Origin of the sequence: Klebsiella terrigena (assembly GCF_006539725.1) — a bacterium.
GTDB lineage: Bacteria > Pseudomonadota > Gammaproteobacteria > Enterobacterales > Enterobacteriaceae > Klebsiella > Klebsiella terrigena.
In genome coordinates, this window is sequence record NZ_BJNO01000005.1 from 115,344 (window position 1) to 173,014 (window position 57,671).

At 57.0% G+C, this 57,671-nt stretch carries 49 protein-coding genes (2 of these 49 cut by a window edge); 33 read left to right on the top strand and 16 right to left on the bottom strand.

Annotated features, from left to right (window positions below; all coding sequences use genetic code 11):
• The 3 genes from leuB to leuL form a co-directional block, all read right to left on the bottom strand.
• A protein-coding gene (gene leuB / locus RTE01_RS08645) for a 3-isopropylmalate dehydrogenase (protein WP_041144036.1) crosses the window boundary here: on the bottom strand, positions 1-360 show its 5' portion. 732 nt of this gene lie to the left of the window's left edge; the window shows 360 of its 1,092 coding nt (coding positions 1-360); it begins with the start codon at positions 358-360; the stop codon falls past the left edge of the window.
• Positions 360-1,931: a 2-isopropylmalate synthase gene (gene leuA / locus RTE01_RS08650; RefSeq protein ID WP_076946397.1), complete on the bottom strand. Its 1,572-nt coding sequence runs from the start codon at positions 1,929-1,931 to the stop codon at positions 360-362. The genes leuB and leuA overlap by 1 nt, the downstream gene beginning before the upstream one ends.
• A gap of 94 nt (positions 1,932-2,025) precedes the next feature.
• Positions 2,026-2,112 (bottom strand): leu operon leader peptide, encoded by an 87-nt coding sequence (gene leuL, locus RTE01_RS08655; protein WP_115193567.1) that lies wholly within the window; start codon positions 2,110-2,112, stop codon positions 2,026-2,028.
• A 603-nt stretch (positions 2,113-2,715) separates the two neighbouring features.
• On the opposite strand from leuL, the gene leuO reads away from it, so the two are divergent.
• The 23 genes from leuO (at position 2,716) to mutT (ending at position 30,026) form a co-directional block, all read left to right on the top strand.
• Positions 2,716-3,684, top strand: a complete 969-nt coding sequence (gene leuO, locus RTE01_RS08660; protein ID WP_134528386.1) for a transcriptional regulator LeuO — start codon at positions 2,716-2,718, stop codon at positions 3,682-3,684.
• A 470-nt stretch (positions 3,685-4,154) separates the two neighbouring features.
• Entirely contained in the window at positions 4,155-5,879 is a 1,725-nt protein-coding gene (gene ilvI, locus RTE01_RS08665) for an acetolactate synthase 3 large subunit (protein WP_041144038.1), read from the top strand.
• A 2-nt stretch (positions 5,880-5,881) separates the two neighbouring features.
• The gene (gene ilvN / locus RTE01_RS08670) at positions 5,882-6,373 is read left to right on the top strand and encodes an acetolactate synthase small subunit (RefSeq protein WP_041144039.1); all 492 of its coding nucleotides are present in this window, start codon (positions 5,882-5,884) and stop codon (positions 6,371-6,373) included.
• 181 nt (positions 6,374-6,554) lie between these two features.
• The gene (gene cra / locus RTE01_RS08675; RefSeq protein ID WP_041144040.1) at positions 6,555-7,559 is read left to right on the top strand and encodes a catabolite repressor/activator; all 1,005 of its coding nucleotides are present in this window, start codon (positions 6,555-6,557) and stop codon (positions 7,557-7,559) included.
• A gap of 640 nt (positions 7,560-8,199) precedes the next feature.
• Positions 8,200-8,658: a division/cell wall cluster transcriptional repressor MraZ gene (gene mraZ, locus RTE01_RS08680; RefSeq protein ID WP_041144041.1), complete on the top strand. Its 459-nt coding sequence runs from the start codon at positions 8,200-8,202 to the stop codon at positions 8,656-8,658.
• 1 nt (position 8,659) lies between these two features.
• Positions 8,660-9,601: a 16S rRNA (cytosine(1402)-N(4))-methyltransferase RsmH gene (gene rsmH / locus RTE01_RS08685; RefSeq protein WP_041144042.1), complete on the top strand. Its 942-nt coding sequence runs from the start codon at positions 8,660-8,662 to the stop codon at positions 9,599-9,601.
• Positions 9,598-9,963, top strand: a complete 366-nt coding sequence (gene ftsL / locus RTE01_RS08690; RefSeq protein WP_004857854.1) for a cell division protein FtsL — start codon at positions 9,598-9,600, stop codon at positions 9,961-9,963. Before rsmH ends, ftsL begins: the two co-directional genes overlap by 4 nt.
• Before the next feature lie 15 nt (positions 9,964-9,978).
• Entirely contained in the window at positions 9,979-11,745 is a 1,767-nt protein-coding gene (locus RTE01_RS08695) for a peptidoglycan glycosyltransferase FtsI (protein ID WP_041144043.1), read from the top strand.
• Positions 11,732-13,219, top strand: a complete 1,488-nt coding sequence (gene murE / locus RTE01_RS08700) for a UDP-N-acetylmuramoyl-L-alanyl-D-glutamate--2,6-diaminopimelate ligase (protein ID WP_041144044.1) — start codon at positions 11,732-11,734, stop codon at positions 13,217-13,219. The genes RTE01_RS08695 and murE overlap by 14 nt, the downstream gene beginning before the upstream one ends.
• On the top strand, positions 13,216-14,574 hold the full coding sequence (gene murF, locus RTE01_RS08705) for a UDP-N-acetylmuramoyl-tripeptide--D-alanyl-D-alanine ligase (RefSeq protein ID WP_141334911.1): 1,359 nt from the start codon (positions 13,216-13,218) through the stop codon (positions 14,572-14,574). Before murE ends, murF begins: the two co-directional genes overlap by 4 nt.
• Complete coding sequence (gene mraY, locus RTE01_RS08710; protein ID WP_141334913.1) at positions 14,568-15,650, top strand: phospho-N-acetylmuramoyl-pentapeptide-transferase; 1,083 nt, start codon at positions 14,568-14,570, stop codon at positions 15,648-15,650. The genes murF and mraY overlap by 7 nt, the downstream gene beginning before the upstream one ends.
• A 2-nt stretch (positions 15,651-15,652) precedes the next feature.
• Complete coding sequence (gene murD, locus RTE01_RS08715; protein ID WP_076946391.1) at positions 15,653-16,969, top strand: UDP-N-acetylmuramoyl-L-alanine--D-glutamate ligase; 1,317 nt, start codon at positions 15,653-15,655, stop codon at positions 16,967-16,969.
• Positions 16,969-18,228: a cell division protein FtsW gene (gene ftsW / locus RTE01_RS08720; protein ID WP_141334915.1), complete on the top strand. Its 1,260-nt coding sequence runs from the start codon at positions 16,969-16,971 to the stop codon at positions 18,226-18,228. The genes murD and ftsW overlap by 1 nt, the downstream gene beginning before the upstream one ends.
• Entirely contained in the window at positions 18,225-19,295 is a 1,071-nt protein-coding gene (gene murG / locus RTE01_RS08725) for an undecaprenyldiphospho-muramoylpentapeptide beta-N-acetylglucosaminyltransferase (RefSeq protein ID WP_041144049.1), read from the top strand. Before ftsW ends, murG begins: the two co-directional genes overlap by 4 nt.
• 47 nt (positions 19,296-19,342) lie before the next feature.
• Positions 19,343-20,818, top strand: coding sequence for a UDP-N-acetylmuramate--L-alanine ligase (gene murC / locus RTE01_RS08730; protein WP_041144050.1), 1,476 nt, complete (start codon positions 19,343-19,345; stop codon positions 20,816-20,818).
• Positions 20,811-21,731, top strand: a complete 921-nt coding sequence (locus RTE01_RS08735; RefSeq protein ID WP_041144051.1) for a D-alanine--D-alanine ligase — start codon at positions 20,811-20,813, stop codon at positions 21,729-21,731. The genes murC and RTE01_RS08735 overlap by 8 nt, the downstream gene beginning before the upstream one ends.
• Position 21,732: 1 nt before the next feature.
• Positions 21,733-22,569 (top strand): cell division protein FtsQ, encoded by an 837-nt coding sequence (ftsQ, locus tag RTE01_RS08740; protein WP_134525244.1) that lies wholly within the window; start codon positions 21,733-21,735, stop codon positions 22,567-22,569.
• The gene (gene ftsA, locus RTE01_RS08745; protein WP_004857881.1) at positions 22,566-23,828 is read left to right on the top strand and encodes a cell division protein FtsA; all 1,263 of its coding nucleotides are present in this window, start codon (positions 22,566-22,568) and stop codon (positions 23,826-23,828) included. Before ftsQ ends, ftsA begins: the two co-directional genes overlap by 4 nt.
• A gap of 62 nt (positions 23,829-23,890) precedes the next feature.
• Entirely contained in the window at positions 23,891-25,042 is a 1,152-nt protein-coding gene (gene ftsZ, locus RTE01_RS08750) for a cell division protein FtsZ (protein WP_041144053.1), read from the top strand.
• Positions 25,043-25,142: 100 nt separating this feature from the next.
• Complete coding sequence (gene lpxC, locus RTE01_RS08755) at positions 25,143-26,060, top strand: UDP-3-O-acyl-N-acetylglucosamine deacetylase (RefSeq protein ID WP_041144054.1); 918 nt, start codon at positions 25,143-25,145, stop codon at positions 26,058-26,060.
• A 250-nt stretch (positions 26,061-26,310) separates the two neighbouring features.
• Positions 26,311-26,805, top strand: a complete 495-nt coding sequence (secM, locus tag RTE01_RS08760; protein WP_197721564.1) for a secA translation cis-regulator SecM — start codon at positions 26,311-26,313, stop codon at positions 26,803-26,805.
• A gap of 61 nt (positions 26,806-26,866) precedes the next feature.
• Positions 26,867-29,572, top strand: a complete 2,706-nt coding sequence (gene secA, locus RTE01_RS08765) for a preprotein translocase subunit SecA (protein ID WP_076946388.1) — start codon at positions 26,867-26,869, stop codon at positions 29,570-29,572.
• Positions 29,573-29,630: 58 nt separating this feature from the next.
• The gene (gene mutT, locus RTE01_RS08770; RefSeq protein ID WP_076946387.1) at positions 29,631-30,026 is read left to right on the top strand and encodes an 8-oxo-dGTP diphosphatase MutT; all 396 of its coding nucleotides are present in this window, start codon (positions 29,631-29,633) and stop codon (positions 30,024-30,026) included.
• Between the two features lie 56 nt (positions 30,027-30,082).
• Here mutT and yacG read toward each other — a convergent pair whose 3' ends face one another.
• Genes yacG through coaE form a run of 3 tightly spaced genes read right to left on the bottom strand, consistent with a single transcriptional unit; the run spans position 30,083 to position 31,650 of the window.
• Positions 30,083-30,277, bottom strand: coding sequence for a DNA gyrase inhibitor YacG (yacG, locus tag RTE01_RS08775; RefSeq protein WP_041144058.1), 195 nt, complete (start codon positions 30,275-30,277; stop codon positions 30,083-30,085).
• 9 nt (positions 30,278-30,286) lie between these two features.
• Positions 30,287-31,030, bottom strand: coding sequence for a cell division protein ZapD (gene zapD, locus RTE01_RS08780; RefSeq protein WP_134525247.1), 744 nt, complete (start codon positions 31,028-31,030; stop codon positions 30,287-30,289).
• Positions 31,030-31,650 (bottom strand): dephospho-CoA kinase, encoded by a 621-nt coding sequence (gene coaE, locus RTE01_RS08785; RefSeq protein WP_041144060.1) that lies wholly within the window; start codon positions 31,648-31,650, stop codon positions 31,030-31,032. Before coaE ends, zapD begins: the two co-directional genes overlap by 1 nt.
• Positions 31,651-31,995: 345 nt before the next feature.
• Here coaE and RTE01_RS08790 point away from each other — a divergent pair, with 345 nt between their 5' ends.
• On the top strand, positions 31,996-33,039 hold the full coding sequence (locus RTE01_RS08790) for a GMP reductase (protein WP_076946385.1): 1,044 nt from the start codon (positions 31,996-31,998) through the stop codon (positions 33,037-33,039).
• Positions 33,040-33,072: 33 nt separating this feature from the next.
• Here the strand turns inward: RTE01_RS08790 and hofC are convergent, their stop codons facing one another.
• The 4 genes from hofC to nadC form a co-directional block, all read right to left on the bottom strand.
• Positions 33,073-34,278 (bottom strand): protein transport protein HofC, encoded by a 1,206-nt coding sequence (gene hofC, locus RTE01_RS08795; RefSeq protein ID WP_115193561.1) that lies wholly within the window; start codon positions 34,276-34,278, stop codon positions 33,073-33,075.
• On the bottom strand, positions 34,268-35,656 hold the full coding sequence (gene gspE, locus RTE01_RS08800) for a type II secretion system protein GspE (protein WP_134525249.1): 1,389 nt from the start codon (positions 35,654-35,656) through the stop codon (positions 34,268-34,270). The genes hofC and gspE overlap by 11 nt, the downstream gene beginning before the upstream one ends.
• Before the next feature lie 10 nt (positions 35,657-35,666).
• Complete coding sequence (gene ppdD, locus RTE01_RS08805) at positions 35,667-36,098, bottom strand: prepilin peptidase-dependent pilin (RefSeq protein WP_134525250.1); 432 nt, start codon at positions 36,096-36,098, stop codon at positions 35,667-35,669.
• Between the two features lie 183 nt (positions 36,099-36,281).
• Positions 36,282-37,175 carry a carboxylating nicotinate-nucleotide diphosphorylase gene (nadC, locus tag RTE01_RS08810; protein WP_045859870.1) on the bottom strand — a complete coding sequence of 298 codons (894 nt, stop codon included), beginning with the start codon at positions 37,173-37,175 and terminating at the stop codon, positions 36,282-36,284.
• Between the two features lie 294 nt (positions 37,176-37,469).
• Here nadC and ampD point away from each other — a divergent pair, with 294 nt between their 5' ends.
• A complete protein-coding gene (gene ampD / locus RTE01_RS08815) occupies positions 37,470-38,033 on the top strand; it encodes a 1,6-anhydro-N-acetylmuramyl-L-alanine amidase AmpD (protein WP_041144066.1) in 564 nt (187 codons plus the stop codon).
• Entirely contained in the window at positions 38,030-38,884 is an 855-nt protein-coding gene (ampE, locus tag RTE01_RS08820) for a beta-lactamase regulator AmpE (RefSeq protein WP_041144067.1), read from the top strand. Before ampD ends, ampE begins: the two co-directional genes overlap by 4 nt.
• Before the next feature lie 27 nt (positions 38,885-38,911).
• Here the strand turns inward: ampE and RTE01_RS08825 are convergent, their stop codons facing one another.
• The 3 genes from RTE01_RS08825 to aroP all read right to left on the bottom strand — a co-directional run bounded on the left by RTE01_RS08825 (position 38,912) and on the right by aroP (position 42,814).
• Complete coding sequence (locus tag RTE01_RS08825; RefSeq protein WP_115193559.1) at positions 38,912-39,862, bottom strand: glycoside hydrolase family 43 protein; 951 nt, start codon at positions 39,860-39,862, stop codon at positions 38,912-38,914.
• Positions 39,862-41,268: a glycoside-pentoside-hexuronide (GPH):cation symporter gene (locus tag RTE01_RS08830; protein WP_041144069.1), complete on the bottom strand. Its 1,407-nt coding sequence runs from the start codon at positions 41,266-41,268 to the stop codon at positions 39,862-39,864. Before RTE01_RS08830 ends, RTE01_RS08825 begins: the two co-directional genes overlap by 1 nt.
• A gap of 172 nt (positions 41,269-41,440) precedes the next feature.
• Positions 41,441-42,814, bottom strand: a complete 1,374-nt coding sequence (gene aroP, locus RTE01_RS08835; RefSeq protein ID WP_123552731.1) for an aromatic amino acid transporter AroP — start codon at positions 42,812-42,814, stop codon at positions 41,441-41,443.
• A gap of 643 nt (positions 42,815-43,457) precedes the next feature.
• Here aroP and pdhR point away from each other — a divergent pair.
• The 5 genes from pdhR to RTE01_RS08860 all read left to right on the top strand — a co-directional run bounded on the left by pdhR (position 43,458) and on the right by RTE01_RS08860 (position 51,246).
• On the top strand, positions 43,458-44,237 hold the full coding sequence (pdhR, locus tag RTE01_RS08840; protein WP_041144071.1) for a pyruvate dehydrogenase complex transcriptional repressor PdhR: 780 nt from the start codon (positions 43,458-43,460) through the stop codon (positions 44,235-44,237).
• A 241-nt stretch (positions 44,238-44,478) separates the two neighbouring features.
• Positions 44,479-47,142, top strand: coding sequence for a pyruvate dehydrogenase (acetyl-transferring), homodimeric type (gene aceE, locus RTE01_RS08845; protein WP_041144072.1), 2,664 nt, complete (start codon positions 44,479-44,481; stop codon positions 47,140-47,142).
• Positions 47,143-47,156: 14 nt separating this feature from the next.
• Entirely contained in the window at positions 47,157-49,049 is a 1,893-nt protein-coding gene (aceF, locus tag RTE01_RS08850; protein ID WP_045859856.1) for a pyruvate dehydrogenase complex dihydrolipoyllysine-residue acetyltransferase, read from the top strand.
• Positions 49,050-49,374: 325 nt separating this feature from the next.
• Positions 49,375-50,799, top strand: coding sequence for a dihydrolipoyl dehydrogenase (gene lpdA, locus RTE01_RS08855; RefSeq protein WP_041147519.1), 1,425 nt, complete (start codon positions 49,375-49,377; stop codon positions 50,797-50,799).
• 162 nt (positions 50,800-50,961) lie between these two features.
• Complete coding sequence (locus tag RTE01_RS08860) at positions 50,962-51,246, top strand: hypothetical protein (protein WP_134525251.1); 285 nt, start codon at positions 50,962-50,964, stop codon at positions 51,244-51,246.
• A 20-nt stretch (positions 51,247-51,266) separates the two neighbouring features.
• Here the strand turns inward: RTE01_RS08860 and RTE01_RS08865 are convergent, their stop codons facing one another.
• Both RTE01_RS08865 and RTE01_RS08870 read right to left on the bottom strand, forming a co-directional pair.
• Entirely contained in the window at positions 51,267-52,088 is an 822-nt protein-coding gene (locus RTE01_RS08865; protein WP_134525252.1) for a DUF2950 family protein, read from the bottom strand.
• A gap of 10 nt (positions 52,089-52,098) precedes the next feature.
• A complete protein-coding gene (locus RTE01_RS08870) occupies positions 52,099-53,715 on the bottom strand; it encodes a DUF3300 domain-containing protein (RefSeq protein WP_123552739.1) in 1,617 nt (538 codons plus the stop codon).
• A 456-nt stretch (positions 53,716-54,171) separates the two neighbouring features.
• On the opposite strand from RTE01_RS08870, the gene acnB reads away from it, so the two are divergent.
• Positions 54,172-56,769, top strand: coding sequence for a bifunctional aconitate hydratase 2/2-methylisocitrate dehydratase (acnB, locus tag RTE01_RS08875; protein ID WP_115193555.1), 2,598 nt, complete (start codon positions 54,172-54,174; stop codon positions 56,767-56,769).
• Positions 56,770-56,953: 184 nt separating this feature from the next.
• Positions 56,954-57,316 (top strand): protein YacL, encoded by a 363-nt coding sequence (gene yacL, locus RTE01_RS08880; protein ID WP_041144078.1) that lies wholly within the window; start codon positions 56,954-56,956, stop codon positions 57,314-57,316.
• Between the two features lie 32 nt (positions 57,317-57,348).
• On the opposite strand, the gene speD is transcribed toward yacL, so the two are convergent.
• On the bottom strand, positions 57,349-57,671 hold the final stretch of the coding sequence (gene speD / locus RTE01_RS08885) for an adenosylmethionine decarboxylase (RefSeq protein WP_041144079.1). 472 nt of this gene lie beyond the right edge of the window; 323 of the gene's 795 nt are visible here — the last part of the coding sequence; its start codon lies beyond the right edge, outside the window; the stop codon is at positions 57,349-57,351.

The following is a 57,671-nucleotide window of genomic DNA, read 5'->3' on the forward strand; positions in this document are numbered from 1 at the left end:
AAACTCTTCCAGCCCCTGATACAGCTTCGCCGGACGCAGGTTGCTGAACAGCTTGAAATGTTTACGCAGCGGCAGCAGCGCGCCGCGCTCCGGCTGCTCTGCCGGCGGCAGGTGTTCCCATTTTGGGCCACCGACCGAGCCGAACAGAATGGCGTCTGCCTGCTCGCAGCCGTCTACGGTTGCCTGCGGCAGCGGAGTGCCCTGGCGGTCGATGGCGATGCCGCCAACGTCATACTGGCTGGTAGTAATGCGCATATCGAAACGGTTACGGACGGCTTCCAGTACTTTCATCGCCTGGTTCATGACTTCCGGGCCAATGCCATCACCTGGCAAAACAGCAATATGATAATTCTTCGACATTACACGGTTTCCTTATTGTTCTCGTTATTCTGAGCTTTGCGTTGCAACTCTTTTTCGACTTCAGCGGCGCGCCAGATGTTGTTCAGGACGTGAACCATCGCCTTCGCCGAGGACTCCACGATATCCGTCGCCAGCCCGACGCCGTGGAAGCGGCGACCGTTGTAGTTAACGACGATATCCACCTGGCCCAGCGCATCTTTACCGTGGCCCTTGGCGCTTAAACCATACTTAACCAGCTCGATGTCATACGCCGTAACGCGGTTGATGGCCTGATATACGGCATCGACCGGACCGTTGCCGTTAGCCGCTTCGGACTTCACTTCATCGCCGCAGGCCAGCTTGACGGAGGCGGTGGCGATGGCGTTGGAGCCGGACTGCACGCTGAAGTAGTCCAGGCGGAAATGCTCAGGCTCTTCCTGCTGCTTGTTAATAAAGGCCAGCGCTTCCAGGTCGTAGTCAAAGACCTGACCTTTTTTGTCCGCCAGCTTCAGGAAGGCGTCATACAGGTGGTCCATGTTGTAGTCGCTTTCCTTGTAGCCCATCTCTTCCATGCGGTGTTTCACCGCCGCGCGGCCGGAGCGGGAGGTCAGGTTCAGCTGTACCTGATTCAGGCCGATGGATTCCGGGGTCATGATTTCGTAGTTTTCGCGGTTCTTCAGCACGCCGTCCTGGTGAATACCGGAAGAGTGGGCGAAAGCGCCGGTGCCGACGATGGCTTTGTTCGCCGGGATCGGCATGTTGCAAATCTGGCTGACGGTCTGGCTGGTGCGCCAGATTTCGTTGTGATTGATGCGGGTGCGCACGTCCATAATGTCTTTACGCACCTTGATGGCCATGATCACTTCTTCCAGCGAGCAGTTGCCCGCGCGTTCGCCGATGCCGTTCATGGCGCCTTCGACCTGGCGCGCGCCGGCGTGGACGGCGGCAATGGCGTTGCCGACGGCTAAGCCCAAATCGTCATGGGTGTGAACTGAAATGATCGCTTTGTCGATGTTCGGCACGTGCTCGTACAGGCCGGTAATGATGTTGGAGAATTCGAACGGCATGGTGTAGCCGACGGTGTCCGGGATGTTAATGGTGGTAGCGCCGGCGCGGATGGCGGCTTCAACGACGCGCGCCAGGTCAGCAATCGGCGTACGGCCGGCATCTTCGCAGGAGAACTCAACGTCGTCGGTATAGTTACGGGCGCGTTTAATCATATAGATCGAACGCTCAATCACCTCATCGAGGGTGCTGCGCAGCTTGGTGGCAATGTGCATCGGCGAGGTGGCGATAAACGTATGAATACGGAACGCTTCGGCGATTTTTAAGGATTCGGCCGCGACATCGATATCTTTCTCTACGCAGCGCGCCAGGGCGCAGACGCGGCTGTTTTTGATGGTGCGCGCGATGGTCTGTACGGATTCAAAGTCGCCCGGAGATGAGACAGGGAAGCCGACTTCCATCACGTCTACGCCCATACGCTCAAGGGCCAGGGCAATCTGCAGCTTCTCTTTAACGCTCAGGCTGGCCTGTAACGCTTGTTCACCGTCACGTAAGGTCGTATCGAAAATAATGACTTGCTGGCTCATGGTTAAATCCTTAATCGGTGTCCTGGGCGCCTTGCTGACGAGCATAAAAAAACCCGCGCAATGGCGCGGGTTTTATAGTCTTACTGGAAGATGACTAACGCTTAACGTCGCCCAGCAGCCTACCGCGCAAATTGGATGCGTTTAGTAGTAGTAGGCTGGTGAAACGAGTGCTGCGAATCATTGCGTCATACTCCAGATGAAATCGATATGCTTTTAGAGTTACTGGATACGCCTTTTGATGTCAACCCCTGAGGGGGAAAAACGTCTTTTTACCTTGACACTGAATTAGCTAATTGTGCTGAAGATCGCGCTTTTTTGCCGACAATCGTTTTTGGTGCCGCGGCAGGGGCGAGGCCATTTAAAACATTCACACAATTTCCTTTTCATTCAAGGCCTCACGCTGTCGCGGCGGCGACGGCAGCCATCTTAATGAAAAGACTGAGAATATTTGCCATGTGAATATATTTAAATGAGTTCAGGCTAATTATCTATGATAACGATATGTTAATTTTAATAGCGTGTTCACTCGATACTTTAATGCTGCTTCAATTTAAGTTAACTATTCCTGCCGTTGTTTATCCTTATAAGTTATGAGTAAACTTAGCGCCATCAAGTAATCGATATAGTTAAAATGAATCGGCTATTTTCTCATTCTGCTTATTTTTGCCGAAATCATAACTTTGATATATTCCTAAAATTCATTTTTACCCTTTTGCAAATTTCATATGCGTGCTAAATGATATTTTCAGCATTAATTACTGTACTTGTGCAAAGGGAATTTAGCCTGATGGTGAAATTAGATATGATAATTGAAAGTATTGAATATCAAGCAGCCCCTGCGACGGAGGTGACGAAACCTCAGCTACGCATGGTCGATCTCAATCTGCTCACCGTCTTTGATGCGGTGATGCAGGAGCAGAATATTACTCGTGCGGCGCATTCGCTGGGGATGTCGCAGCCGGCGGTCAGCAACGCGGTATCGCGTCTGAAGGTGATGTTTAATGACGAGCTGTTCGTGCGCTACGGCCGCGGGATTCAGCCAACGGCGCGTGCGTTCCAGCTGTTTGGCTCGGTGCGCCAGGCTCTGCAGCTGGTGCAGAACGAGCTGCCGGGCTCCGGCTTTGAGCCAATAAGCAGCGAGCGGGTGTTTAATTTATGCGTGTGCAGTCCGCTGGATAACTATTTGACCGCCACAATCCTCAATAAAGTTAGTGAAGCCGCGCCAAATATTCATTTGATTTTTAAATCGGCGCTGAATCAAAATACCGACCATCAATTACGTTATCAGGAAATTGAATTCGTGGTGGGCTATGAAGAGTTTCGCCGCCCTGAATTTGCCTGCGTGCCGCTGTTTAACGATGAGATGGTATTAGTCGCCAGTCGTCAGCATCCGCGTATTAGCGGATTGCTGGCGGAAGAGGACATTTATCGGGAAGAGCACGCGGTTGTGGCCCTGGATCGCTATGCTTCATTCAGCCAGCCCTGGTATGGCACTCTCGATAAACAGGCGCGAATTGCCTATCAGGGCAATGCGATGGTCAGCGTATTAAACGTGGTTTCGCAAACGCAAATGGTGGCTATTGCGCCGCGTTGGCTGGCGGCTGAATTCGCGGATAAGCTTAACCTGCAGCTGGTCACGCTGCCGCTGCAGGTTAATAGCCGGACCTGCTATCTCTCATGGCACGAAGCCGCGGGTCGCGATAAAGGCCACCAGTGGATGGAAGAACTGCTGGTCAGTATCTGCCGGCGCTAATCTGTGCGTACATCACCACAAACGGGAGCCGCGGCTCCTGCTTTGTGAGCAGGCAGCAGGGGATATTTGGGCCTGTCGCTGACCGGGGCTAACGCCGCGGCGATTTTCGGATGATTTTATCTATTAGCAAGCAACAAGGCAGAATTTTATTCTGTTTAGCGGCGGCGGCTAGCGGCAGATTCAGATGAAAAATGGATGATTTCCTGCGGCACGGCAATTTGTCCGAGTAATGATTTGCGTCAATTCCTGTCGGTGAAGTTTTCCACCTGATTTTTTATTAAATCCTCTTTTTTATTCTTTTAATACCTCTCATGTCCCCGCGGTAGTGAATTGCCTGCCCGTTAGCGACCAGTTATGGTAAAGGCACGCAGTCCATTCACCTCAATGCGAAGACGAAACTCTGCGCATTGTGCGAACGCGCGGAAATTGAGTTCCGCTGTCGTTAAAAACAATAAGCCGGGAGGCAAACCATGGAGATGTTGTCAGGAGCCGAGATGGTCGTCCAGTCGCTTGTCGATCAGGGCGTCAAGCAAGTATTCGGTTATCCCGGGGGGGCGGTCCTCGATATCTATGATGCGCTACATACCCTCGGCGGTATCGATCATATTTTGGTCCGCCACGAGCAGGCCGCGGTGCATATGGCGGACGGTCTCGCCCGCGCAACGGGCGAAGTCGGGGTCGTGCTGGTGACCTCCGGGCCCGGGGCCACGAACGCCATTACCGGCATTGCGACGGCTTACATGGACTCTATCCCCCTGGTAATCCTCTCCGGACAGGTGGCGACTTCCCTGATTGGTTACGACGCTTTCCAGGAGTGCGACATGGTCGGTATTTCCCGACCGGTGGTGAAGCACAGCTTCCTGGTTAAGCAAACCGAAGATATCCCCGGCGTCCTGAAGAAAGCTTTCTGGCTGGCGGCCAGCGGCCGTCCCGGCCCGGTTGTTGTCGATCTGCCGAAAGATATCCTCAACCCGGCGAACAAGCTGCCGTACGTCTGGCCGGATGCGGTCAGCATGCGCTCCTATAACCCGACAACCAGCGGGCATAAAGGACAAATTAAACGCGCTCTGCAAACGCTGATCGCGGCCAAACATCCGGTGGTATACGTTGGCGGCGGGGCGATTAACGCCCAATGCGAAGAGCAGCTGTACAGCCTGGTGGAAAAACTGAATCTGCCGGTCGCGTCGTCGCTGATGGGGCTGGGCGCTTTCCCGGCCTCGCACCAGCAGGCGCTGGGCATGCTGGGCATGCACGGCACCTATGAAGCCAATATGACGATGCACCACTCCGACGTGATTTTCGCCGTTGGCGTGCGCTTTGACGATCGCACAACCAACAATCTGGCAAAATACTGCCCGAATGCCACGGTGCTGCATATCGACATCGATCCGACGTCAATTTCGAAAACGGTGCCGGCCGATGTGCCGATCGTTGGCGATGCCCGTCAGGTGCTGGAGCAGATGCTGGAGCTGCTGGGGCAGGAAGAGGCGCTGCAGCCGCTGGATGAGCTTCGCGACTGGTGGCAGCAGATCGAGCAGTGGCGCGCGCGTCACTGCCTGCAATACGATAAGCAAAGCGGCAAGATTAAACCGCAGGCGGTGATCGAGACTATCTGGCGTCTGACCAACGGGGATGCCTACGTCACCTCGGACGTCGGCCAGCATCAGATGTTTGCCGCGCTCTATTATCCCTTCGATAAGCCGAGACGCTGGATCAACTCCGGCGGCCTGGGCACGATGGGCTTCGGCCTGCCCGCGGCGCTCGGCGTGAAGATGGCGCTGCCGGATGAGACCGTTATTTGCGTCACCGGCGACGGCAGTATTCAGATGAATATCCAGGAGCTTTCCACCGCGCTGCAGTACGAACTGCCGGTTCTGGTGCTGAACCTGAATAACCGCTATCTCGGGATGGTGAAGCAGTGGCAGGACATGATCTATTCCGGCCGCCACTCGCAGTCGTATATGGAGTCGCTCCCGGACTTTGTCCGCCTTGCAGAAGCGTATGGTCACGTAGGGATTCGCATTAACGAGCCGCAGGAGCTGGAGTCGAAGCTGACCGAAGCGCTGGAGCAGGTGCGTAATAATCGTCTGGTCTTCGTCGACGTAACGGTTGACGGCAGCGAGCACGTGTATCCGATGCATATCCGCGGCGGCGGGATGGACGAGATGTGGTTGAGCAAAACGGAGAGAACCTGATTATGCGCCGGATATTATCGGTATTACTGGAAAACGAATCGGGCGCCTTATCGCGCGTTATTGGTCTCTTTGCGCAGCGTGGGTATAACATTGAAAGCCTGACGGTGGCGCCCACCGATGACCCGACGCTCTCGCGAATGACGATTCAGACCGTGGGCGATGAGAAAGCGATTGAGCAGATCGAAAAGCAGCTGCATAAGCTGGTGGACGTGCTGCGCGTCAGCGAGCTCGGACAAAACTCGCACGTTGAGCGCGAGATTATGCTGGTGAAGGTGCAGGCAAGCGGTTTTGGCCGCGAGGAGGTCAAGCGCAACACCGAGATCTTCCGCGGGCAGATTATTGACGTCACCCCGTCTATCTACACCGTTCAGCTGGTTGGCACCAGCGATAAGCTGGATGCATTCATCGCCTCGCTGCGTGACGTTGCGAGAATCGTTGAAGTTGCTCGCTCGGGCGTCGTTGGCCTGTCGCGCGGCGACAAAATAATGCGCTGAGTCGCTGAAAATGAGCTAAAAATAGCCCGGCACAAACTGTCGGGCTATTTTTTTGCGAAATCGGTAGGAACTGGAGACAAAACCGGTTGCTGTGCTAACTGTTCTGCGTTTAGATGTTATGAAAATGAATCCATACCTGAAGAAAGGTTATGTTCTGTACTAAATTACCCAAGGGGCAATTGTGAAACTGGATGAAATCGCCCGGCTGGCCGGTGTTTCGCGAACCACCGCTAGCTATGTGATTAACGGTAAAGCGAAACAGTACCGCGTGAGCGATAAAACGGTCGAAAAGGTGATGGCTGTGGTTCGTGAACACAACTATCACCCGAATGCGGTCGCTGCCGGCCTGCGTGCAGGACGCACGCGTTCTATTGGTCTGGTTATTCCGGATCTGGAAAACACCAGCTATACCCGCATTGCTAACTACCTCGAGCGGCAGGCGCGCCAGCGTGGCTATCAGCTGCTGATCGCCTGTTCGGAAGATCAGCCCGATAACGAGATGCGCTGCATTGAGCACCTGCTGCAGCGCCAGGTCGATGCGATTATCGTGTCGACCTCATTACCGCCCGAGCACCCGTTCTATCAGCGCTGGGCCAACGATCCGTTCCCGATAGTTGCGCTCGATCGCGCGCTCGATCGTGAACACTTCACCAGCGTTGTCGGTGCCGATCGCGACGATGCGGAAATGCTCGGTGCCGAGCTGCGCAAATTCCCCGGCGACAGCGTGCTGTATCTTGGCGCTTTGCCGGAGCTGTCGGTGAGCTTCCTGCGCGAGCAGGGCTTCCGGACCGCGTGGCAGGACGATCCGCGTGAGGTGCAGTATCTCTACGCTAACAGCTACGAGCGCGAAGCGGCGGGTCAGCTGTTTGAAAAGTGGCTGGAAACCCATCCGATGCCGCAGGCGCTATTTACCACCTCGTTCCCGCTGCTGCAGGGCGTGATGGACGTGACGCTGCGTCGGGAAGGCAAGCTGCCCTCCGAGCTGGCGATTGCGACCTTCGGCGATAACGAACTGCTGGATTTCCTCCAGTGTCCGGTGCTGGCAGTGGCTCAGCGCCACCGTGACGTTGCCGAGCGCGTGCTGGAGATCGTCCTCGCCAGCCTCGATGAACCGCGCAAGCCAAAGCCTGGCCTAAGCCGGATTCGCCGGAATTTGTATCGCCGCGGGAGCCTGAACCGTCGTTGAATATTTCCGGCAGCGGGCTGCCGGGATAATTCTGCCGCCGCTCGCCAGACGGATGCACGTCTGGCGATAATCCATACAAATTGGCTTAAAAATGCAAAACTGAATATCTTTCAGACAAATCCCTAAACTTCTTTACGCATTATTTTGTTTTATTCTGGAGTAGGGGCTTTCTTGCACCTGATGGGTATAAGAAAAGATCTCCCGGCCGATATTTGTATTATTTTGTTACATTCACTGAGTTAATCGCTGAATTAACACTCATTTTATCGCAGACAATACCCCCAATCTTCGCCACCCCGCGACAAGAGAGCCTCTCCGCAGACATCAGGCACTGTTAACGGGCATCAGAATCGCCTAAAATGCCGCTCGCGTCGCAAACTGACACTTTATATTTTCCCGCCGAAGATATTTTGTTGCTTTTAACTGTTACGAATTTGTTGGTTGTTTTCTTACACGTATTCATGACGTTAATTTGCCTCGTTTGTTGATGATTTTATCATCAGGCCTAATATCGGCGGTAAATAATGGGTTTTTAAGCTTCGTTGGTATTCGTGCTGGCTTGACAAGCTTTTCCTCCGCTCCGTAAACTCCTTCTGGTGGGAATTTGTGGGTTAAAGTGGCGAAAAGGGGTGAGGCTGGCATGTTCCGTGGGGCAACGTTAGTCAATCTCGACAGCAAAGGCCGTCTGGCCGTACCGACGCGTTACCGCGACGGGCTGATTGAGAGCGCTTCCGGTCAATTGGTTTGCACCATTGACATTCATCACCCGTGCCTGCTGCTTTACCCCTTGCCTGAATGGGAAATCATCGAGCAAAAATTGTCGCGTTTGTCGAGCATGAACCCCGCTGAGCGGCGCGTACAGCGTCTGCTTCTGGGACATGCCAGCGAATGTCAGATGGATAATGCCGGGCGGCTCTTGATCGCTCCGGTGTTACGGCAGCATGCCGGGCTGACAAAAGAAGTGATGCTGGTCGGGCAGTTCAATAAGTTTGAGCTGTGGGATGAAACGACCTGGTATCAACGGGTCAAGGAAGATATCGACGCTGAGCAGTCCGCAACCGGGGAACTGCCGGAGCGACTGCAGGATTTGTCTTTATAAAATGATGGAAAATTTTAAACATACTTCGGTACTTCTGGATGAAGCCGTTAACGGCCTGAATATTCGCCCGGATGGTATCTACATTGATGGCACTTTTGGTCGCGGTGGCCACTCGCGCCTGATCCTCTCCCAGCTGGGAGCGGAAGGTCGTCTGCTGGCAATCGATCGCGATCCGCAGGCAATCGCCGTGGCGAAGACCATTGATGACCCCCGTTTTTCCATCGTACACGGACCTTTTTCTGCGCTTGCAGATTATGTTAGTGAGCGCGAACTGACGGGCAAGATCGACGGGATTCTTCTCGATCTTGGCGTCTCGTCGCCGCAGCTGGATGACGCGGAGCGCGGCTTCTCGTTTATGCGTGACGGTCCGCTGGATATGCGCATGGATCCGACGCGCGGCCAGTCGGCCGCCGAATGGCTGCAGACGGCCGAAGAGGCCGATATCGCCTGGGTGATTAAGACCTTTGGCGAAGAGCGCTTCGGTAAGCGCATCGCGCGCGCCATCGTCGAGCGTAACCGCATTGAGCCGATGACCCGCACCAAAGAGCTGGCGGAAGTGGTCACGGCGGCAACACCGGTGAAGGATAAGTTCAAACATCCCGCGACCCGTACCTTCCAGGCGGTGCGCATTTGGGTGAACAGTGAACTGGAGGAGATAGAGCAGGCGCTAAAAAGCTCGCTCAGCGTGCTGGCCCCGGGTGGGCGGCTTTCCATCATCAGTTTCCACTCGCTGGAAGACCGTATTGTGAAGCGCTTTATGCGCGAGCAAAGCCGCGGTCCGCAGGTTCCGGCAGGGCTACCGATGACCGAAGAGCAGCTCAGTAAACTGGGCGGCCGTGAGCTGCGAGCATTAGGCAAGTTGATGCCGGGCGAAGAAGAGGTGGCAGAGAATCCACGCGCCCGTAGTTCAGTTCTGCGTATTGCAGAGAGGACGAACGCATGATCGGCAGAGTGACAGAAGCCTTAAGCAAGGTTAAAGGATCGTTAGGAAGCAACGAGCGCCATGCCTTGCCTGGCGTTATCGGGGACGATCTTCTGCGGTTTGGGAAGCTGCCACTCTGTCTGTTCATTTGCATCATCATTACGGCGATTACGGTGGTAACGACGGCGCACCATACCCGTTTGTTAACCGCCCAGCGCGAGCAGTTAGTTCTGGAACGTGACGCGCTGGATATTGAATGGCGCAACCTGATCCTCGAAGAGAACGCCCTGGGCGATCACAGTCGGGTTGAGCGGATCGCGACCGAGAAGTTGCAAATGCAACACGTCGATCCATCACAAGAAAATATCGTTGTACAAAAATAAGGATTATTGCGACGCATGAAAGCAGCGCCGAAAACGCCAAGACCAAAACGTCAGGAAGAACAGGCCAACTTTATCAGTTGGCGTTTTGCGTTGCTGTGCGGCTGTATTCTGCTGGCTCTGACTTTCCTGCTGGGCCGCGTGGCGTGGCTGCAGGTTATCAGCCCGGACATGCTGGTGCGTCAGGGCGATATGCGCTCTCTGCGCGTACAGGAAGTGTCAACCGCGCGCGGGATGATTACCGACCGTTCGGGTCGTCCGCTGGCGGTGAGCGTGCCGGTGAAGGCGATCTGGGCCGATCCGAAAGAGCTGCACGATGCCGGCGGCGTCACCCTCGACAACCGCTGGAAAGCGCTGGCGGATGCGCTGAATATGCCGCTGGATCAGCTGGCGTCGCGCATCAACACCAACCCGAGAATGCGCTTTATCTATCTGGCTCGTCAGGTCAATCCTGATATGGCCGACTACATCAGAAAGCTCAAGCTGCCGGGGATCCACCTGCGCGAAGAGTCGCGCCGTTACTACCCGTCAGGCGAAGTCACCTCTCACCTTATCGGCTTTACCAACGTCGATAGCCAGGGCATTGAGGGCGTTGAGAAGAGCTTTGACAAATGGCTTACCGGCCAGCCGGGCGAGCGTATCGTGCGTAAAGACCGCTATGGCCGCGTCATCGAAGATATCTCTTCGACCGACAGCCAGGCCGCGCATAACCTCGCGCTGAGCATCGACGAGCGCCTGCAGGCGCTGGTTTATCGCGAACTGAACAACGCGGTGGCGTTTAACAAGGCGGAGTCGGGAAGCGCGGTGCTGGTTGATGTCAGCACCGGCGAAGTGCTGGCGATGGCCAACAGCCCGTCCTACAACCCGAATAATTTCTCCGGCACGGCAAAAGATATCATGCGTAACCGCGCCATCACCGACGTCTTCGAACCGGGTTCCACGGTGAAGCCGATGGTGGTGATGACGGCGCTACAGCGCGGGATCGTCAACGAAAATACCGTGCTGAATACCATTCCTTACCGTATTAACGGCCACGAAATCAAAGACGTGGCGCGCTATAGCGAATTGACCCTGACCGGGGTACTACAGAAGTCGAGTAACGTCGGTGTTTCCAAGCTGGCGTTAGCGATGCCGTCCTCAGCGTTAGTAGATACTTACTCACGTTTTGGGCTCGGAAAAGCGACCAATTTGGGGTTGGTCGGAGAACGCAGTGGCTTATACCCTCAAAAACAACGGTGGTCTGACATAGAGAGGGCCACCTTTTCTTTCGGCTATGGGCTAATGGTAACCCCGTTACAGTTAGCGCGAGTCTACGCAACGATCGGCAGCTACGGCGTGTATCGCCCGCTGTCGATTACCAAAGTTGATCCACCGGTTCCGGGCGAGCGAGTCTTCCCGGAACCTCTCGTTCGTACCGTTGTGCACATGATGGAAAGCGTGGCGCTGCCTGGCGGCGGCGGCGTGAAGGCGGCGATTAAGGGCTATCGCATCGCGATCAAAACCGGTACGGCGAAAAAAGTGGGGCCAGACGGCCGTTACATCAACAAATATATTGCTTACACCGCAGGCGTTGCGCCCGCCAGCCACCCGCGTTTCGCGCTGGTGGTGGTGATCAACGACCCGCAGGCGGGTAAATACTACGGCGGCGCCGTTTCCGCGCCGGTCTTCGGTGCCATCATGGGCGGCGTTCTGCGCACCATGAACATCGAACCGGATGCGCTGGCAACGGGCGAAAAAAGTGAATTTGTGATTAATCAAGGCGAGGGAACAGGTGGCAGATCGTAATTTGCGCGACCTTCTCGCTCCGTGGGTGCCAAATGCGCCGGAGCGAATTCTGCGAGAGATGACGCTGGACAGCCGGGTGGCTGCTTCCGGGGATCTCTTTATCGCGGTATTAGGTCATCAGGCGGACGGGCGTCGTTATATCCCGCAGGCGATAGCGCAAGGTGTTGCTGCCATTATAGCTGAGGCCAAAGATGAGGCTGGCGACGGTGAAATCCGTGAAATGCACGGCGTGCCGGTCATTTATCTTAGCCAGCTCAACGAGCGCCTGTCGGCGCTGGCCGGGCGTTTTTACCATCAGCCTTCGCAGCGGCTGCGCCTGATCGGCGTAACCGGGACCAACGGCAAAACCACCACCACTCAGCTACTGGCGCAGTGGGGCAAGCTGCTCGGCGAAACCAGTGCGGTCATGGGTACGGTAGGTAACGGCCTGCTGGACAAGGTTATCCCGACGGAAAATACCACCGGCTCTGCGGTAGACGTTCAGCACGTACTGTCCGGTCTGGCGGAGCAGGGCGCGACCCTGGCGGCGATGGAGGTCTCTTCCCACGGCCTGGTTCAGCACCGCGTTGCCGCGCTGCAGTTTGCCGCCTCGGTCTTTACCAACCTGAGCCGCGATCACCTGGACTATCACGGTGATATGGCGCACTACGAAGCGGCGAAATGGCTGCTCTATTCCACCCACCACTGCGGTCAGGCGATCGTCAACGCCGATGATGAAGTGGGCCGCCGCTGGCTGGCGAAGCTGCCGGATGCGGTTGCGGTATCGATGGAAGACCATATTAATCCGAACTGTCACGGCCGCTGGCTGAAGGCAACCGCGGTGAGCTATCACGACAGCGGTGCGACCGTTCAGTTTGACTCCAGCTGGGGCAAGGGCGAAGTAGAGAGCCGCCTGATGGGTGCCTTTAACGTCAGCAACCTGCTGCTGGCGCTGGCTACCCTGCTGGCGCTGGGCTATCCGCTGGCCGAGCTGCTGAAAACGGCTTCTCGTCTGCAGCCGGTTTGCGGGCGTATGGAAGTGTTTAGCGCGCCGGGCAAAGCGACCGTGGTGGTGGATTACGCCCATACGCCTGATGCGCTTGAAAAAGCGCTGCAGGCCGCGCGTCTGCACTGCAACGGCAAGCTGTGGTGCGTGTTTGGCTGCGGCGGCGATCGCGATAAGGGCAAACGTCCGCTGATGGGCGCTATCGCCGAAGAGTTCGCCGATATTGCCGTTGTCACCGACGATAACCCGCGTACCGAAGAGCCTCGCGCCATTATCAACGATATCCTGGCCGGCATGCTTGATGCCGGGCACGCGAAGGTGATGGAAGGTCGGGCGGAAGCGGTGACCAATGCCGTTATGCAGGCGAAAGAGGGTGACGTGGTGCTGGTCGCCGGTAAGGGCCACGAGGATTACCAGATTGTCGGCAATCGCCGCCTGGACTACTCCGATCGCGTAACCGTCGCGCGTTTACTGGGGACGGTAGCATGATCCGCTTTACGCTTTCTCAGCTTGCCGACATCGCCAGCGGCGAACTACAGGGTAGCGATCTGGCCATTGATGAGGTCACATCGGATACCCGCAAGATAACGGCGGGCTGCCTGTTTGTGGCCCTCAAGGGCGAGCGCTTTGACGCCCACGACTTTGCCGAACAGGCAAAACAGGCCGGCGCCGGCGCGCTGCTGGTCAGCCGCAGGCTGGAGTGCGATTTACCCCAGGTGGTGGTGAACGATACCCGGCAGGCTTTCGGCGAGCTGGCGGCATGGGTTCGCCAGCAGGTACCGACCCGCGTGGTCGCGCTGACCGGCTCCTCCGGAAAAACCTCGGTGAAAGAGATGACCGCGGCAATCCTCGGGCAGTGCGGCACAACGCTGTATACCGCCGGCAACCTGAATAACGATATTGGCGTACCGATGACGCTGCTGCGCCTGACTCACGAGCACCAGTATGCGGTGATTGAGCTGGGCGCCAACCATCAGGGCGAAATTGCCTGGACCGTGAGTTTGACGCGTCCGGAAGCCGCGCTGGTGAACAACCTGGCCGCCGCGCACCTTGAGGGCTTTGGCTCGCTGGCGGGCGTGGCGAAGGCGAAAGGCGAAATCTTTACCGGCCTGCCGGCAAACGGCATCGCCATTCTCAACGCTGACAATAACGACTGGCTGAACTGGCAGAGCGTCATCGGCGATCGTAAGGTTTGGCGCTTCTCGCCTAACGCTGCCAACAGCGACTTTACGGCGACCAATGTTCACGTCACCAGCCACGGTACGGAATTTACCCTGCAAACCCCGACCGGGAGCACGGACGTTCTGCTGCCGCTGCCGGGCCGCCACAATATTGCCAACGCGCTGGCAGCCGCCTCGCTGGCAATGGCGGTCGGCGCTGATTTAGCCGCGGTAAAGGCCGGACTGGCTCAGCTTACCGCGGTGCCGGGGCGCCTGTTCCCGATCCGGCTTACGGAAAATCAGCTGTTGCTTGATGATTCCTATAACGCCAACGTCGGCTCGATGACCGCCGCGGTGCAGGTGCTGTCCGAAATGCCGGGCTACCGGGTGCTGGTGGTCGGCGATATGGCCGAGCTCGGCGCGGAAAGCGCCGCCTGCCATCGCCAGGTGGGCGAAGCGGCGAAAGCGGCAGGGCTCGATCGCGTACTGAGCGTCGGCGCGCTGAGCGCTGATATCAGCTCCGCCAGCGGCGTGGGTGAGCACTTTAGCGAGAAATCCGCGCTGGTGACTCGTCTGCGCGAGCTTATCGCAGAGCATAAAATTCTGACCATTTTAGTGAAGGGTTCACGTAGTGCCGCCATGGAAGAGGTAGTACGCGCATTACAGGAGAATGGAACATGTTAGTATGGCTGGCCGAACATTTGGTCAAATATTATTCAGGCTTTAACGTCTTTTCCTACCTGACGTTTCGCGCCATCGTCAGCCTGCTGACCGCGCTGTTCATCTCTTTGTGGATGGGCCCGCGTATGATCGCTCGTCTGCAAAAACTCGCTTTCGGCCAGGTTGTGCGCAACGACGGTCCTGAATCTCACTTCAGCAAACGCGGTACGCCGACCATGGGCGGGATCATGATCCTCACCGCGATTGTGGTATCGGTCCTGCTGTGGGCTTACCCCTCTAACCCGTACGTCTGGTGCGTTCTGACGGTGCTGATAGGCTACGGCATCATTGGCTTCGTTGATGACTATCGCAAAGTGGTGCGCAAAGACACCAAGGGCCTGATTGCCCGCTGGAAATACTTCTGGATGTCGGTGATTGCGCTGGGCGTTGCCTTTGGGCTCTATATGGCCGGGAAAGACACGCCGGCTACCCAGCTGGTGGTGCCGTTCTTCAAGGACATCATGCCGCAGCTGGGGCTGCTGTACATTCTGCTGGCCTACTTCGTGATTGTCGGTACCGGCAACGCGGTTAACCTCACCGATGGCCTCGACGGCCTGGCGATTATGCCAACCGTGTTTGTGGCCGCCGGTTTTGCGCTGGTGGCGTGGGCGTCGGGCAACATGAACTTCGCCAACTACCTGCATATTCCCTATCTGCGTCACGCCGGCGAACTGGTTATCGTCTGTACGGCGATCGTCGGTGCGGGCCTTGGCTTCCTGTGGTTTAACACCTATCCGGCTCAGGTCTTTATGGGCGACGTGGGTTCACTGGCCCTCGGCGGCGCGCTGGGCATCATTGCCGTGCTGCTGCGTCAGGAATTCCTGCTGGTTATTATGGGTGGCGTGTTTGTTGTTGAGACCCTGTCGGTCATTCTGCAGGTCGGCTCCTTCAAGCTGCGCGGTCAGCGCATCTTCCGAATGGCGCCGATTCATCACCACTATGAACTGAAAGGCTGGCCGGAACCGCGCGTGATCGTGCGCTTCTGGATTATTTCGCTGATGCTGGTGCTGATTGGCCTGGCGACGCTGAAGGTACGTTAATCATGGCAGATTATCAGGGTAAGAAAGTCGTCATTATTGGGCTGGGTATGACCGGCCTGTCTTGCGTGGACTTTTTCATGGCCCGCGGCGTGACGCCGCGCGTCATGGATACTCGCGCTGCGCCTTCCGGCCTGGATAAGCTGCCGGAAGAAGTGGAGCGCTACGTTGGCGGCCTGAATGAGGATTGGCTGCTGGCGGCCGATCTGATCGTGGCAAGCCCGGGTATCGCCCTGGCGCATCCCTCTCTGAGCGCGGCGATGGATGCCGGCGTGGAAATCGTTGGCGACATCGAGTTGTTCTGCCGCGAGGCGCAGGCACCGATTGTGGCGATCACCGGTTCAAACGGTAAAAGCACCGTCACCACCCTGGTGGGTGAAATGGCGAAAGCGGCCGGCGTAAACGTCGGCGTCGGCGGCAATATTGGCCTGCCGGCCCTGATGCTGCTGGATGCTGAGCGCGAGCTGTACGTTCTCGAACTTTCCAGCTTCCAGCTGGAAACCACCTCCAGCCTGCGGGCGGTTGCCGCGACGATCCTCAACGTGACCGAAGATCATATGGACCGCTATCCGCTCGGCCTGCAGCAGTATCGGGCGGCCAAGCTGCGCGTTTATGAAAACGCGAAGAGCTGCATTGTGAATGCCGATGACGGATTGACGATGCCGGTGCGCGGCGCCGATGACCGCTGCATTAGCTTTGGCGTTGACGTCGGCGACTACCACCTTAACCGCCAGCAGGGAGAAACCTGGCTGCGGGTGAAGGGTGAGAAAGTGCTGAACGTCAAAGAGATGCCGATAACCGGCCAGCATAACTACAGCAACGCCCTGGCGGCGCTGGCGCTGGCGGATGCCGCGGGTCTGCCGCGAGCCAGCAGCCTCAAAGCGTTGACCACCTTTACCGGCCTGGCGCACCGTTTCCAGCTGGCGCTGGATCATAACGGCGTGCGCTGGATAAACGATTCCAAAGCCACCAACGTTGGCAGCACCGAAGCGGCGCTGAACGGCCTGCATCTGGACGGCACGCTCTATCTGCTGCTCGGCGGTGACGGTAAATCCGCAGATTTCACGCCGCTGAAGCGCTACCTGGCCGGCGATAATATCCGCCTCTACTGCTTCGGTCGCGACGGCGAGCAGCTGGCGGCGCTGCGCCCTGAAGCGGCGACGCAGACGGAAACTATGGAGCAGGCGATGCGTCAGATTGCGCCGCTGCTGAAGTCGGGCGATATGGTGCTGCTGTCGCCGGCGTGCGCCAGCCTCGATCAGTTCAAAAGCTTTGAGCAACGGGGGGATATCTTTACCCGCCTGGCGAAGGAGTTAGGCTGATGCGTCTCTCCCTCCCGCCCCTGAGAATGCCCCGACCGACGCTGCCGCGTTTCCCGGGGATGCGTATCTTCTCCTGGCTGTTTGCCGCGCTGAAGGGCTGGGTGATGGGCTCGCGGCAGAAAGATAACGACAGCCTGGTGATGTATGACCGGATGCTGCTGTGGCTGACGCTTGGCCTGGCTGCGGTCGGTTTCATCATGGTGACCTCGGCTTCGATGCCGGTGGGCCAGCGTCTGGCAAACGATCCGTTTTTGTTTGCCAAGCGCGACGGACTCTACATTCTGCTGGCGCTGGGGCTCGCGCTGGTGACCCTGCGCCTGCCGATGGAATTTTGGCAGCGGCACAGTACAGCGATGCTGATCGCCTCGATCGTGATGCTGCTGATCGTGCTGGTGGTCGGGAGCTCGGTAAACGGGGCATCGCGCTGGATTGCGCTGGGCCCGCTGCGTATTCAGCCCGCGGAGTTTACCAAGCTGTCGCTGTTCTGCTACATCGCCAACTATCTGGTACGTAAGGGCGATGAGGTGCGTAATAACCTGCGCGGCTTCCTGAAACCGATGGGCGTAATTTTCGTGCTGGCGATCCTGCTGCTGGCGCAGCCGGACCTCGGAACGGTGGTTGTGCTGTTCGTGACAACTCTGGCGATGCTGTTCCTCGCCGGGGCCAAGCTGTGGCAGTTCATTGCCATTATCGGTATGGGGATCTCGGCGGTGGTGCTGCTGATCCTCGCCGAACCGTATCGTATTCGCCGCGTAACCTCCTTCTGGAACCCGTGGGAGGATCCGTTTGGCAGCGGCTACCAGCTGACCCAGTCGCTGATGGCCTTTGGCCGCGGCGAAATGTGGGGCCAGGGCTTAGGCAACTCGGTACAAAAACTGGAGTATTTACCGGAGGCGCACACTGACTTCATCTTCGCCATCATCGGCGAAGAACTCGGTTATATCGGTGTGGTACTGGCTCTTTTAATGGTATTCTTCGTCGCTTTTCGCGCCATGTCCATCGGCCGCAAAGCGCTGGAGATTGACCACCGTTTCTCCGGCTTTCTGGCCTGTGCGATCGGGATCTGGTTTAGCTTCCAGGCGCTGGTTAACGTCGGCGCGGCTGCGGGCATGCTGCCGACTAAGGGCCTGACGCTGCCGCTGATCAGCTACGGCGGCTCCAGCTTGCTGATTATGTCGACGGCCATCATGTTGCTGTTGCGTATTGATTATGAAACGCGTCTGGAAAAAGCCCAGGCGTTTACACGGGGTGTTCGATGAGCGGTCAGGAAAAGCGGTTAATGGTGATGGCGGGCGGTACCGGCGGGCACGTGTTCCCGGGGCTGGCGGTCGCGCACCATTTAATGGACCAGGGCTGGCAGGTTCGCTGGCTGGGTACCGCCGATCGTATGGAAGCGGACTTAGTGCCGAAGCACGGTATTGAGATCGATTTTATCCGCATCTCCGGCCTGCGTGGCAAAGGCCTGAAGGCGCAGCTGCTGGCGCCGGTGCGTATTTTCAACGCCTGGCGTCAGGCGCGCGCGATTATGCAGCGTTTCAAGCCGGACGTTGTGCTGGGGATGGGCGGATACGTTTCCGGCCCCGGCGGACTGGCGGCATGGTCGCTGGGCATTCCGGTGGTGCTGCACGAACAGAATGGTATCGCCGGCCTGACCAATAAATGGCTGGCAAAAATTGCGAAGAAAGTGATGCAGGCGTTTCCCGGCGCGTTCCCCCACGCTGACGTGGTGGGCAACCCGGTGCGTACCGATGTGCTTGCGCTGCCTCTGCCGGAGCAGCGGCTGGTGGGGCGTCAGGGGCCGACCCGCGTTTTAGTGGTTGGCGGCTCGCAGGGCGCCCGCGTACTGAACCAGACTATGCCGCTGGTGGCCGGGAAGCTGAACGGCGCGGTAACCATCTGGCACCAGAGCGGTAAAGGCGCCCAGCAGACGGTACAGCAGGCGTACGCTGATGCCGGGCAGCCGCAGCATAAGGTGACCGAATTTATTGATGACATGGCGGCAGCATATGCCTGGGCCGACGTGGTGGTATGTCGTTCCGGCGCGCTGACGGTGAGCGAAATTGCCGCCGCAGGATTACCGGCGCTGTTTGTGCCGTTTCAGCATAAGGATCGCCAGCAGTACTGGAACGCGCTGCCGCTGGAGAAAGCGGGAGCCGCGAAAATTCTCGAACAGCCCCAGTTCACGGTTGATGCCGTGGCGCAAACTCTGGCCGGCTGGGATCGTGAAACGCTGCTGGATATGGCGGAACGAGCGCGTAGAGCCTCGATTCCGGATGCTACCGAACGGGTAGCGGAAGAAGTGAGCGCTGCAGCACTGGCGCGCTAATCGCGGTGAATCTCACCGCCCGAATAGAGAAGTTGATGGCGTAAAGAATGAATACACAAGATTTGGCAAAACTGCGTTCCATAGTGCCCGAGATGCGTCGCGTCCGGCACATTCACTTTGTTGGCATTGGCGGTGCCGGTATGGGCGGTATTGCCGAAGTTTTGGCCAACGAAGGCTACCAGATTTCCGGCTCCGACCTGGCGCCGAATCCGGTTACGCAGCAGCTGGCTCAGCTTGGCGCCACTATCTATTTCAACCATCGCCCTGAAAACGTGCGCGATGCCAGCGTGGTGGTGGTTTCCAGCGCAATCTCTGCGGAAAACCCGGAGATTGTTGCCGCTCATGAAGCGCGTATTCCGGTTATCCGTCGCGCAGAGATGCTGGCGGAGCTGATGCGTTTTCGTCACGGCATCGCGATTGCCGGCACGCACGGTAAAACCACGACCACCGCGATGGTCTCGAGTATTTATGCGGAGGCCGGCCTCGATCCGACCTTCGTCAACGGCGGGCTGGTTAAGGCCGCTGGCGTGCACGCCCGTCTTGGGCACAGCCGCTATCTGATTGCGGAAGCGGATGAGAGCGACGCGTCGTTCCTGCATCTGCAGCCGATGGTGGCCATTGTGACCAATATCGAAGCCGATCACATGGATACCTACCACGGCGATTTTGAAAACCTGAAGCAGACGTTCGTTAACTTCCTGCACAACCTGCCGTTCTACGGACGCGCGGTGATGTGCGTGGACGATCCGGTCATTCGTGAACTGCTGCCGCGCGTTGGCCGCCAGACGACGACTTACGGGTTTAGCGACGATGCCGACGTGCGTATTGAAGAGTATCGCCAGCTTGGCGCGCAGGGCCATTTCCGCCTGGTGCGCCAGGACAAAGAGGTCATCCAGGTCACGCTAAACGCACCGGGTCGCCATAATGCCCTGAATGCGGCGGCGGCCGTGGCGGTGGCGACGGAAGAGGGCATTGAAGACGACGCGATCCTGCGGGCGCTGGAAGCCTTCCAGGGCACCGGCCGTCGCTTTGATTTCCTTGGCGAATATCCGCTGGCTGAGGTCAACGGTAAAAGCGGCAGCGCGATGCTGATTGATGATTACGGCCATCACCCGACGGAGGTGGATGCGACCATCAAGGCGGCCCGCGCCGGCTGGCCGGATAAAAATCTGGTGATGCTGTTCCAGCCGCACCGCTTTACCCGTACGCGCGATCTGTACGACGATTTTGCCAACGTGCTGACCCAGGTCGACGCGCTGCTGATGCTGGACGTCTACTCCGCCGGTGAAGCGCCGATCCCGGGTGCCGATAGCCGCTCCCTATGCCGCACAATTCGCGGCCGCGGCAAGGTGGACCCAATTCTGCTTTCCGACCCGGCCCAGGCGGCCGAGATGCTGGCGTCCGTGCTGACCGGGAACGACCTGGTGCTGGTGCAGGGCGCGGGGAATATCGGAAAAATTGCCCGCCACCTGGCTGAAATCAAACTCATGCCGCATAAAGCGGAGGAGGAGCGCCGTGGCTGATAAGATCGCGGTTCTTTTCGGCGGGACCTCCGCCGAGCGAGAGGTGTCGCTCAACTCCGGCGCGGCGGTGCTTGCCGGCCTGCGTGAGGCGGGCGTTGACGCTCATCCTGTCGATCCGCGTGATGTCGACATTACCCAGCTAAAGCAGCTGGGTTTTAAGAAAGCGTTTATTGCTTTGCACGGCCGCGGTGGGGAAGATGGAACGTTGCAGGGCCTGCTGGAGCTGATTCAGCTACCTTATACCGGCAGCGGCGTGATGGCTTCGGCGATCTCCATGGATAAAGTGCGCAGTAAATTACTGTGGCAGGGCGCGGGCTTACCCGTTGCTCCCTGGGTGGCGCTGACCCGTTCGCAGTTCAACGCGGGCCTTACTGCGGAGGTCGCGCAGCAGATTACGGCGCTTGGGCTGCCGCTGATTATTAAGCCGAGCCGTGAAGGTTCAAGCGTCGGCATGTCGAAAGTTAGCGAAAGCTGTGAATTACACAATGCATTGGCGCTGGCTTTTCAGCATGATGATGAAGTTCTGATTGAGAAATGGCTCAGTGGACCGGAATTCACCGTTGCTATCGTCGGTGAAGAAATTTTACCGTCAATTCGTATCCATGTGGCTGGAACCTTCTATGATTATGAGGCGAAGTATCTCTCTGATGAGACACAATATTTCTGCCCTGGTTGTGAGGATCCTGCCCGCGAGTCAGAAATTCAGGCCCTGGTACTGAAAGCCTGGAATGTTCTCGGCTGTAACGGGTGGGGACGGATTGACGTCATGCTGGACAGCGATGGCCAGTTTTATCTGTTGGAAGCGAATACTTCTCCTGGCATGACCAGCCATAGCCTGGTGCCGATGGCGGCGCGTCAGGCGGGGATGAGCTTCTCACAGCTTGTTGTTCGAATTTTGGACCTGGCGGGGTGATATGTCGCAGGCTGCGCTGAATACGCGGAACCACGAAGAAGAAGAGGAAATGTCTTCTTCGCGCCGAAGTAATGGAAGTCGTCTGGCGGGGATTTTCTTCCTGCTGGCGGTGCTGTGTACCGTATTGGTCAGCGGGTGGATGGTTCTGGGCTGGATGGAAGACGCACAGCGTTTACCGCTGTCCAAGATGGTGGTAACCGGTGAGCGTCACTACACGCGTAATGACGATATTCGCCAGGCAATTCTGGCGCTGGGTTCTCCGGGAACCTTTATGACCCAGGATGTGAATATCATCCAAAGTCAGATTGAGCGCCTGCCGTGGATTAAACAGGCGAGCGTCAGAAAGCAGTGGCCGGACGAATTGAAGATTCATCTGGTTGAATATGTGCCGATTGCGCGTTGGAATGATCAGCATATGGTGGACGTAGAAGGTAATTCTTTCAGCGTCCCGGCGGATCGCACCAATAAACAGAATTTACCGATGCTGTATGGCCCGGAAGGCAGCGAGAACGAAGTGTTGCAAGGATATCGCGACATGGGGCAGGTGCTGGCAAAGGATAAATTCACGTTGAAAGTGGCGGCGATGACCGCGCGTCGCTCCTGGCAGCTGACGCTTAATAACGATATTAAGCTCAACCTTGGCCGAGGCGACACCATGAAACGTCTTCAGCGCTTTATGGAACTTTACCCGGTTCTTCAGCAGCAGGCGCAGACCGATGGCAAACGGATAAGCTACGTTGATTTGCGCTATGACTCGGGCGCGGCGGTAGGCTGGGTGCCTGCTCCCGCTGAGGAAACTAATCAACAACAGAATCAGGCACAGGCAGAACAACAATGATCAAGGCGACGGACAGAAAGCTGGTAGTTGGACTGGAGATTGGCACCGCGAAGGTTGCCGCTTTAGTAGGGGAAGTTCTGCCCGACGGCGTGGTTAATATCATTGGCGTGGGCAGCTGCCCATCGCGTGGTATGGATAAAGGCGGGGTTAACGACCTGGAATCCGTGGTGAAATGCGTACAGCGCGCCATTGACCAGGCCGAACTGATGGCTGATTGCCAGATTTCGTCAGTGTACCTGGCGCTTTCAGGTAAACATATTAGCTGTCAAAATGAAATTGGTATGGTGCCGATTTCAGAAGAAGAGGTGACGCTGGACGACGTTGAGAACGTGGTGCATACCGCCAAGTCGGTCCGCGTACGCGATGAGCATCGCGTACTGCACGTCATCCCGCAGGAGTACGCCATTGACTACCAGGAGGGGATTAAAAACCCGGTTGGCCTGTCTGGCGTCCGTATGCAGGCAAAAGTACATTTGATAACCTGCCATAACGATATGGCAAAAAATATTGTTAAAGCGGTGGAGCGCTGCGGTCTGAAAGTGGACCAGCTCATTTTCGCCGGTTTAGCGGCCAGTTATTCCGTGTTGACGGAAGATGAACGTGAGCTGGGCGTCTGCGTTGTGGACATCGGCGGTGGTACAATGGATATCGCCGTGTATACCGGCGGCGCGCTGCGTCATACCAAAGTGATCCCGTACGCGGGCAACGTGGTGACCAGCGATATCGCCTACGCCTTCGGTACGCCGCCGAGCGATGCCGAAGCGATCAAGGTGCGCCACGGTTGCGCGCTGGGCTCAATCGTCGGTAAAGACGAAAACGTCGAAGTTCCGAGCGTAGGCGGACGCCCGCCGCGCAGCCTGCAGCGTCAGACGCTGGCAGAGGTTATTGAGCCGCGTTATACCGAACTGCTCAACCTGGTCAATGAAGAGATCCTGCAGCTGCAGGAGCAGCTCCGCCAGCAGGGCGTGAAGCACCATCTGGCGGCGGGGATTGTGTTAACCGGCGGCGCGGCGCAAATTGAAGGCCTGGCCGCCTGTGCGCAGCGGGTGTTCCATACGCAGGTGCGTATCGGTGCGCCGCTGAACATTACCGGTTTAACGGATTATGCCCAGGAGCCGTACTATTCAACGGCGGTTGGGTTGCTGCACTACGGGAAGGAGTCTCATCTTAGTGGTGAAGCAGAAGTGGAAAAACGCGTAACTGCATCAGTTGGCTCGTGGATTAAGCGACTAAATAGCTGGCTGCGAAAAGAGTTTTAATTTTTTAAGAGAACGCAGAAAATTAGCGTTCTCAGGCGACAGGCACAAGACGGAGAGAAACTATGTTTGAACCAATGGAATTAACCAACGACGCGGTGATTAAAGTCATCGGCGTCGGTGGCGGCGGCGGTAATGCCGTAGAGCACATGGTGCGCGAGCGCATCGAGGGTGTGGAATTCTTCGCGGTGAACACCGACGCGCAGGCGCTGCGTAAAACGGCTGTTGGCCAGACTATTCAGATTGGTAGCGGTATTACCAAAGGTCTGGGCGCAGGCGCCAACCCGGAAGTCGGCCGCAATGCGGCGGATGAAGACCGTGAAGCGCTGCGTGCTGCTCTCGACGGCGCAGACATGGTGTTTATCGCGGCAGGTATGGGCGGCGGTACCGGTACCGGTGCGGCACCTGTGGTTGCAGAAGTGGCGAAGGATCTTGGTATCCTGACCGTTGCTGTTGTGACTAAGCCCTTCAATTTTGAAGGCAAAAAGCGTATGGCTTTTGCCGAGCAGGGGATCACCGAGCTCTCCAAGCACGTCGATTCACTGATCACTATCCCGAACGACAAGCTGCTGAAAGTTCTTGGCCGCGGTATTTCGCTGCTGGACGCCTTCGGCGCAGCAAACGACGTGCTGAAAGGCGCTGTGCAGGGTATCGCCGAGCTGATTACCCGTCCGGGTCTGATGAACGTCGACTTTGCTGATGTGCGCACCGTAATGTCCGAAATGGGCTACGCGATGATGGGCTCCGGCGTGGCGAGCGGTGAAGACCGTGCGGAAGAAGCGGCTGAAATGGCGATTTCTTCTCCGCTGCTGGAAGATATCGATCTCTCCGGCGCGCGCGGCGTTCTGGTCAACATCACCGCCGGCTTCGACCTGCGTCTGGATGAGTTCGAAACCGTAGGTAACACTATCCGCGCATTCGCATCGGATAACGCCACCGTGGTTATCGGTACTTCTCTGGATCCGGATATGAACGACGAGCTGCGCGTGACCGTTGTGGCGACCGGTATTGGCATGGACAAACGTCCGGAAATTACCCTGGTAACCAACAAGCAGGTTCAGCAGCCGGTAATGGATCGCTACCAGCAGCACGGTATGGCGCCGCTGAATCAAGAGCAGAAACCGGCAGCGAAAGTGGTGAACGACAATACGCCGCAAACCGCGAAAGAGCCGGATTATCTGGATATCCCGGCCTTCCTGCGTAAGCAGGCCGATTAAGAATTGGCTGGAAGTTGGGCATCAGCGCTCTTTGTGCTAAACTGCCCGTCCGAAAGTGTTATACACTTCGGTTGGATAGGTAACTTGGCGAGATTATACGATGATCAAACAAAGGACTCTTAAACGTATCGTTCAGGCGACTGGCGTCGGTTTGCATACCGGCAAGAAAGTCACACTGACGTTACGACCTGCGCCGGCAAATACCGGGGTCATCTATCGTCGCACCGACTTGAATCCACCGGTTGATTTTCCGGCTGATGCCAAATCTGTGCGTGATACCATGCTCTGTACTTGCCTGGTGAACGAGCATGACGTGCGGATTTCAACGGTCGAGCACCTGAATGCCGCACTGGCTGGCCTGGGCATTGACAACATTGTTATTGAAGTCGATGCGCCGGAAATCCCGATTATGGACGGCAGTGCTGCTCCGTTCGTTTATCTGCTGCTGGATGCCGGCATCGATGAACTGAACTGCGCCAAGAAATTTGTGCGCATCAAAGAGACCGTTCGCGTCGAAGATGGCGATAAGTGGGCTGAGTTTAAGCCGTACAATGGTTTTTCGTTGGACTTTACCATCGACTTTAACCATCCGGCGATTGACTCAAGCAACCAGCGCTATGCGATGAACTTCTCTGCTGATGCATTTATGCGCCAGATTAGCCGTGCGCGTACCTTCGGTTTTATGCGTGATATCGAATATCTGCAGTCCCGCGGCCTGTGCCTGGGCGGCAGCTTCGATTGTGCCATCGTTGTTGACGATTATCGCGTACTGAACGAAGACGGCTTACGCTTTGAAGATGAGTTTGTCCGCCACAAAATGCTGGATGCGATTGGTGACCTGTTTATGTGTGGTCACAATATCATCGGCGCATTCACGGCGTTCAAATCAGGTCACGCGTTGAATAACAAACTGCTGCAGGCCGTTCTGGCAAAACAGGAAGCCTGGGAGTATGTGACCTTCGAAGACGAAGCAGAAATGCCGCTGGCATTCCGTGCACCATCAATGGTTATGGCGTAAGCCTGACCATTCAGTAAAATCGACTGGTAACCTGGTACTCTCTCCGGCCAGGGAGCCAGTCGTTTTTCTTTTTTACCTCCCGGTTCTCATTTCACCCCGATTCAACCATCGCTGATGCCGCGCGTTCGCTGCTTAATTGACCGCTTTTACCTGCGCAAAGCTTTCATTCCTGCTGCCGTGGCGCGGTATTAATGGTAATATTTGGGCGCAAAATTATTTCCTGGGGTTGCTTCAACTAAAGGTAATGGACGTGAGTGGATTGCTGACGCGCTGGCGACAGTTTGGCAGACGGTATTTCTGGCCGCATCTCCTGTTGGGGATGGTCGCGGCTAGCTTTGGCCTGCCTGCGTTAAGCAATAGTCACGAAACGGCATCACCGGCGAAAGCAACGGCCAGCAGCCACACGCCGAATAAAGTTAATTTCTCCCAGCTTGCTCTGCTGGAAGCCAACCGCCGGCCAAACTTTACCGTCGACTACTGGCATCAGCACGCCATCCGCACGGTTATCCGTCATCTCTCATTTGCCATGGCGCCCCAGGCGCTGCCGGTTGCGGAAGAGTCTTCGCCGTTACAGGCGCAGCATCTGGCCCTGCTTGATACGCTCAGCGCGCTGCTGACGCAGGAAAGCAAGCCGCCGGTCATTGTGCGTCAGGCGGCATACAACCCCTCCCATCGCGCTTTTTGCGTCTCCGCCTGGATTAGCCAGGTCACGGGGATACGCGCCGGACCCCAACGCCTCAGCTGAACTAAAAACGGATCATTCTATTTTTTGTGACTCCGCATCGCGGGGCGTTTGAGATTTTATTATGCTAATCAAATTATTAACTAAAGTTTTCGGTAGCCGTAACGATCGTACACTGCGCCGTATGCGCAAAGCTGTGACGCTGATTAACTCCATGGAACCTGCCATGGAGAAGCTCTCTGATGATGAGCTGAAGGCTAAAACAGAAGAGTTCCGCGCGCGTCTGGCAAAAGGCGAAAGCGTAGAAAGCCTGATCCCGGAAGCCTTTGCCGTGGTACGTGAAGCCAGTAAGCGCGTATTCGGTATGCGTCACTTTGACGTACAGCTGCTTGGCGGCATGGTGCTCAACGAGCGCTGCATCGCAGAAATGCGTACCGGTGAAGGTAAAACGCTGACCGCTACCCTCCCGGCCTACCTGAACGCACTGTCCGGTAAAGGCGTGCACGTCGTGACCGTCAACGACTACCTGGCGCAGCGTGATGCTGAAAACAACCGTCCGCTGTTTGAGTTCCTCGGTATGACCGTCGGTATCAACATGTCGGGCCTGCCTGCTCCGGCCAAGCGTGAAGCTTACGCCGCCGATATCACCTACGGCACCAACAACGAATACGGCTTCGACTATCTGCGCGATAACATGGCGTTCAGCCCGGAAGAGCGCGTACAGCGTAAGCTGCACTATGCGCTGGTGGATGAGGTTGACTCCATTCTTATCGATGAAGCGCGTACGCCGCTGATCATTTCCGGCCCGGCTGAAGACAGCTCGGAAATGTACAAGAAAGTGAACAAGATCATTCCTCACCTGGTGCGCCAGGATAAAGAGGACTCCGACACCTTTACCGGTGAAGGCCACTTCTCGGTAGACGAGAAGGCGCGTCAGGTGAACCTGACCGAACGCGGTCTGGTGCTGATTGAAGAACTGCTGGTCAACGAAGGCATTATGGATGAAGGCGAATCTCTGTATTCACCGACTAACATTATGCTGATGCACCACGTGACAGCGGCGCTGCGCGCCCACGTGCTCTTTACCCGCGACGTTGACTACATCGTAAAAGATGGCGAAGTTATTATCGTCGATGAGCACACCGGTCGTACCATGCAGGGTCGTCGCTGGTCAGACGGTCTGCACCAGGCCGTCGAAGCCAAAGAAGGCGTTGATATCCAGAACGAGAACCAGACGCTGGCGTCCATCACCTTCCAGAACTACTTCCGTCTGTACGAGAAGCTGGCGGGGATGACCGGTACTGCGGATACCGAAGCTTTCGAATTCAGCTCTATCTATAAGCTGGATACCGTCGTGGTACCGACCAACCGTCCGATGATCCGTAAGGATATGGCGGATCTGGTCTATATGACCGAAGCAGAAAAAATTCAGGCGATCATCGAAGATATCAGAGAGCGTACTGCCGCCGGCCAGCCGGTTCTGGTGGGTACGATTTCTATCGAAAAATCAGAAGTGGTTTCGCAGGAACTGACCAAAGCGGGCATCAAGCACAATGTCCTGAACGCCAAGTTCCACGCCAGCGAAGCGGATATCGTGGCTCAGGCCGGCTACCCGGCTGCGGTCACCATCGCCACCAACATGGCCGGTCGTGGTACGGATATCGTGCTGGGCGGCAGCTGGCAGGCGGAAGTCGCCGCGCTGGAAGATCCGACGCCAGAGCAGATCGCCCAGATCAAAGCCGAGTGGCAGGTGCGTCACGAAGCGGTGCTGGCCTCCGGTGGTTTACACATTATCGGTACCGAGCGTCATGAGTCTCGCCGTATCGATAACCAGCTGCGCGGCCGTTCAGGTCGTCAGGGCGATGCCGGTTCTTCTCGTTTCTATCTGTCGATGGAAGATGCCCTGATGCGCATCTTTGCCTCTGACCGCGTGTCGGGCATGATGCGTAAGCTGGGGATGAAGCCTGGCGAAGCGATTGAACACCCGTGGGTCACCAAAGCGATCGCCAACGCGCAGCGTAAGGTTGAAAGCCGCAACTTTGATATTCGTAAGCAGCTGCTGGAATATGATGACGTGGCTAACGATCAGCGTCGCGCCATCTACAGCCAGCGTAACGAACTGCTGGACGTATCTGATGTTAGCGAAACCATCAACAGCATTCGCGAAGACGTTTTCAAAACGACTATCGATGCGCACATTCCGCCGCAATCTCTGGAAGAAATGTGGGATATCGAAGGCCTGCAGGAACGCCTGAAAAACGACTTCGATCTCGAGCTGCCGCTCAAAGAGTGGTTGGACAAAGAGCCTGAACTGCATGAAGAAACTCTGCGCGAGCGTATTCTGCAGAGCGCGGTAGAAACCTATCAGCGTAAAGAAGAAGTCGTGGGTACCGAAATGATGCGTCATTTCGAAAAAGGCGTGATGCTGCAGACCCTGGACTCCCTGTGGAAAGAGCATCTGGCGGCGATGGACTACCTGCGTCAGGGTATCCATCTGCGCGGCTACGCGCAGAAAGATCCGAAGCAGGAATACAAGCGTGAATCGTTCTCGATGTTTGCGGCGATGCTTGAATCCCTGAAGTATGAAGTGATCAGCACCCTGAGCAAGGTGCAGGTGCGGATGCCGGAAGAAGTTGAAGCAATGGAGCAGCAGCGTCGCGAAGAGGCGGAGCGCCTGGCGCAGATGCAGCAGCTCAGCCATCAGGATGACGATGCCCTGGCCGCAGCCGCATTGGCTGAGGAAACCGGCGAGCGTAAGGTTGGCCGCAACGATCCTTGTCCGTGTGGTTCCGGTAAAAAATATAAGCAGTGCCATGGTCGTCTGAGCTAAGCTCAGAGAATAAAAATAAAGGCGCAGATATCTGCGCCTTTTTTATGGAATTAACGCAATGAAAATACTGCAAATCTCCGTTGGCATCATCCGTAACCCGCAGGGTGAAATCTTTATTACCCAGCGCGCCGCCGATGCGCATATGGCAAATAAGCTCGAGTTTCCCGGTGGCAAAATTGAAGCGGGAGAGTCGGCCGAGCAGGCGCTGGTACGCGAGCTACAGGAAGAGGTTGGCATTACGGTACGCGCGTCCAGCCTGTTTGATAAGCTGGAGTATCAGTTCCCTGACCGGCATATCACGCTGTGGTTCTGGCTGGTTGACGACTGGGAGGGCGAACCCTGGGGTAAAGAGGGGCAGCCGGGACGCTGGATTGCCCAGCGGGCGCTGCTGGCCGAGGAGTTTCCGCCAGCCAACGAACCGATTATCAGCAAATTAGTGCACGCCGCCCGCTGAGAAAAAGGCCCGGACAGGACGCAAGGTCATCTCCGGGATTTTCTGCCGACGCGGCGCTACTGCTGCTGTTCGCTCCAGTCATCGGTATCGGACAGGTCGCCTGCGCTGGGAATGCGTTTTTCTTCCGCAGCCCACTCACCTAAATCAATCAGCTGGCAGCGTTTTGAGCAAAATGGCCGAAACGGGCTGTGCTCATTCCAGACCACATTTTTACCGCAGGTCGGGCAGTTAACGATTGTCTCTTTTGACATCTTTCCTCCTTAACAACAGGCCAGTTCAAAATCAAAGCGCTCGGGGACGATACCGAGTTCGCTGTCCAGCGGGAGAAAGCGAATGGCAAAGCGGCTTTTATGGCCAGAAATTTGCGGATACAGCTGGCTGGCAAGATCGAGGCGTAAGCGCAGCAGATCGGCATCATCGCCGTTATCCTGATAGAAACCGTTGAGGCTGGTCTGCTTGCGAAAGGGCGCAGAGTTGCGGATCAAATCGAGGATCAGCACCAGCGCCTGGGTGAGCGGCTGCAGGCTCGCTAACCATTTGCCAACTTGCTCGTCGCGATACTCCTGAGGCATATGCAGCCAGATATGCAGCGTAGGGAGATCGAAACTGCAGCAGCCTCCCGGAATGCTCAGTCGCTGGCGAACCAGCGCAATTAAGCGATCCTCTCGCAGGAACTGACCGATGCGCGGGGCGGACATCAGCGCGCTGCCGGCGTGCTTCAGCTGTTGACGCAATTCGTCAATACGCCCGCGGTCGACGCCCGGCACTTCTGCCCAGGACTGCAGTTTACGCTGCTGCCGCTCGAGCTCTTTGAGCAGATCCGTCCGCACCTCGCCGCGTTCGAGAACGTCCAGCAGATCGCCCGTATTGCGGAAGAAGTGGAGCGCATCCGAGTAGGTGGCGATCGTCGGGTGCACGGAGAGCTGTTGAATCAAAAATTCAATACGCAGCCAGGTGCGCATTTTCTCATTGAGGGGATGTTCAAATTGAACAGGGGTATGCATTACGATTTTTCCTGTGAGGCGGCCTGCGATGCCAGCATTAGATACTTTTCGTGCAGGCGGGCGACATCCGATGCGATGGCATCCGGAGGGCCCATATTTTCAATGACATCATCCGCAGCGGCGAGGCGTTGTTCACGCGTGGCCTGGGCGGCGAGAATGCGTTCTGCGTGCTCACGGCTGACCCGATCGCGCAGTATGGTTCGCGCTATTTGCGTCTCTTTTGCAACATCGACGACCAGCACGCGGTCGGCGTTGGCGACGAGATTGTTTTCGACCAACAGGGGAACGACCCAGAGAACATAAGGAGAGGACGCCGCCTGCATTTGACGGCGGGTTTCCTGCTGAATGAGCGGGTGCAGCAGCGCGTTCAGCCAGGTTTTATCCTCGGCGTGAGCGAAGATACGTTCCCGCAGGCTGCGGCGGTTCAGCGTGCCGTCATCGTTAATCATCTGTTGGCCGAAACGAGCGGCAATTGCCAGTAGCGCAGGGGTTCCAGGCTCGACCACCTGACGGGCGATAACGTCGGCGTCAATCACGTTAACGCCGAGGTGAGAGAATGCATCGGCTACGGTGCTTTTACCGCTACCGATGCCGCCCGTTAACGCTACCGTATACCTCATATACCCCGTTCCTGAAACTGACCATATACACATTGACTTTTCAGCAGCGCCCGCGCTTCACGAGCCGTGACTCTGCGGTGGGTGTCCCGTCAGGCTGCTTCGAGCCGAAAGAGACTTTTACGACGAATACTGGATTGCTTTGTACATATAAATCAAATGGTTAAAAATAACGCTCTGGCCGTTGATTGTCGCGATCGCGCTTTCCTCAATCCACCAGGTAAATTTGTACGATTGTAGCGTAAAAAAAGTGAAAATCGCAGTCTTGCGTAGTCATGATTCGTGCGTATGATAACGTCACTGGAGTTGTGCTCTCACAATAATGCAATTAACCCCAGGAATTCGCACATGCGTATTGAAGAAGATCTGAAGCTTGGTTTTAAAGACGTTCTTATCCGCCCCAAGCGCTCTACCCTCAAAAGTCGTTCTGATGTTGAACTGGAACGTGAATTCACTTTTAAACATTCTGGCCTCTCCTGGTCCGGCGTGCCGATCATCGCCGCGAATATGGATACCGTCGGTACCTTTGGCATGGCAAAAGCGCTGGCCTCATTCGGGATCCTGACTGCCGTACATAAACACTACACCGTAGAAGAGTGGCGCAGCTTTGTGCAGACCACCTCTGCCGATGTGCTGAAGTACGTCATGGTTTCTACCGGTACGTCGGATGTTGATTTCGAAAAAACCAAACAGATCCTGACGCAGAACCCGCAGCTCGGCTTCGTTTGTATTGATGTGGCAAACGGTTATTCCGAGCATTTTGTGCAGTTCGTGGCGAAGGCGCGCGAAGCCTGGCCGCTGAAAACGATCTGTGCGGGTAACGTCGTGACCGGCGAAATGTGCGAAGAGCTGATTCTGTCCGGCGCGGATATCGTGAAGGTCGGCATTGGCCCGGGTTCCGTTTGTACTACCCGCGTGAAAACCGGCGTTGGCTACCCGCAGCTCTCTGCGGTTATCGAATGCGCCGATGCGGCCCATGGCCTTGGCGGCCAGATCGTCAGCGACGGCGGGTGCACCACGCCGGGCGACGTAGCGAAAGCCTTCGGCGGCGGCGCTGATTTCGTCATGCTGGGCGGTATGCTGGCAGGTCACGAAGAGAGCGGCGGCACCGTTGTTGAAGAGAACGGCGAGAAGTTTATGCTGTTCTACGGGATGAGCTCCGAATCCGCGATGACCCGTCACGTTGGCGGCGTTGCGCAGTACCGCGCGGCGGAAGGTAAAACCGTTAAGCTGCCCCTGCGCGGCCCGGTTGAGAACACCGCCCGCGATATTCTCGGCGGCCTGCGCTCTGCCTGCACCTATGTTGGTGCTTCCCGCCTGAAAGAGCTGACCAAACGCACGACCTTTATTCGCGTACAGGAACAAGAGAACCGCGTGTTCAACAGCCTGTAGTGCCGCTTGCTGGCGCACCTCCTGCGCCAGCCGCTATCCCCCCATTCCGCTAATGGCGTCGCCCAGATGAAAAATGGGTAAATACATCGCCACCACCAGGATACCAACGACGGCACCGGTTATCAGCAGCAGCATCGGTTCCAGCAGCGTGGCCAGGCCCTCTGCCTGGCGGTGCGTGCGCTCGCTATGATGGCGGGCCAGGTTCTCCAGCATGATATCCAGCGACCCTGAAGCCTCACCGGTGCGGATGAGCTGCAGGCAGAGCGGGGTAAATCCTTCACTGTTCGCCAGCGCCTGCCAGATGGCGGTCCCACGGGCAATCTGTGTATTAACCTGATGGATCCTCTGGCGCCAAAGCGGGCAGCTTAGCGTCTCTTCTACGCTCTCCAGACCCTGCATAAAGCTGATGCCGGCGCTCTGCGTGAGGGTTAAAACGGTAAATATCTGGCTGAGCCGCTGTCCGCCTATTAGCTTTCCGACTACCGGCAAAGCGTGAAGCAGCTTTTGTCGCCGGAGTAGCCACGAGCGGCGACGATGGGCCAGCCGGTTGAGGAGAAACGGTAATATCGCCATTAGCAGCAGCTGTGGCCAGCGGCTGCTCAGGCCTTCTCCGGCGCTTATCACCACTTTGGTCAGCAGAGGGAGCGGCGTGTTGAACGTCTGGTAAATAGCGGCAAACTCCGGCAGGACAAAGGTGAGCATACCCATTACCACCAGCAGCGCCAGCAGCAGAACGATCAGCGGATAGCGCAGCGCCTTTTTGACCTTTTCGCTCAGCTGCAGCTGTTCCTGCTGCTGGCGAGCCAGATGAAAGCAGCACAGATCCAGCTTACCGGTAAGCTCCCCGGTGCGGATCATCGCCAGATAGAGCGGAGGAAACGCCTGCGGCCATCTTTCCAGCGCGCTGGAAAGCGAGATGCCCTGCGCGAGATCCTGAGCCAGGGTTCGCAGCAGCGCCTGCCATTGCGCGCCCGTCTGCTGCTGCGCCAGCAGCTCCAGTCCCTCGGCAAGCGGCAGTCCCGCCTGCAGGAGAGTCGCCAGCTGGTGGATAATCTGGCCGCTGTAGCGCGGATGCCAAAGCGCGCTGCGTACCGTGCAGCGGCGGAGCGCGAGGGGGATAATTCGTTCATGCTGCAGCGCCTGCATCACCTCCTGGCGGGAGCTTTTCCATAGCGAGCCGTGACAGAGCGATCCTTTAGGATCAAGCCCGCGCCAGCGCCAAAGGCGTTCAGTCGCCATGGGGGAGCCCCAGCACGCGGACCATCTCTTCAAAGCAGGTCAGACCCTGCTCAATGGCCAGGCAGCCGCTTTCAAACAGCGTCGTCATTCCGGCCTCACGCGCCAGGGCCTCAATTTCCACCGCGCCCAGCCCCCGGGAAATAGCCTGCTGCAGCGCGGTGCCTATCGGGAGCACCTCAAATAGCGCCAGGCGCCCATAGTAGCCGTGATAGCAGTGCCGACAGCCCGTCGCCTGCCAGCGGGGCAGCCGACGCGGCCACAGGCTGTGCGGCACGTCGATGCCGCCTTCAGCTTCCCGGCGGCAGTGTGGGCAGAGCCTGCGCACCAGGCGCTGAGCAATGACCAGCGATAGCGCGGATGAGAGCATCCAGCAGGCGATCCCCATCTGCTGCAGGCGAATAAGCGTTTCGCTGGTCGAGTTGGTGTGCAGCGTTGAGAGCACGAGGTGTCCGGTTTGCGCCGCTTTGATAGCAATTTCTGCGGTTTCCGCATCGCGGATTTCGCCGACCATAACAACGTCCGGATCCTGACGCAGCAGCGCGCGCAGAACGCTGTTAAAAGTTAATCCGGATCGCGGGTTGATCTGCGTTTGATTCATGCCGGCGATGGGGATTTCCAGCGGGTCCTCCACGCTGCAGATATTAACCTCATCGCGGTTTCGCTTCTGCAGGGCGCTGTAGAGCGTGATGGTCTTACCGCTGCCGGTTGGGCCGGTGACCAGCAGCAGCCCCTGAGGCTGATTGAGCGCCGAGACAAAGGCGGCAAGCTGCTCTGGGGATAGGCCGAGCGCCTCCAGGTCCAGCGCCTGTTCCACCTGATGCAGCAGGCGCAGAACGATTTTCTCACCGTAGCGACAGGGCAGGGTGGCGATGCGAAATGAGACCGATTGTCCCGAAAGCGTCTGAGTAAACTGACCGTCCTGCGGCAGGCGGTGTTCGGCAATATCAAGGTTCCCGAGCACCTTAAGCCGTGCCGTTATCGGCAACGCCAGTTCGGCGGCGAGCGGCGCAAGCGGATGGAGCACCCCATCGACCCGCAGGCGTATGCGCAGGCTATTTTCGCCAGGCTCGACGTGGATATCAGATGCGCGCTGGCGCAGCGCCTGCTCGAGAATCTGATTAACCTGGTCGATGATGCCGGTCGGTGCTTCGCCGCTGGCGGCAGATGGCCCGGGCTGTGCGGACGACTGCAGGCGCTGATTCATTTTATCCTGGTTCCAGCACTCGATATCGATCCGCTTTTGCGTGGCAAAGCGCAGCGCTTCCATCAGCTCAGGCGGCGGAGAGTCTACGACCGCGATGGAGAGGGTTTGCTCATCGCTGTTAAGCAGCAGGGCATGGTAGCGCTGGCAGAGGGCGATCAATTTTTCGGCTTTCATCGCGGTGGCCTCAGTTAAAGCGGAAGACGTCTTCACACGCCTGCTTGAGCGCGCCGCCGCTGGCGATGTTGCACTCTCTTTGCCAGCCGGTAATGCCATTTGCGCTATCCCAGCCCGGCGTCATGGTGACGCGTAGCCCGTTGAGGCTCTCCTGCCCGCTAAGCGTGACGACGCCTTGAGCCACGGTCAGGGCGGAAACGTAGCGCGTGGTGGCGGGCGCGGGAATGCCGTTGCTGCCGCCGTCGCAGCTTGCGAGGCCGCCGTGCTCAAGGGCGCAGAGCTCCACCGCCGTGCGGTAGGGAATAAAGGTTTGCAGCACATCGGTAAGCGCCGCCTTGCGCAGATAGTTCTGGTAGGCGGGAATGCCGATGGCGCTGAGAATGGCGATAATGCCAATCACCACCATGAGTTCGATAAGGGTAAAGCCGCGTTGTTTGTCCATCGTTTGCTCCTTATTAACGTCGGGAGCACTGTGGCGGTCTGCGGGGAGGATGACGAGCGGTAAATGAGCGCTCAGGAAGCGGCTTCCCGGGCTTTTTCTACTTATTACAGGGTGAGAGCAAAGCGCTGAGATCGCGCTCGCAAAGCGTGCGCCCCGGCAGGCGATGCGTGCCGGGGCGGAGCGTTAACGAAAACGCATCGACAGGTCGAGCGCGCGGACGTGCTTAGTCAGGGCGCCAACGGAGATGTAATCGACACCGGTTTCGGCATATTCACGGATCGTCTCGAAGGTGACGTTGCCGGAGACTTCCAGCGCGGCCTGGCCGCTGGTGCGCTTCACCGCTTCGCGCATCAGGTCCGGGGTGAAGTTATCGAGCATGATGATATCGGCCCCGGCCTTCAGGGCTTCATCCAGCTCATCAAGGGACTCAACCTCAACTTCTACCGGCACGTCCGGATGCAGCCAGAAGGCCTTCTCGACGGCCTGGCGCACGGAGCCGGAGGCAATAATGTGGTTCTCTTTGATCAGGAAGGCATCGAACAGCCCCAGGCGGTGGTTTGCGCCGCCTCCGCACAGGACGGCGTATTTCAGCGCGGTGCGCAGGCCGGGCAGCGTTTTACGGGTATCGAGCAGCTGGGTTTTGGTACCCGCCAGCAGATCCACGTAGCGGCGCACCTCGCTGGCGACCCCGGATAGGGTCTGCACGAAGTTCAGCGCGGTGCGCTCGCCGGTCAGCAGCAGGCGGGACGGGCCCTGCAGCTCAAAAAGCGGCTGATCCGCCTTGACCGCATCGCCATCGTCAACCAGCCAGGTGACGCTGACGTCATCGCCGGCCAGCTGAATAAAGACCTCTTCCACCCAGCGCTTGCCGCAAAATACGCCGTCTTCGCGGGTAATGACCACCGCGTGCGAGCGCGCGCTTTCCGGCAATAATTGCGCGCTAATATCGTTGTTAGCGTCAACTTCGCCGCCTAAATCTTCGCGCAGGGACTGGGCTACGGCATCGGTAATATCGAGGTTAATACGTTCCAGCAGCGCGTCACGGCGGCGGTCGGGGTTGTAGCGACGAGGCGACATGATAAAGCTCCAGATAGATAAGATTCAGCAGTGGGAAACATGCTAACCTGAACGGCGTTTCTACACCATATACTCTTCATCCTTCAGGCTATTGCAGCGTTGATGTGCCTGCGCTGGAGAGGTTGAGGCGCGGCGCCTGCTCCTTTGCTAAAGGGCGGGCAGGTCGAATTAGCGGATGGCGCATTTTCCGCCGCCGGCTGCGGCGATCGGTTCCGAACGAATTTGTGTATGATAATCGGCATCCCTGGGCCATGGGCGGCCCGGGAGCATGCGTTAGTGAAAGGAGACTCCGCAATGCAGTTGAACGGAGGATGGCTGGTGGGCGCGCGTCGGGTTCCTTCGCCGCACCATGATTGCCGCCCGGATGATGAAACCCCCTCTCTGCTGGTGGTGCATAATATTAGCCTGCCGCCGGGTGAATTTGGCGGCCCGTGGATTGATGCTCTGTTCAGCGGTACGCTCGATCCCAACGCGCATCCCTATTTTGCCGGGATCGCTCAGCTGCGGGTTTCGGCGCATTGTCTGATTCGCCGCGATGGTGAAATCGTGCAGTATGTGCCTTTCGATAAGCGCGCGTGGCATGCCGGCGTATCCTGCTATCAGGGGCGCGAGCGCTGCAACGACTTCTCTATTGGTATTGAGCTGGAAGGTACGGATACGCTGGCTTATACCGAGGCGCAGTATCAGCAGCTGGCCGCGATTACGCGGCTGCTGACCGCGCTGTATCCGGCCATCGCTGAAAACATGACCGGCCATAGCGATATCGCGCCGGTGCGTAAAACGGATCCCGGCCCGGCGTTTGACTGGGCAAAATTTCGCGGTCTGCTGACCGCTTCGTCAGATAAGGAGATGCCATGACGTTGTTTTCTACGCTGCTGGTTCTCATCGCCGAACGCCTGTTTAAGCTGGGCGAGCACTGGCAGCTCGATCATCGCCTCGAGGTCCTGTTCCGTCGCGTGAAGCACTTCTCGCTTTTCGGCACGCTGCTGATGGCGGCGGTAGCGATGGTCGCGGTATACATTATTCAGCGCCTGCTGCACGGCGTGCTGTTTAACGTCCCGCTGCTGGTGTTCTGGATCCTGCTTGGCCTGCTGTGCATTGGCGCCGGCAAAGTCCGCCTGCACTATCACGCCTACCTGAAGGCCGCTTCCCGCAACGATAAGCATGCCTGCGACGCGATGGCCAGCGAGCTGACGCTTATCCACGGCGTCCCGCCGGGCTGCGACAATCGCGAATACCTCAGCGAACTGCAGAATGCGCTGCTGTGGATCAACTACCGCTACTACCTTGCGCCGCTGTTCTGGTTTGTGGTCGGCGGGCCGTGGGGCCCGATCACGCTGATTGGCTACAGCGTTCTGCGCGCATGGCAGTCGTGGCTGGCCCGCTATCAAACGCCGCACCACCGTTTACAGTCAGGAATTGACGGCATTTTGCACGTCGTGGACTGGGTGCCGGTGCGGCTGGTTGGCGTGGTTTACGCGCTGGTTGGTCACGGGGAGAAGGCGCTACCCGCCTGGTTCGCCTCGCTGGGCGATCGCCATTCGTCGCAGTATCAGGTGCTAACGCGTCTGGCGCAGTTCTCGCTTGCCCGCGAGCCGCATGTCGACAAGGTCGAGACGCCAAAGGCCGCCGTCTCAATGGCCAAGAAAACGTCGCTGGTGGTGGTGGTGATTATGGCCCTGCTGACGATTTACGGCACGCTGATTTAAGCGCCCGCCCGGCGGCGGGCGCGACGCTTAGTCTGTATCCGCAGGCGGGATGCCAAAATCAGGCATCCCGTTTTCTTGCCAGACGATCCGCTTCAGCCGCGTATGGCGATTAGGGTCGTACAGCGGGTCGCCTTCAATTTCGGTGTAGTTTCGCGCGTGATACACCAGCACGTCTTCCCCTTCCTCCGTTTGCGTAAAGGCGTTGTGCCCGGGACCATACTGGCGGTTCGCATCGCTGGTGCAAAACACCGGCTGCGGTGATTTATGCCAGTTCTCCGGCCGCAGCGGGTCGGCCTGACGGTCGATCCACAGCAGCCCCATGCAGTAGTTCTCATCCGTGGCGCTGGCGGAATAGCTCACGAACAGCTTGTCCTCATGAAACAGCGCCGCCGGGCCCTCGTTCACCAGAAAGCCGCGGCACTCCCAGTCAAACTCCGGCTTACTCAGCATCACGGGATCGCCTTTCAGCGTCCATGGGTTTTCCAGCTCTGCCAGATACAGATTCGAGTTGCCGTCGATATGCGGGGCCTTTTGCGCCCAGAGATACCACTGCTTTCCCTGATGACGGAAGGTGGTGGCATCCAGTGCAAAAGTGTCAAAGGGGGTTTTCACCCGGCCTTTTTCTCTCCACCTGCCGGTCAGCGGATCGCCGTCATCGCATTCAAGCACGAACATGCGGTGCTGGAACATGCCCAGCGCGTCGAGATCGTGGGTGTGGGTCGCCGCGAAGTAGATGTACCATTTCCCGTCAATTTCATGCAGTTCCGGTGCCCAAATCAGCTGGCTCATCGGGCCGCTTTCCGGCTTGCGCCAGACGACCACCGGCGGCGCCTCGCGCAGGCCCTCCAGCGTGGCGGCGCGGCGGATCTCCAGCCGGTCATACTCCGGGACCGAAGCAATAAAATAGTAGTGCTGCCGATGGCGCAGAATAAACGGGTCCGCGCGCTGTTCAATAAACGGATTCGGCCAGTTGTTCATCAGGCTTTCCTTATCTGTTCGCTGGTTTTGAGGTCCTGAAGTTCGTTCAGCTCGCCGTAGTTGACGCGGCGCTTCTCGAGGTCGGCCTGGATTTGGCTCATAAACTCGCGATTCACTTTTAGCATCCTCACCACCCCTGCGGTCAGCAGATAGCCAATGCCCGGAATAATGCTGAACAGCAGGATAATGCCGTTTACGGCGGAGGCGCTTTGCTCTTTGGCACCGGAATCATAGCCGTACCAGGAGAGCAGGAAGCCGACCATCGCCCCGGCTACCGCCAGCCCAACCTTCAGGAAGAAGAGGTTGCCGGAGAAGCTAATGCCGGTGATGCGTTTGCCGGTTTTCCACTCGCCGTAGTCATCAACGTCGGCCATCAGCGACCAGTGCAGCGGCGATGGGATCTGATGGAGGATGTTAAGCAGGAAGTAGAGCACCATAATCATCGTGGTGGCGTGCGGGTCGAAGAAGTAGAAGGCGCAGGAGAAGATAGCCAGCACGATGTTGGTCCAGAAAAATACCTGCAGCTTGCACCAGCGGTCGGTCAGCACCTTGGCCAGCATACTGCCGATCATCATCCCGACGACGCCGAGGCTAATAAACAGGGTCGCGAAGTGGGTGCTTTGCTGCATCACCCAGGTGACGTAATACATGGTGGCGGCCATACGGATAAAGCCCGGACAGACGTTGCACAGCGTCAGCAGCAGAATGCGCACCCACTGGTCATTTTTCCAGACGTCTTTGAAATCCTTCTTCAGTTCGTCATTGGTTTGTACCGCCGGACGCACGCGCTCACGTACCGTGGCGAAACAGAATAAAAACATGCACATGCCGATAAGCGCCAGCACGGTCATCGCCATCTGGTAGCCTTTGGCTTTATCGGCGCCGCCGAACCAGTCCGCCATCGGCAGGAGCGTTAACGACAGCAGTAGCGTGGCAATCCCGACCATCACAAAGCGGTAGGACTGGCAGGCAACGCGCTCCCTGGGGTCATTAGTAATGACGCTGCCCAGCGAGCAGTAGGGAATATTGATGGCGGTATAGGTCAGCGAGAGCAGGAAGTAGGTGACGAAGGCATAGATAACCTTGCTGTTATACGTCCACTCGGGCGTGGTGAACATCAGGACGCTAAACAGGGCGTAGGGGAAGGCTATCCACAGCAGCCACGGGCGAAAGCGGCCATATTTGCTGCGGGTGCGGTCGGCCATCGCGCCCATGATGGGGTCGGTCACGGCGTCAATAACGCGCACCGAGAGCAGCAATACGCCGACCAGCGCCGGAGCAAGACCGAATATATCGGTATAAAAATAGTTAACAAACAGCATGATGGCGCCGAAAATGATGTTACATCCGGCATCGCCCATCCCATAGCCAATCTTTTCTTTAACTGAAAGCTTATTGTCTGCCATCTGGAGATCCTCCCCGTTGCGGTATGGAAGGATTATTTGCTGATATGTTGTTAAATGCGTTGCAGTATCAGGTTAACGATATGGACAAAACGACTGATGCAGGGGAAGTGTGAGGTGGGTAACAGTGCTCTGTGCCCGCAACGATGCGGCGGGCACAGAGTTTGGAGATGTATTAATGTGCTTTTACGGCGCTGGCATTTCTCTGTTTGAGCAGGTAGCCGACGCCGAGAACGGCAATCCACACCGGGATCAGGTAGACGGAAATCGCCATGCCCGGGGTGATCAGCATGATGACCAGCACTGCGGCCATGAACAGCAGGCAGATCCAGTTACCGACCGGGTAGAACAGGGCCGGGAAGCGGGAAACCGCACCCTGCTGCTGCTTTGCCCGACGGAACTTAATGTGCGCCAGGCTGATCATCGCCCAGTTAATCACCAGGGCAGAGACAACCAGCGCCATCAGCAGACCAAACGCTGATTCAGGGGCGAGGTAGTTAATCAGCACGCACAGCGCGGTTACCACGGCGGAAACCAGGATGGTATTCACCGGTACGCCGCGCTTGTCGACGTTCATCAGCGCTTTCGGCGCGTTGCCCTGCTGGGCAAGGCCAAACAGCATCCGGCTGTTGCAGTAGACGCAGCTGTTATAGACCGACAGCGCGGCGGTCAGTACCACCACGTTCAGCGCGTTGGCAACGAAGGTATCCCCCAGCTCGTGGAAAATCAGCACAAACGGGCTGGTGTCTGCGGTCACGCGGGTCCACGGCAGCAGAGAGAGCAGTACCGCCAGCGAGCCCACGTAGAAAATCAGAATACGGTAGATAACCTGATTGGTGGCTTTGGGAATGCTCTGCTCCGGGTTATCCGCTTCCGCCGCGGTGATCCCGACCAGCTCCAGGCCGCCAAACGAGAACATGATGATGGCCATCATCATCACCAGCCCGGTGAAGCCGTGCGGCAGGAAGCCGCCCTGATCCCACAGGTTACGCACGGTTGCCTGCGGGCCGCCGTTGCCGCTGAACAGCAGCCAGCCGCCGAACAGAATCATCGCCACAACGGCAACGACTTTAATAATGGCGAACCAGAACTCCATCTCGCCGAAGACCTTCACGTTGGTGAGGTTGATGGCGTTAATGGCAACGAAGAAGATAGCTGCCGAAACCCAGGTTGGGATCTCGGGCCACCAGAACTGGACGTATTTTCCGACCGCGGTCAGTTCCGCCATGGCGACCAGAACGTACAGCACCCAGTAGTTCCAGCCGGAGGCAAAGCCGGCAAAACCGCCCCAGTACTTGTAGGCGAAATGACTGAATGAGCCTGCCACCGGCTCTTCCACAACCATCTCACCGAGCTGGCGCATAATCAGAAAAGCAATAAAACCGGCGATGGCATAGCCAAGGATAATACCGGGACCTGCTGACTGGATAACGGACGCGCTGCCCAGAAACAGGCCGGTACCGATAGCGCCGCCCAGAGCAATAAGCTGTATATGGCGGTTTTTCAGGCCGCGCTTTAGCCGATCGCCTTGCTGTTGACCTTCCATCATGAAACCTCGTGTGTGGTTATTTTGCGTTTACGCTTCATCCTTCAGGCTGTTGCTTTAGTGTCGGTCCCTGCCAGATAGCATAGCTATCCCTATTGCTGAGAGTTGATGACCAGCCCTGTTATGCGTGATTTAGCGTCGACATTATTGTGTTGTGTAATTATGAAATTCCGTTTCTGTATTAATTTCTTTACGCAAGGCGAAATATAAAATCACTAAAAGGCCTTTTGTATCATGGAGAATAGTGATAAGTGCGGGCGAATGCACCTGCTTTATGAAGGGATGATGACGAAGCGAACAAAAAGAAACCATTTGTAAATAGGGCTGCGATGGGCGCTTTTAACCCTTAATGACTAACCACGCAATAAAACTGAATATAAAGACGCATTTTGGCCTGTTGAATCGGTTCAGATAGCCTGTTTTACGTTTCATAAAAGTTAACGCTACCTCCAACGGGGTAAAGACATCATTTGTGAGAAGTTACAATTCTGAAATGTTATTTCTGTAAGGTTGTTAAAATATGCCGGGTTTACTGATTTCAATCAAAACCTGTATGGACAGAAGGTGAATACTTTGTTACTTTACCGCTACGAACTGCGAATTGGTAAGACCAATTGACTCCGGGCTAATGGCAGAGACAGGGAATATGGCCTACAGCAAAATCCGCCAACCAAAACTATCTGATGTGATCGAGCAGCAGCTAGAGTTTTTAATCCTTGAGGGGACGTTGCGCCCCGGTGAAAAACTCCCGCCTGAACGCGAACTGGCTAAACAGTTCGACGTTTCCCGTCCCTCGCTGCGTGAGGCGATTCAACGCCTCGAAGCCAAGGGCCTGTTGCTTCGTCGCCAGGGCGGTGGAACTTTTGTACAGAGCAGCCTGTGGCAGAGCTTCAGCGACCCGCTGGTAGAGCTCCTGTCCGATCACCCTGAATCCCAATTCGATCTGCTGGAAACCCGTCACGCGCTTGAAGGCATCGCGGCTTATTACGCGGCGCTGCGCAGCAATGATGCTGACCGCGAACGTATTCGCGAGCTGCATCAGGCTATTGAACGGGCTCAGCAGTCCGGCGATCTGGATGCCGAATCCGATGCCGTCGTCCAGTATCAAATTGCGGTCACCGAAGCAGCGCATAATGTTGTGCTTCTGCATCTGCTACGCTGCATGGAGCCGATGCTGGAGCAAAACGTTCGCCAGAACTTTGAATTGTTGTACGCCCGTCGGGAAATGCTCCCGCAGGTCAGCAATCATCGCACGCGTATTTTCGAGGCGATAATCGCCGGGGAGCCGGAGCAGGCGCGTGAAGCGTCGCACCGACACCTGGCGTTCATTGAAGAAATTTTGCTGGATCGTAGCCGTGAGGAGAGTCGTCGAGAACGCTCACTGCGTCGTTTACAGCAACGGAAAGATGAGAACTCCGGTTCTTAAGCGCCATTTTTTAGAGCGCGGCAACTAAACGCAGAACCTGTCTTATTGTGCTTTTGGTTGTTCAAATAGTTCGGGTTATATCGCGGCGGCAAGCGCGCGAATCCCCGGGAGCATAGCTAACTATGTGACCGGGGTGAGGAAGCGCAGCCAACAAAGAGATAACCTGAAATATGAAGAACAAAGAGTGCAATGGGACAGGTTCCAGATTAATCAACGATTAGATAGATAAGGAATACCCCCCATGTCAGAACGTTTACCAAATGACGTGGATCCGATCGAAACTCGCGACTGGCTACAGGCGATCGAATCGGTCATCCGTGAAGAAGGTGTTGAGCGCGCTCAGTATCTGATTGACCAACTCCTTTCTGAAGCCCGCAAAGGCGGGGTGAAGGTTGCTGCTGGCACATCTACTGGCAGTTACGTCAACACTATTGCCGTTGAAGATGAACCGGAATACCCGGGGAATCTCGATCTGGAACGTCGAATTCGTTCTGCGATTCGCTGGAACGCCATCATGACCGTTCTGCGCGCATCGAAAAAGGATCTTGAGCTGGGCGGCCACATGGCTTCCTTCCAGTCCTCCGCGACCTTCTATGAAGTGTGCTTTAACCACTTCTTCCGTGCGCGCAACGAGCAGGATGGCGGCGACCTGGTTTACTTCCAGGGCCACATCTCTCCGGGCGTCTACGCACGTGCGTTCCTCGAAGGTCGTCTGACTGAAGAGCAGATGAACAACTTCCGTCAGGAAGTACATGGCAAAGGCCTCTCTTCCTACCCGCACCCGAAACTGATGCCGACCTTCTGGCAGTTCCCGACCGTCTCCATGGGTCTGGGCCCAATCGGTGCAATCTACCAGGCTAAATTCCTGAAATATCTGGAACACCGTGGCCTGAAAGATACTTCCAAACAAACCGTTTACGCCTTCCTGGGCGACGGCGAGATGGATGAGCCGGAATCTAAAGGCGCTATCACCATCGCGACCCGTGAAAAACTGGATAACCTGGTCTTCGTCATCAACTGCAACCTGCAGCGTCTGGACGGCCCGGTCACCGGTAACGGCAAAATCATTAACGAACTGGAAGGCATCTTTGCCGGTGCTGGCTGGAACGTTATCAAGGTTATCTGGGGCGGTCGCTGGGATGAGCTGCTGCGTAAAGACACCAGCGGTAAGCTGATTCAGCTGATGAACGAAACCGTTGATGGCGACTACCAGACCTTCAAATCCAAAGACGGTGCCTACGTACGCGAGCACTTCTTCGGTAAATATCCGGAAACCGCAGCGCTGGTTGCCGACTGGACTGACGAGCAGATCTGGGCTCTGAACCGCGGTGGTCACGATCCGAAGAAAGTCTTCGCTGCACTGAAAAAAGCGCAGGAAACCACCGGCAAAGCTACCGTCATCCTGGCCCATACCATCAAAGGTTACGGCATGGGTGATACCGCTGAAGGTAAAAACATCGCTCACCAGGTTAAGAAAATGAACATGGACGGCGTACGCTACGTCCGCGATCGTTTCAACGTGCCGGTTGCCGATGCTGATATCGAAAAACTGCCGTACGTGACCTTCCCGGAAGGTTCCGAAGAGCATACCTATCTGCACGCCCAGCGTGAGAAACTCCACGGCTACCTGCCGACCCGTCAGCCTAACTTCGATGAGAAGCTGGAGCTGCCGACCCTGGGAGATTTCGGTCCGCTGCTGGAAGAGCAGAACAAAGAGATTTCTACCACCATCGCCTTCGTTCGTGCCCTGAACGTGATGTTGAAGAACAAGTCCATTAAAGACCGCCTGGTGCCGATCATCGCCGATGAAGCGCGTACCTTTGGTATGGAAGGCCTGTTCCGTCAGATTGGTATCTACAGCCCGAACGGTCAGCAGTACACCCCGCAGGACCGTGAGCAGGTTGCTTACTATAAAGAAGACGAGAAAGGTCAGATCCTGCAGGAAGGTATCAACGAACTGGGTGCCGGCGCATCCTGGCTGGCTGCTGCGACCTCTTACAGCACCAACAACCTGCCGATGATCCCGTTCTACATCTACTACTCCATGTTCGGGTTCCAGCGTATCGGTGACCTGTGCTGGCAGGCAGGCGATCAGCAGGCTCGCGGCTTCCTGGTCGGTGGTACTTCCGGTCGTACGACGCTGAACGGCGAAGGTCTGCAGCACGAAGATGGTCACAGCCATATTCAGTCTCTGACTATCCCGAACTGTATCTCTTACGATCCGTCTTACGCGTACGAAGTTGCCGTCATCATGCACGATGGCCTGGAGCGTATGTACGGTGAGAAACAAGAGAACGTTTACTACTACATCACCACGCTGAACGAAAACTACCACATGCCGGCAATGCCGGAAGGTGCTGAGGAAGGTATCCGTAAAGGTATCTACAAACTCGACACCCTCGAAGGTAGCAAAGGTAAAGTTCAGCTGCTGGGCTCCGGTTCTATCCTGCGTCACGTGCGTGAAGCAGCAGAGATTCTGGCGAAAGACTACGGCGTCGGTTCTGACGTCTACAGCGTAACTTCCTTCACCGAGCTGGCGCGCGATGGCCAGGACTGTGAGCGTTGGAACATGCTGCACCCGCTGGAAACCCCGCGTGTACCGTACATCGCTCAGGTGATGAACGACGCACCGGCCGTAGCGTCTACTGACTATATGAAACTGTTCGCCGAGCAGGTTCGTACCTATGTACCGGCTGATGATTACCGCGTACTGGGTACCGACGGCTTCGGTCGCTCTGACAGCCGTGAAAACCTGCGTCACCACTTCGAAGTCGATGCTTCCTACGTGGTTGTTGCGGCGCTGGGCGAACTGGCTAAACGTGGTGAAATCGATAAGAAAGTTGTGGCAGAAGCAATCGCCAAATTTAACATCGATGCAGATAAAGTTAACCCGCGTCTGGCGTAAGAGGTAAGAGAATAATGGCTATCGAAATCAACGTACCGGATATCGGGGCAGATGAAGTTGAAATCACCGAAATCCTGGTCAAAGTTGGCGACAAAGTTGAAGCTGAACAGTCGCTGATCACCGTAGAGGGTGACAAAGCCTCTATGGAAGTCCCGTCTCCGCAGGCTGGCGTCGTTAAAGAGATTAAAGTCTCCGTTGGCGACAAAACCGAGACCGGTAAACTTATCATGATTTTCGATTCCGCCGATGGTGCAGCAGCCGCTGCACCTGCGCAGGAAGAGAAAGCAGCAGCGCCAGCTCCGGCCGCTGCACCGGCTGCGGCCGCGGCGAAAGACGTACACGTGCCTGACATCGGCGGCGACGAAGTAGAAGTCACCGAGATCATGGTTAAAGTGGGCGACACCGTTACGGCTGAACAGTCTCTGATTACCGTTGAAGGCGACAAAGCGTCAATGGAAGTCCCGGCACCGTTCGCGGGTACCGTGAAAGAGATCAAAATCAGCGCTGGCGACAAAGTCTCCACCGGCTCGCTGATCATGGTCTTCGAAGTGGCGGGTGCAGCACCTGCCGCAGCGGCAGCAGCACCGGCACAGGCGGCCGCTCCGGCGGCAGCGGCACCGGCTGGCGCGAAAGACGTTAACGTACCGGATATCGGCGGTGACGAAGTTGAAGTGACCGAAGTGATGGTGAAAGTGGGCGACAAAGTTGCCGCTGAACAGTCACTGATCACCGTAGAGGGCGACAAAGCCTCTATGGAAGTTCCGGCTCCGTTCGCGGGTACCGTGAAAGAGATCAAAATCAGCACCGGCGACAAAGTCTCTACCGGCTCGCTGATTATGGTCTTCGAAGTTGAAGGCGCGGCGCCTGCTGCGGCTCCGGCGGCAGCTGCTCCGGCACCTGCAGCGGCTGCACCGGCTCCGGCTGCGAAAGCGGCGGCCCCTGCGGCGAAAGCTGAAGGTAAATCCGAGTTCGCTGAGAACGACGCTTACGTCCACGCGACTCCGCTGATCCGCCGCCTGGCGCGCGAATTTGGCGTGAACCTGGCGAAAGTGAAAGGCTCCGGTCGTAAAGGCCGCATCCTTCGCGAAGACGTTCAGGCCTACGTGAAAGATGCCGTTAAGCGCGCTGAGTCTGCGCCTGCTGCCGCTACCGGCGGCGGTATCCCGGGCATGCTGCCGTGGCCGAAAGTGGACTTCAGCAAGTTTGGTGAAGTTGAAGAAGTTGAGCTGGGTCGTATCCAGAAAATCTCTGGTGCTAACCTGAGCCGTAACTGGGTGATGATCCCGCACGTTACGCACTTCGACAAAACCGACATCACTGACCTGGAAGCGTTCCGTAAGCAGCAGAACGCGGAAGCTGAGAAGCGTAAGCTGGACGTGAAATTCACCCCGGTGGTCTTCATCATGAAAGCGGTTGCCGCTGCGCTTGAGCAGATGCCTCGCTTCAACAGCTCCCTGTCCGAAGATGCGCAGCGTCTGACGCTGAAAAAGTACATCAACATCGGTGTAGCGGTTGATACGCCTAATGGTCTGGTTGTTCCGGTCTTCAAGGACGTGAACAAGAAGAGCATTACCGAGCTGTCCCGTGAACTGACGGTGATCTCTAAGAAAGCGCGTGACGGTAAGCTGACAGCTGGCGAAATGCAGGGCGGTTGCTTTACCATCTCCAGCATCGGCGGCCTGGGTACCACCCACTTCGCGCCGATTGTTAACGCGCCGGAAGTGGCTATCCTCGGTGTGTCCAAATCCGCGATGGAACCGGTATGGAATGGTAAAGAGTTCGTTCCGCGTCTGATGATGCCGATCTCTCTGTCCTTCGACCACCGCGTGATCGACGGTGCTGATGGTGCTCGCTTTATTACCATCATCAACAACACCCTGAGCGATATTCGCCGCCTGGTGATGTAAGCGAAAAGCCGGCCTGACGGCCGGCTTTTTTCTGGTAATCTCTCGTGCGTTTTGGGGTTATCAGCAATAAAGGACAAAATCGTTTGCCGTTTGTTGTTTCAAAATTGTTAACAATTTTGTAAAATGCAGGCGGATAGAACGTCCCGGTGGATATAAGGGTATTAATATACATACCCTATGGATTTCTGGATGCAGCAAGGCAGCAAGCGCCAGAATCCCCAGGAGCTTACTCAAGTAAGTGGCTGGGGTGAAGGCGTGAAGCTAACGCAGTTGCGGCCTGAAAGACGACGGGTATGACCGCCGGATACTAACTACAGAGGTCATGATGAGTACTGAAATCAAAACTCAGGTCGTGGTACTTGGGGCTGGTCCCGCAGGTTATTCTGCTGCCTTCCGTTGCGCTGACTTAGGTCTGGAAACCGTCATCGTCGAACGTTACAGCACCCTGGGCGGTGTTTGTCTGAACGTCGGCTGTATCCCTTCTAAAGCGCTGCTGCACGTAGCTAAAGTTATCGAAGAAGCGAAAGCGCTGGCCGATCACGGTATTGTTTTCGGTGAGCCGAAAACCGATATCGACAAAATTCGTACCTGGAAAGAGAAAGTTATCACCCAACTGACCGGCGGTCTGGCCGGTATGGCCAAAGGCCGTAAAGTGAAAGTGGTAAACGGTCTGGGTAAATTTACCGGGGCTAACACCCTGGAAGTTGAAGGCGAAAACGGCAAAACCGTGATCAACTTCGACAACGCAATCATCGCGGCGGGTTCCCGTCCGATCGAACTGCCGTTCATTCCGCATGAAGATCCGCGCGTGTGGGACTCCACCGACGCCCTCGAACTGAAATCCGTACCTAAGCGCCTGCTGGTTATGGGTGGCGGTATCATCGGTCTGGAAATGGGTACCGTTTACCATGCGCTGGGTTCAGAGATTGACGTGGTTGAAATGTTCGACCAGGTTATCCCGGCCGCCGATAAAGACGTGGTGAAAGTCTTCACTAAACGCATCAGCAAGAAGTTCAACCTGATGCTGGAAACAAAAGTGACCGCCGTTGAAGCAAAAGAAGACGGCATCTACGTTTCCATGGAAGGCAAAAAAGCCCCGGCTGAAGCGCAGCGTTACGACGCCGTGCTGGTGGCTATCGGCCGCGTGCCGAACGGTAAAAACCTCGATGCGGGCAAAGCCGGCGTTGAAGTTGACGAACGCGGCTTCATCCGCGTTGATAAGCAGCTGCGTACCAACGTACCGCACATCTTCGCTATCGGCGATATCGTGGGTCAGCCGATGCTGGCGCACAAAGGCGTTCACGAAGGTCACGTTGCCGCAGAAGTTATTTCTGGCCTGAAGCACTACTTCGACCCGAAAGTGATCCCGTCAATCGCCTATACCGAACCGGAAGTTGCCTGGGTTGGTCTGACCGAGAAAGAAGCGAAAGAGAAAGGCATCAGCTACGAAACTGCCACCTTCCCGTGGGCAGCATCCGGCCGTGCGATCGCTTCCGATTGTGCAGACGGTATGACCAAACTGATCTTCGACAAAGAGACCCACCGTGTTATCGGCGGCGCGATTGTCGGTACTAACGGCGGCGAGCTGCTGGGTGAGATCGGTCTGGCTATCGAAATGGGCTGTGACGCAGAAGACATCGCTCTGACCATCCACGCGCACCCGACTCTGCACGAGTCCGTTGGCCTGGCGGCAGAAGTCTTCGAAGGTAGCATCACCGACCTGCCGAACGCGAAAGCGAAGAAAAAGTAACTTTTTCTTTCCGGCAAAAAGCATAAGCGGCTCTGTGAGCCGCTTTTTTTATGCCTGATGTTTAGATCTGTGTCTGCGTTAATAACCCGCCATATCTTATCAACACTTTGAAATTAGTTACTCACTAAACTTATAGGTAGTTAATTATAAGCGAGGTGGGTTATAAAACTCTTTTTAACAACGACTCTGCTGGCGGCAACGCTGGCTTCCGGTATCGCCTGCGCGGCCGATCCTGCGGTGCCCTGGGCTGATAACAGCGGCGGCACTGAGGGGACGCACATTGCGGCGATGGGCCAAAATCTGAACGCCCAGCATCAAATGGTGAGCAAAACGAGCGAAGGCGTTTGGGCGGCGAACTCGGGCAGCATCCAGGGCGATGAAGCCGCACTGAGCAGCACGAAGCCGCCATTTAGCGGCTACCCGCAGCTGATGCCTCATCAGGGCTAAATAACCCGCCCGGCGCTATCTTACGGCGCCGGGCGCTCTTGCTGATGCTCCAGCGCCTGCCAGCGGCTATCTGGCGCAAACTTCACTATCCCCCAGGCCTGGTCCGCAGTGTTCTCGCCTAAATTTGCCTGATACACCCGATCGCGACGATCGATCATAAAGCTCATCACCCCGGTTTCCCCCCACGCGACCGGCCACGCCAGCAGCGCTTCTCCCTGGCTGGCTTCGTCGTGAATCATGCGGAAATGATAGCCGTGATAGCCCGCGCCCGGCTCCACGGGGCTAAAGGCTGGCCCCAGCGGGCTGGGGGCTTCACCGGGAGCGGTGGGCCAGTAGAGACCATCTTTCTTGCCGGGACTGCTGATGATTTTCTTAGCCCAGGTATGGTTCAGCTGGTAAAAATCCTGCTGCGCGTCGACGTAGGCATGCATCGCCTGGATCGCGGCGAGCTCATTACGGCCGATCGCTCGGGTCAGGATTTCATCTTCGCCGGCCGCCATGTCAAAGTGCCAGCCCTCGCTGCTCTTGACCATCGGAACGGGCAGTCGCCAGGCTTCGCTCCCGACGTCGAGCCAGGCCGTATCCGCCTGCTGGACGATGCGGTGGCTAATCTTCCAGTCGCGCTGGAAGCGGGCGACGGCGTCCGGATCGATCCCTTCCGGTGGCAAAAACTGCTGCCAGCTATCGCCGAGCAGGGCGGTGAGCGCCGAATCGTTATTTTGCCCAAGGGCCTCGGCCAGCGCGTTGGCTGCCAGCTCCGGAGTGGAGAACTGCTGCTGCGCCAGCGCCATCAGCGGGGAGACTGCCAGCGCCAGCAGAGCCATCCGTAATTGTTTTTTCATCTGCTTATCCTCAGCGACGGCGAATTTCAGGGTGTTCGGCGCGGTGCTCTCTGACCGCAGCGCGCTGCCCGCTGTTCAGGTTAGAGGCGGTACGACTTTGCTGCCCACGCGCCTGCTGGGATTGCCAGGAGGGGGAGCGGCTTTCATTGCCGCTGAGGGCGTTGGCCCGCAGGCTGCTCGCCCTGTGCTGGCGCTGTTCCGGCGTCGCCGACTTGATCTGCGTGCGGCGCTGCTGCTGCTGTTCGGTAGGGTGCTGCGCGCGGGTTTTTGCGGTCTCGCGACGCTGCTGCTGCTGTGGCGTTGGGTTCTGCCGCGCGCTTTTGATCGCCGCGGCAGGCGCCTGGTCGTAGCCGCGATAGTTGCTGCGCTGGGTGGCCTGATGCAGCTGCTGCGAGGCCGCCTGGCGCTGGGCATCGCGGGAAGAGGTATTCGCGATTCTGTCGCTGGCTGCCGGGCCGCTTCGCTCCTGCAGCTGGGTGAGGGCCGCCTGGCGCTGCTCGTTACGATCGGCCGGATGCTGCTGGGTTGAGCTTAAACCACCGGCGACGTTGGTCTGATGGAAGCGCTGGGAGACGGTGTTATCCGGGTAGGGGATATTGCCGCGATAGGCCGGATTATGCTGCCAGCCGGTGCGGTTGCCCGGCAGATTCTGGCCGGTGATATGGTTGAAGTTATTGACGTTGATATTGATGTTATCGCCATTGTGGGAATAGCCGCGGTTATAGTCGTTGTCATGATGGTAATCATCATCATGATCCCAGTCGATGCTGCTAAACAGCGCCCAGGTCGTCGCTACGCCGAGGCTATAGCCGAAGCCCTTCACGAAGCTGTCGGTAAACTGCTCCCCGGGAGGCGGCGGCAAATAGACCGGCGGATAGGCCGTATTGGGCCAGCTGCCGTATACGGTCGACGGGTTATAGGTTGGAACGTACACCACGTTTGGGTCGGTCGATTCAATTTTGATAATCTGCGTCGGGGCAGGGGCGGCCTGACTCCCCGCGGAGGAGGATGAGGTTGCCGCAGAGGAGGCCGGCGCAGAGGCGTTGGCGGTGGTCACTTTCTGCTGCGGCGTCGATTTCAGGCTGCCTGTCTGCTGGGCAAGCGCCCGCAGCCGCTGCACCGAATCCATCACGTCATGCGGCTGCGCTAAAAAAGCATCGCCGAGGTTCTCAACCCACGGCGGATTCTCGCCCATTAGCGCGAGCAGGGCAGGGAAGGCGACGAGCGATTTGACGCTCGGGTCCCAGGGCTGGCCCGCCACCGCCTGAACCGCCGCGTCGCCCTGCATGGAGGGATTATCCTGCGACCACTGCACGGCCTGTATCACGTTGCCGGGATAGGTTGATGCCATCAGCACCTGCGACAGCAGGTTGTCGGGATAGAGCGCGACGGGGGCAACCCATTGATCGATCTGCGCCCGGGTGTAGGTGGTGGTCACCGGCTGCGCGGCGGGTGCCGCAGGCGTTGGGGTTGCAGCAGGAGCCGCCGGTGCGGCCGGCTGAACCTCCGCTGACGCCTCGGCTATCGGCTGTGGTACGCGGCTTTTCAGGTACAGGGTACCCGCGGCGGCTAAAATCCCCGCGCTGCAAATTAACGCAATGACGTGGGGTTTAAAAAGTCGTGTCATGTTAGCTCCCGGCACAATAATTTGGCCCGTATCCACTGAGTATCGCCGAAAATAGCGTTTCCGAAGGAGTATATGCAGAGCAATTTTCTGTTTTTGATTATTGTTGGGATTGCAGTAGGTTATCTGTAACAGAATTAAATTTATCGCCGTTATCCGCCGCCGTCGAAGCGGGCCGAAGAATCGCTCCGGCGGGCCTGTTCAGGCCGGCACTGATGCCCGGTTAGGCGAATTATTCAGGGGATATATACCGGGAAATGTTCGTAAAGCCTGTAAAATCCTGCCCTTAACGATTCAGCTAATTTTTAATGTTGCTTTTTTGTAAACAGATTAACACCTCCCTTAAATCCTGCTATGCTGCCGACGCGGTATCGGGCATTTACCCTACAAACTGCTGTCTCACAGGAGCGTGAAGAGAATCGCCTACCGCATTTTACAATGAGAGCGAGGAGAACCGTCGTGCTAGAAGAATACCGTAAGCACGTAGCTGAGCGTGCAGCCGTTGGGATTGTTGCCAAACCCTTAGATGCAACCCAAATGGCCGCGCTGGTAGAACTGCTGAAAAACCCGCCAGCGGGTGAAGAAGAATTCCTGTTAGACCTGTTAATTAACCGCGTACCGCCGGGCGTCGACGAAGCCGCCTACGTTAAAGCCGGATTCCTTGCCGCCATCACCAAAGGTGAAGCGACCTCCCCACTGGTTACCCCTGAAAAAGCCGTTGAACTGCTGGGCACCATGCAGGGTGGTTACAACATTCATCCGCTGATTGACGCGCTGGACGATGCCAAACTGGCTCCGATTGCCGCGAAAGCGCTGTCCCATACGCTGCTGATGTTTGATAACTTCTACGATGTAGAAGAGAAAGCGAAAGCAGGTAACGAATACGCTAAGCAGGTGATGCAGTCCTGGGCTGACGCCGAGTGGTTCCTGAGCCGCCCGCCGCTGGCGGAAAAAATCACCGTGACCGTTTTCAAAGTTACCGGTGAAACGAACACCGATGACCTTTCCCCGGCGCCGGACGCGTGGTCCCGCCCGGATATCCCTCTGCACGCGCTGGCGATGCTGAAAAACGCCCGTGAAGGCATCGATCCGGATCAGCCGGGTTCGGTTGGCCCGATCAAGCAAATTGAAGCGCTGCAGAAAAAAGGCTTCCCGCTGGCCTACGTTGGCGACGTTGTCGGTACCGGCTCTTCGCGTAAATCCGCCACCAACTCGGTGCTGTGGTTTATGGGCGACGATATCCCGAACGTGCCGAACAAGCGCGGCGGCGGCCTGTGCCTTGGCGGCAAAATTGCACCAATCTTTTTTAACACTATGGAAGATGCGGGCGCACTGCCGATTGAAGTTGACGTCAACGACCTGAATATGGGCGACGTTATCGACGTTTACCCGTTCAAAGGCGAAGTGCGTAACCACGAAACCGATGCGCTGCTGGCGACCTTCGAGCTGAAAACCGACGTACTGATCGATGAAGTCCGCGCCGGTGGCCGTATTCCGCTGATTATCGGTCGTGGCCTGACGACTCGCGCGCGCGACGCCCTGGGTCTGCCGCACAGCACGGCCTTCCGTCAGGCGAAAGACGTTGCCGAAAGCACCAGCGGCTACTCGCTGGCGCAAAAAATGGTTGGCCGCGCCTGTGGCGTAACCGGTATTCGTCCTGGCGCCTACTGTGAGCCGAAGATGACCTCCGTTGGCTCCCAGGATACCACCGGTCCGATGACCCGTGACGAGCTGAAAGACCTGGCGTGCCTGGGCTTCTCTACGGACCTGGTGATGCAGTCCTTCTGCCATACCGCGGCCTATCCGAAGCCGGTCGACGTGACCACGCACCATACTCTGCCTGACTTCATTATGAACCGCGGCGGCGTCTCTCTGCGTCCGGGCGATGGCGTTATCCACTCGTGGCTGAACCGTATGCTGCTGCCGGACACCGTCGGTACCGGCGGTGACTCCCATACCCGTTTCCCGATCGGTATCTCCTTCCCGGCGGGCTCTGGTCTGGTCGCGTTTGCGGCTGCCACCGGCGTCATGCCGCTGGATATGCCGGAATCCGTGCTGGTGCGCTTCAAAGGGAAGATGCAGCCGGGGATCACCCTGCGCGATCTGGTTCACGCCATCCCGCTGTACGCCATCAAGCAGGGCCTGCTGACCGTTGAGAAGAAAGGGAAGAAAAACATCTTCTCCGGACGCATTCTGGAAATCGAAGGCCTGCCGGATCTGAAAGTTGAGCAGGCGTTTGAGCTCACCGACGCCTCCGCCGAGCGTTCTGCAGCCGGCTGTACCATCAAGCTGAACCAGGCGCCGATCGTTGAGTATCTGAACTCCAACATCGTTCTGCTGAAGTGGATGATTGCCGAAGGTTACGGCGATCGCCGCACCCTGGAGCGTCGCGTTCAGGGGATGGAAAAATGGCTGGCGGATCCGCAGCTGCTCGAAGCCGATGCGGATGCGGAATATGCCGCGGTTATCGACATCGATCTGGCGGATATCAAAGAGCCGATCCTCTGCGCACCGAACGATCCGGACGACGCTCGTCTGCTGTCCGACGTTCAGGGTGAGAAGATCGACGAAGTCTTTATCGGCTCCTGTATGACCAACATCGGCCACTTCCGTGCCGCAGGTAAGCTGCTGGATAACCATAAAGGCCAGCTGCCGACCCGCCTGTGGGTGGCTCCGCCAACCCGTATGGATGCGGCTCAGCTGACCGAAGAAGGCTACTACAGCGTCTTTGGTAAGAGCGGCGCGCGTATCGAAATCCCGGGCTGCTCCCTGTGCATGGGCAACCAGGCGCGCGTAGCCGACGGTGCGACGGTGGTTTCCACCTCAACCCGTAACTTCCCGAACCGTCTGGGGACCGGCGCGAACGTCTACCTGGCTTCCGCTGAGCTGGCGGCCGTGGCTTCACTGCTCGGCAAGCTGCCGACGCCGGAGGAGTACCAGACCTTCGTCGCTCAGGTCGATCAGACGGCAGCGGATACCTACCGCTACCTGAACTTCAACCAGCTGGATCAGTACACTGAGAAAGCGGATGGGGTTATTTTCCAGACTGCGGTATAAGGTCACGCGTCAGCTCGCCTGACGAACTGGCTGTAAAGTCTCCAGTGCCCGGTGAACATTGCGTCACCGGGCATTTTTATTTCCAATCCTTCATCCCCCACGCTTTTTTTCTTCCCCGGTGCTGCGATAATTACGCTATGGGTACAGTGCAGCGTGACGCATTGCCCTTGCAGAGGAAGAGACTATGGATTACGAATTTCTGCGCGATATTACCGGAGCGGTAAAGGTGCGGATGGCGATGGGCCACGAAGTGGTGGGGCACTGGTTTAATGAAGAGGTGAAGGATAATCTCGCCCTGCTGGACGAAGTGGAACAGGCCGCGCGTACCGTAAAAGGCAGCGAGCGCTCATGGCAGCGTGCCGGGCATGAGTACACGTTATGGTTAGACGGCGAGGAGGTCATGATTCGCGCTAACCAGCTGGAGATTTCCGGCGATGAAATTGAAGAAGGGATGAGCTACTACGACGAAGAGAGCTTCTCCCTCTGCGGCGTCGAAGACTTTCTGCAGGTCGTTGCCGCCTACCGCGAGTTTGTGCAACAGCGCTGAACCCGGCGGAGCCTCCGTGCTCCGCCAACGCTCTACACCGCAGGAATATTGCGCGCGTAGTAAATCTCGCGCATCTCCTTCCACAGCAGGTCGGTAATGACCCTGCGCTCCTCTTCGCTTAAATCTTCCGGCCTGGTATGGAACATGTAGTGCTTCAGGTCGAACTCTTTCAGCAGCATCTTGCTGTGGAAGATATTCTCCTGGTACACGTTGACGTCCACCATGTCATACAGCGACTTGATGTCGTCGGACATAAAGTTCTGTATTGAGTTAATTTCATGATCGATAAAGTGCTTCATCCCGTTGATATCACGCGTGAAGCCGCGAACGCGGTAGTCAATGGTGACGATATCGG

Bases quoted from the DNA above. Each gene is read 5' to 3' on its own strand.
- rsmH (WP_041144042.1), top strand. From the start codon at position 8,660: ATGATGGAAAATTTTAAACATACTTCGGTACTTCTGGATGAAGCCGTT.
- ampE (WP_041144067.1), top strand. From the start codon at position 38,030: ATGACGTTGTTTTCTACGCTGCTGGTTCTCATCGCCGAACGCCTGTTT.
- ilvN (WP_041144039.1), top strand. From the start codon at position 5,882: ATGCGCCGGATATTATCGGTATTACTGGAAAACGAATCGGGCGCCTTA.
- pdhR (WP_041144071.1), top strand. From the start codon at position 43,458: ATGGCCTACAGCAAAATCCGCCAACCAAAACTATCTGATGTGATCGAG.
- mraY (WP_141334913.1), top strand. From the start codon at position 14,568: ATGTTAGTATGGCTGGCCGAACATTTGGTCAAATATTATTCAGGCTTT.
- ilvI (WP_041144038.1), top strand. From the start codon at position 4,155: ATGGAGATGTTGTCAGGAGCCGAGATGGTCGTCCAGTCGCTTGTCGAT.
- murF (WP_141334911.1), top strand. From the start codon at position 13,216: ATGATCCGCTTTACGCTTTCTCAGCTTGCCGACATCGCCAGCGGCGAA.
- lpdA (WP_041147519.1), top strand. From the start codon at position 49,375: ATGAGTACTGAAATCAAAACTCAGGTCGTGGTACTTGGGGCTGGTCCC.
- ftsZ (WP_041144053.1), top strand. From the start codon at position 23,891: ATGTTTGAACCAATGGAATTAACCAACGACGCGGTGATTAAAGTCATC.
- leuL (WP_115193567.1), bottom strand. From the start codon at position 2,112: ATGATTCGCAGCACTCGTTTCACCAGCCTACTACTACTAAACGCATCC.
- ftsQ (WP_134525244.1), top strand. From the start codon at position 21,733: ATGTCGCAGGCTGCGCTGAATACGCGGAACCACGAAGAAGAAGAGGAA.
- lpxC (WP_041144054.1), top strand. From the start codon at position 25,143: ATGATCAAACAAAGGACTCTTAAACGTATCGTTCAGGCGACTGGCGTC.
- coaE (WP_041144060.1), bottom strand. From the start codon at position 31,650: ATGAGGTATACGGTAGCGTTAACGGGCGGCATCGGTAGCGGTAAAAGC.
- mraZ (WP_041144041.1), top strand. From the start codon at position 8,200: ATGTTCCGTGGGGCAACGTTAGTCAATCTCGACAGCAAAGGCCGTCTG.
- RTE01_RS08790 (WP_076946385.1), top strand. From the start codon at position 31,996: ATGCGTATTGAAGAAGATCTGAAGCTTGGTTTTAAAGACGTTCTTATC.
- RTE01_RS08830 (WP_041144069.1), bottom strand. From the start codon at position 41,268: ATGGCAGACAATAAGCTTTCAGTTAAAGAAAAGATTGGCTATGGGATG.
- ftsL (WP_004857854.1), top strand. From the start codon at position 9,598: ATGATCGGCAGAGTGACAGAAGCCTTAAGCAAGGTTAAAGGATCGTTA.
- RTE01_RS08870 (WP_123552739.1), bottom strand. From the start codon at position 53,715: ATGACACGACTTTTTAAACCCCACGTCATTGCGTTAATTTGCAGCGCG.
- yacL (WP_041144078.1), top strand. From the start codon at position 56,954: ATGGATTACGAATTTCTGCGCGATATTACCGGAGCGGTAAAGGTGCGG.
- ftsA (WP_004857881.1), top strand. From the start codon at position 22,566: ATGATCAAGGCGACGGACAGAAAGCTGGTAGTTGGACTGGAGATTGGC.
- ampD (WP_041144066.1), top strand. From the start codon at position 37,470: ATGCAGTTGAACGGAGGATGGCTGGTGGGCGCGCGTCGGGTTCCTTCG.
- RTE01_RS08865 (WP_134525252.1), bottom strand. From the start codon at position 52,088: ATGAAAAAACAATTACGGATGGCTCTGCTGGCGCTGGCAGTCTCCCCG.
- secA (WP_076946388.1), top strand. From the start codon at position 26,867: ATGCTAATCAAATTATTAACTAAAGTTTTCGGTAGCCGTAACGATCGT.
- mutT (WP_076946387.1), top strand. From the start codon at position 29,631: ATGAAAATACTGCAAATCTCCGTTGGCATCATCCGTAACCCGCAGGGT.
- RTE01_RS08825 (WP_115193559.1), bottom strand. From the start codon at position 39,862: ATGAACAACTGGCCGAATCCGTTTATTGAACAGCGCGCGGACCCGTTT.
- yacG (WP_041144058.1), bottom strand. From the start codon at position 30,277: ATGTCAAAAGAGACAATCGTTAACTGCCCGACCTGCGGTAAAAATGTG.
- aceF (WP_045859856.1), top strand. From the start codon at position 47,157: ATGGCTATCGAAATCAACGTACCGGATATCGGGGCAGATGAAGTTGAA.
- aroP (WP_123552731.1), bottom strand. From the start codon at position 42,814: ATGATGGAAGGTCAACAGCAAGGCGATCGGCTAAAGCGCGGCCTGAAA.
- aceE (WP_041144072.1), top strand. From the start codon at position 44,479: ATGTCAGAACGTTTACCAAATGACGTGGATCCGATCGAAACTCGCGAC.
- ftsW (WP_141334915.1), top strand. From the start codon at position 16,969: ATGCGTCTCTCCCTCCCGCCCCTGAGAATGCCCCGACCGACGCTGCCG.
- RTE01_RS08695 (WP_041144043.1), top strand. From the start codon at position 9,979: ATGAAAGCAGCGCCGAAAACGCCAAGACCAAAACGTCAGGAAGAACAG.
- leuA (WP_076946397.1), bottom strand. From the start codon at position 1,931: ATGAGCCAGCAAGTCATTATTTTCGATACGACCTTACGTGACGGTGAA.
- ppdD (WP_134525250.1), bottom strand. From the start codon at position 36,098: ATGGACAAACAACGCGGCTTTACCCTTATCGAACTCATGGTGGTGATT.
- zapD (WP_134525247.1), bottom strand. From the start codon at position 31,030: ATGCATACCCCTGTTCAATTTGAACATCCCCTCAATGAGAAAATGCGC.
- nadC (WP_045859870.1), bottom strand. From the start codon at position 37,175: ATGTCGCCTCGTCGCTACAACCCCGACCGCCGCCGTGACGCGCTGCTG.
- murC (WP_041144050.1), top strand. From the start codon at position 19,343: ATGAATACACAAGATTTGGCAAAACTGCGTTCCATAGTGCCCGAGATG.
- murG (WP_041144049.1), top strand. From the start codon at position 18,225: ATGAGCGGTCAGGAAAAGCGGTTAATGGTGATGGCGGGCGGTACCGGC.
- gspE (WP_134525249.1), bottom strand. From the start codon at position 35,656: ATGAAAGCCGAAAAATTGATCGCCCTCTGCCAGCGCTACCATGCCCTG.
- murD (WP_076946391.1), top strand. From the start codon at position 15,653: ATGGCAGATTATCAGGGTAAGAAAGTCGTCATTATTGGGCTGGGTATG.
- hofC (WP_115193561.1), bottom strand. From the start codon at position 34,278: ATGGCGACTGAACGCCTTTGGCGCTGGCGCGGGCTTGATCCTAAAGGA.